This window comes from Cryobacterium sp. TMT3-29-2, from assembly GCF_004564305.1.
In the GTDB taxonomy this organism is placed as follows: Bacteria; Actinomycetota; Actinomycetes; order Actinomycetales; family Microbacteriaceae; genus Cryobacterium; species Cryobacterium sinapicolor.
The window spans coordinates 1-49,255 of sequence record NZ_SOGK01000119.1; the positions used below are offsets into that span (position 1 = coordinate 1).

Sequence of the window (49,255 nt, forward strand, 5' to 3'; positions counted from 1 at the left end):
TCATAGTCCGCACTCGAAGAGCCCAACAGGGCCACAGCCTCGGCCGCCTGCCTGAGGTCTTCCGCGAGGTTCATCATGTTCCAAGGATACCTTAATGGGCACACGTAGTTGAGAGTGGTTCACATACTTGGGCAAGTTTATTAGAAGATTTGTACGCTCATCTCGAGGGCGGCCTACCGGGCCTCGACGAGCTCGACCACCGGTGCTCGACCAGTGGGGTGGGACGCGCATTCGTCGTCTACGCTCGGGCTATGTCCAGACCGGCGCGCCCTGCTCCCCGTGACCTCGTGGAGGGGTGGCCCGACGTTTCGTCGGCGGATTCCGTTGGGGAGGTGGCCCGTCGGTTCGCGGTGAACGTGCAAACCGCTATCGGCGAGCGGAGCGTGCGCGCCGCTGCGCGCGATGCCGGGCTCGACCACACGACGTTGCTCTCGGTGCTGCATGGGCGCTCCTGGCCCGATCTCGCGACCGTGGCTCGTCTTGAGAACGGTTTGGGCATCGACCTATGGCCTGGGCGCCTCGGCCCGCAGTAAGACCGCCGATCGAGACCTGCGCCCGGTGGACTGGACCGGAGGACGTCGAAGATACGTCTATCCACAGCCTTGTGGACAACCCTGTGGACAGCAGTGCGAAAAGTGACTGTCGCCCGCATGATCACGGGGCTTCGCGGTGTGGATAACTCCGAGCGAAACCTGTGAATGATCGCCGTCTGAGCCGGGTATTTCTACCGGGAATTACAGGATGCCCGGTTCCGAATACGTCGAATACAGGTTCGGGATCCGTGCTTCTAGCGGATCTCGGTGAGGTACGTGGTGTAGCCGGCGCTGCGCATGGCGGTGAGGATCGGCTCGGTGCCGCCGGGTTCGGCGATGGCGATCATGGCGCCGCCGCCCCCGCCACCGGTCAACTTGGCTCCGAGCGCGCCGGCACGGCGGGCGATGGCCACGAGCGCCTCAATCTCCGGGCTGGACACCTGGAGCGCGTTCAGCAGCCCCTGATTGATGTTCATCAGCTCGCCAAGCTCGGCGATGTCGCCGCGGCGGAGCGCATCGACGCCGGCCAGTACCAGCCCGTCGATCTGGCTGAAGATTGCGTCGTAGCGCGCGGGGTTGCGCTGCCAGGCGCTGCGCACGAGGCCCACGGTCTGCTTCGTCAGCGACTCCACCCCGGACAGCCCGATCACGATCGGGATCGGATGTGGAGTGAAGACGTCGCGGATGGTGTGGCCGCCCGGGGCATCCGTTTTCTGGAACAGGACCGACCGGCCGAAGGTGGCCACGGTGTTGTCGATGCCCGACGGGGTGCCGTGCACGATCTGTTCGCACTCGAAGGCGAGGCTCGACACCTCGGCGTCGCTGATCGTGAGCCGGAAGCTGTCGGCGACGGCGCGGATCACCGCAACCGCGAACGCGGCGGAGGCACCCAGGCCGCTGGCGCGTGGCAGGTGCGAGAAGACGTCGACGCGGAGGCCCACGGCGGAAACGCCGAGCCGGGACGCGATCAGCGCCGCCACCCGGTGTGAGAGGTCCGCGCGGATCGGTTCGCGCACCGAGCCGTCGACGTCCCAGTCCGCGATGACCGGTTCGAGGAGTGACTCCTGGCGGGTGACCTGCGCGCGCACGGACAGCCCGATCGGGGCGGCGATCGCGTGGTAGCCGTAGACGACGGAATGTTCGCCCATCAGGATGATCTTGCCGAAGCCGAGGCGGGCATCCGGGCCGGGGGCGCTGGGGGTCGTGGCTGCAGGGGGCGTGGCAGTGCTGGGCGTGCGGATGACCGCGGGCCGGGGCGTGAGCCCAGGAGCGGGAGAGGTGACGGATGCCGCGGCGCCGGACCCGGCATCCGTGACGGCCGGATCGATGGTCCGGTCGCCGTCGCTGGCCGCGTCGAGGGCCTGCATGATCTCGCGCGCCTTCCACACCTTGATCTCGCCGTCGGCGATCAGCTTCTCGACGACCTCCTCGAACCGGGCTGCGCCGGCGCCGGCGGCGGCCGCCACGGCCCGCGCGTGCAGGCGCATGTGGCCATGCTGAATGCCGTTGGTCGACAGGGCCTTGAGCGCGGCCAGGTTCTGGGCCAACCCGACGGCGGCCATCACCTCGGCCAGCTCGGGCGCCGAAGACACCCCGAGGATCGTGTGCGCGAGCCGAACGGCCGGGTTCGACTCGACCTGCCCGCCGACCGTGCCGACCTTCAGCGGGAGGGTCAGCTCGCCGACGAGGTCGCCGGCGTCGTTCACGTTCCAGGAGGTGAGCGGGCCGTAACCGTCGCCGCGCCCGGCGTAGGCGTGTGCGGCCGCCTCGATCGCCCGCCAGTCGTTGCCGGTGGCGAGGGCGACGGCGTCGATGCCGTTCATGATTCCCTTGTTGTGCGTGGTGGCCCGGTAGGGGTCCATCGCCGCGAATTCGTTGGCGAGCACGATGCCGTCGCGCACCCGAACGCCTGGGAAGTCGGCGGTCTCGAGCAGCGCGTGCGGGATCACGGCGCGGGCGCGCACCAGGGCCCGGTCGGTGAGGTTGGACAGGATACGCAGGAATACCCGGCCGCCACTGATCTCCTCGACCAGCGGGGCCAGCCGCTCGCACATCGAATTGACGAGATTGGCGCCCATCGCGTCGCGGGTGTCGACCAGCAGGTGCACGACGAGCAGCTCGCCGTTCTGCACCGTGCCACCGCGCAGGAAGACCTCGACGCCGCGGGCGCCGCCGCCGCGCGCCACCATATTCGGATGCCCGCTGTTGGCCAGAGCGACGAGCTCGTCGCCGCGCGCGAGCAGGTCGGCCCGGGCGCGCTCGGGGTCGATCAGGTCGAGAACCTGGATCTGGCCGATCAGCAGCGGCTCGTCGGCGACGCTCGTGAACCCGCCGGCCTGGCGCACCAGCAGGGCCGTGGAACTGACCGCGGCGACAATGGACGGCTCTTCGACCACCATCGGCACCAGATAGTCCCGGCCGTTGATCTGGAAGTTCAGGCCGAGTCCCATCGGCATCGAGAAGACGCCGATCACGTTCTCGATCAACCGGTCGGCGGCGGCCACGTCGAGGGCGGATGTTCCGTCTGCGAGGTGAGCGGCGGCATCGGTCGTCAGAACGCCGCGTTGCTGGAGGAGCGCGATGCGCTCACGGACCGACAACTGGTAGAAGCGGGGGATGCGGGACCGGCTCATGACGCGGTACCTCCCTGTAGGCCGGCGGCGAAGAGGCCGAGCGGGACGATGGCGGCCCCGGCCCGGGCAAGTGCCCCGGCCAGTCGCTCGGTGGGTTCTCCAGCGTAGCTAAAGGCCAGACCGACGTCTCCGCCGCCGGCCCCGCTGGTCTTGAAGACGCCGCCCTCGCGCTCCGCGAGGGCATGCAGCTCGCGGTGCCGCAGGCTCACGATGCCGGCCCGGGCATGGTTGTCGAGCGCGGACAGGGCGTCGAAGTAGTCGGACGCCAGGCGCAGGAAGTCGGCCGGGTCGGCCAGCGCGGCCTCGGCGGCCTCGGCGAGGCGCGTCAGCCGGTCGAGGTCGGCCCGGTGCTGGGCGGGGTTCACGGCGGCGTAGTCGGCCACGCGGCCCACCAGGCGGGTGGTCAGCGCGCCCTCGCCGGTGACGACGGCGGAGATGCGGAGCTCCTCCGGCCAGCGAAGCGGCACCGCTGCGGTACCCGGGGCATAGCGGATCAGCCCGCCGTGCACGCTCGCGGCCACATCTCCGCCACTTCCGGCACCGTTCTGCGCGCTCCGGTGGGCGGCGTGGGCCAGGTGGAACAGGTCGTTCCGGTCGAGGGTCAGACCCAGCGCTTGGGCCAGGGCGTCGGTCAGTGCGGCGGCAGCGGCGGCGCTGGAGCCGAGGCCCAGCTTGTGGCCGCCCCGGGACAGTGCGCTGCTGTCGATGGTGATCGCGAGCGGGGGAGTCGAGGTCTCCGGCCGGACGCGCGGGTCGGTCTGCTGCAGCTCGCGCGCCTGCCGCGCCGCGGTCTGCACGGCGACGCGCACCTCGTCGAAGACGCGGAGGTGGGCCTGCTGCCGGTCGCTGAGTCCGGCCGGGAGGGCGCCATCCGTGCCCAGCCCCAGAGCACGGATGCCCAGATTGGGCGCGCTGACCTGCCAGGACCCGGTGGGGGACGGGTCGATCGTCACCTCCACCCGCCGGTCGACGGCGGTCAGCAGGGCCGGTGCGCCCTCGAGCACGGCGTATTCGCCCAGTAGGAAGAGCTTGCCGGGCGCGGACGTCCGAATCGTCGGCATCGGTGCCGTCGGCAGGGGCGTCGGCTGGGTCGTCGCCATGATCATTCCAGCCGGAAGGCGGCCGGGCCGAGCGCGCTGATCCGCGCCTCGTGCACGCCCGGCACGAGCGCCATCGCGTGCTGCACCGCGGCGGCGTCGCCCGGCCGGCAGAGCACCTTGACCTGCGGGCCGGCGTCGATGGTGAAGTAGGCCGACACACCGGCGGCGCGCAGGCCCTGCACGGCATGCATCGCGGCGACGGTCGCGGCATTCCAGTAGATCAGCGCGGGACGCGTCGTGAGCATCAGGGCGTGCAGCTTCAGGCAGTTGTATTCGGAGAGCTCCCCGAGCCGGGTGAAATCACGGTCATGGATGGCGCCCCGCATCTCCGCGAGGTCGCCGTCGGCCGAGTCGAGCCAGGCCTGGTAGAACGGCGAGGACGCCTTGCTCTCGTTCATGCCGATTGTGGAATTTATCGATTTCTCGCTGTGCTCGGTGATCGCCACGACCACGGCCAACGGCCAGTCCGCCCGGTCCAGCAGCTCCTCCGCATAGGCGTCGGAGCCGTCCGCGGCGGTGCCGGCGTGCATCTCGGCAAAGCCGCCGAAGATCGAGCGGGCGGCCGAACCGGAGCCGTGCCGGGCCAGGATCGACAGCTCCCGGGCGGGCAGGGCGAGGCCGGCGGCGCCGGACGCGGCCAGCGCCAGGGCGGCGAAACCGGAGGCCGACGAGGCGAGGCCGGCCCCGGTCGGGAAGTTGTTCGTCGACGACACGACGGCGTTCAGCCCGGCGGTGGGGAGACCCATGCTGGCGGCATACCCACGTACCAGGTCGAGAACGTGGGTGATGCGCGTTGCGTCGCTGCGGCATCCGGCCAGCCAGAATTCGTCGACTGCCAGGTCGGGCGCGAACGTGACGCGGGTGTCGGTGTAGAGCGCGTCGAGCGTGACCGAGATGGAGCCGACCGCGGGCGTGTTCAGGGTGGCATCGCGCTTGCCCCAGTATTTGACGAGGGCGATGTTGCTGTGCGCGCGGGCCACGGCGGTGGCGCCACCATCGATGGGTTGGTCCACAGTGGTGCTCCGATCGGGTTCCCTCGATTTTAGTCGCTTCCCGGGGTGCCGCGCCGCCCGGCTCGGGTTGGTGGCGCCTGACGATCTGCTCCTGGTCACCACTTTCACCTACCGATCCGTGAATAATGGGATGGTGCGTTTGAGACCCGGTGTGGGTGAACAACCACGCCAAACCTGAAGAGGGAACCGTTGACACCTGGAATTAGTGGATTCTCCCTGTTCGTGCCTCCCTACCGGGTGCAGCTGGAAGCCTGGTGCGACTGGAACGACCAGCCGTGGGGGAAGGTCAAGAATGTCGTCGGGCGGAGCTTCCGCATGCGCGGCCCCGGCCAGAGCGTCTACACGCTCGCGGCGAACGCGGTGTGGCGTTTGATCCGCGACTACGACATCGATCCTGGCCAGGTCGGCCTCCTGGCGCTCGGCACCGAGTCCAGCAGCGACAACTCGGCCGGCGCGGTCATCGTCAAGGGCATGGTCAACGACGCACTCTCCGCCCACGGCATGCCGCTGCTCGCGCGAGACTGCGAGGTGCCCGAGTTCAAGCAGGCCTGCCTCGCCGGCGTCTACGGCATCAAGGCCGCCCTGCGCTATCTGGCGACGGATGGCGTGGGCCGCCAGGCCATCGTCGTCTCCGCCGACATCGCCGAGTACGCCCGCGGCGGCAGCGGTGAGCCCACCCAGGGTGCCGGTGCCGTCGCCGTGCTGCTGGAGAGCGAGGCCCGACTGCTGGAAGTGAACCTGGCCGGGTCCGGCAGCGACTCCGACTACCGGGTGGCGGACTTCCGCAAGCCGTTCGCGCGCTTCCGCGGCCAGCCGCCCCGCGACGACGGGCAGATGCAGGACCTGCCCGTATTCAACGGCCGGTATTCGACCAGCTGCTACATCGACGCCACCCATCACGCGATGACGGCCATGCTGGGCAAGCGCCCCGGCAATTCCCTGGACTACTTCAACGAGGTCGACCGGGTGTTCATGCACCGCCCGTACCACCAGATGCCGGCGACCGGTTGGGTGATGGCCTATCTGTTCACCCTCGCGGCCGACGAGGAATCGGGCCGGGACCAGCTGCGCGCGCACTGCGCGGATGCCGGGATCGACCCCGACCTCCTGCTCGCCGAACTGTGCGCACCGTCGCCGTTCCACGGCAACGGAGCCGACATCGGCGAGATCACCGGTGACGTCTTCCCGCTGTCCCGCCGCCTGCGCCAGCACCTGCGCAGCACCGGGCTCTGGACCACCCTGGTCAGCGAGAAGCTCGGCCTCGGCTCGGACGCCATGCGCGACCTGGGCAACCTCTACACGGCGGCCCTGCCGGCCTGGCTCGCATCCGGTCTCAACCACGCCCGGGCGGAGGGCCTCGAACTCGCCGGCCAGGAGTGGCTCGCGCTCGGCTACGGCAGTGGCGACGCCGCCGAGGCCCTCCCCATGCGGGTGGTCGCCGGCTGGCAGGCCGCCGCCGCGCTGATCAATTTCGAGGCCGCGCTACAGGACCCGGTCGACCTGACCGAGGCGCAGTACATCGCGCTGCACGAGGGACGCCCGGGCGACCTGGAGCCGGCCCCGGCCGAAGATCAGTTCATCGTCGACCACCTCGGCACCGCGAACGGCCCCGACTTCTACGACCAGGGCATCGAGTACTACCGTTACGTGCCTCGCCTCGTCTGAGCGTCGTCGTCTCCTGGTGCGCTCACCGCCTGGCGCTCGATCTGGTCGAGAAACTGACCGCCTGGCTGCTCCGAAGCGGCCTGGTGCCCCGAAAAAGGCGGGAATGCCTCCTCAACGGCATCGGCGGTGCCATCGACCGAGCCAGATGGGAACTCAACCGTCGTCAGGGCGCCAGGCAGCGGATGCACCGGGCGGCTGAGCACACCAAGATGGCCGAGCGCAGGGCCGCATTCATGGAGCCGCTGGGGCCGAGCCGAAAATAGTCCTGTGCCCGCCGCGCGGTTGCGAGTACAGTCAGGCCATGAAAACCCGAACCCGTGTCCTGTCCAGCGTCATCGCCGCCGTTCTCTCCGCCTCGGGCGTGCTCGCTGCCGGTGCCCTCCCGGCATCCGCCGCGCCCACGGCCCCCGTCAACAAATACGTCGCCCTGGGCGACTCCTATGCAGCCGGACAGGGTGGCCTTGGCTACGTGGACAGCTGCCTGCAGAGCCCGAACGGCTACCCGGCTCTCCTGGACGCGGTGAAGGGCACCAACCTCCTACGGAACGTCAGCTGCAGCCTGGCCACAACCGGGGATGTCACCACCATGCAGCTGTCGTCCCTGAACCGGGGGACCACCCTGGTGACGCTGACGGTGGGCGGCAACGACCTGAATGTGGCCGGCGTGGCCGCGGCGTGCGCCTCCGCGGATCCGGTTGCGTGCGGGAACGCCATCTCCACCGCCGGGGCCCTGCTCTACTCCGGTGAGCTGGCAGCCCGCCTGGCCGACACATACGCGCAGGTCGCTGTGGCCGCCCCGAAGGCCCACGTGGTCGTCACCGGCTACCCGCTGCTCTTCGCCCCCTCGGCCGACCCGCTGATCGCCCAACTCAATGGCGCCACGATCGCGCTGAACCAGACCATCCAGGGTGTCGTCGCCCAGGCCCAGGCAACCCGACCGAACTCCAGCATCGAATACGTCGATGTGTCCGCGGCCTTCGAGGGCCACGCCATCGGCGACATCGACTCGTGGGTCATTTTCGCCGGCCCGGATGCCTTCCACCCGACCCCCGTCGGCTACCAGGCCTATGCGGAGGCCATCCAGGCGGCTCTGTAGAGCGGCATCGCACCCGGTACCCGGAATCTGGCTTCCGGTACCCGGTACCCGCGCTCTAGTCTCACGCCCAGGACCCTAGATGCCGGGGCGCACCGGACCTCCGGCAGGCCCGAGCCCCCAGCGAATTCGACGGAGATTTTGGGGAGAACCGGCCATACTCACGTGAAATGCGGTCGTTTGGGCAAAATCTCCGTCGAATTTGTTAGAGCCGGAGCCGGAGCTAGTCGTTCGCCTCCATGAACTCGAAGGTGTGCGCGATCGTCGGGATCGACGACGTGATGACGGTGCCGTCGGCCCGTCGCCCGCCCTCGACCAGCGCCCGCGAGGGTGCTCCGGAGTCCCGCGGACCCTGGTGGGTCAGCGGGACCGTGACGGGCAGGCCCATCCGCACGATGACGGAGACGCCGCGCACGGCCAGCATGACGTCGACGCCCTCCTCGATCGTGAGGTTGACCTCGGTCTGCCGCACGTCCACGCGCAGCCGGGTGCCCCGGAGCGTGATGCGGAAGGTCAGCGCCTCCCAGGTCTCGGGCAGACGCGGGTCGAGGGTGATCTTGCCGCCGTGGTCGCGCATGCCGCCGAAGCCGTAGATGAGCGCGCTCCACACGCCGCCGGCGGATGCCACGTGCACGCCGTCCGCCGCGTTGTGGTGCAGATCGGCGAGGTCGACGAACAGCCCTGAGGTAAAATACCGCAGCGCGAGCTCGTGATAGCCGACCTCGGCCGCGATGATCGACTGCACGACGTCGGACAGCGTCGAGTCACCCGTGGTGATCGGGTCGTAGTAGTCGAAGTCGGCGCGTTTCTGCTCCGGCGTGAACTGGTCGCCCTGCAGCAGGAGGGCGAGCACGACATCCGCCTGCTTGAGCACCTGGAAGCGGTAGATCACGAGGGGATGGTAGTGCAGCAGCAGCGGGCGGTTGGCCACCGGGGTCTGCGAGAGGTCCCAGCGTTCTTTCTCCAGGAACTGCGCATCCTGCGGGTGGATGCCCAGGGTCTTGTCGAAGGGGATGTGCATCGCTTCCGCGGCGAACGACCACTCGATGATCTCGGCCTCGTCGAGTCCGAGGCGGGCGACCATGAAGTCGTAGGAGGCGATGTCGACCTCGCGCAGCCGCCGCACGCTCGTGACCGCGGCCCGCAGGTTCGAGCGCGCCATGATGTTCGTGTAGAGGTTGTCGTTGACGACCGTCGTGTACTCGTCGGGTCCGGTGACGCCGTGGATGTGGAAGACGTCGTTGCCGTTGCCGCGCCAGAAGCCGAGGTCGGCCCACATGCGCGCCGTTTCCACCAGGATGTCGATGGCCTCGCGGGAGAGGAAGTCCTCGTCGCCGGTGGCCGACACATACTGGCTGAGCGCATAGGAGATGTCGGCGTCGATGTGGTACTGCGCGGTGCCGGCGGCGTAGTACGCCGACGACTCCAGACCGTTGATCGTGCGCCACGGGAACAGTGCGCCCAGCTGGTTCAGCTCGGTGGCGCGGGCCCTGGCATGCTCGAGCATCGCGTGCCGGAACCGCAGCGCGTTGCGCGCGGCGTTCGGCGACGTGTAGGTCAGGAACGGGAGGACGTACACTTCCGTGTCCCAGAAGTAGTGGCCGCCGTAGCCGGAGCCGGACACGCCCTTTGCGGACACGCCCTGGCCGTCGGCACGCATCGACGCCTGCGCGAGCTGGAAGAAGTTCCAGCGGGTGGCCTGCTGGAGGGCAGGCTGGCCGGCGAGTTCGACATCCGTGCGCGCCCAGAAAGCGTTGAGCCAGTCGCGCTGCTCGGCGACGTAGTGCTCGGTTCCGGCCGCCACGGCGCGGTCGAGGGTGCGGTCGCAACGGTCGGCGAGCTCGTGCGTGGGCACGCCGGTGGAGGTGTGGTAACTGAGGATCTTGGTCAGCCGGATGGATTGGCCCTGCTTGGCCTTGATGCGGTAGACGTGCTTGGCGAGGTCGTCGCCGATGTGCGAGGCCTCGTCGTACTCGTTGAGCGTCTCCATCTGGTGGTCGGCGGCGCAGGCGATGGTCATGCCCGAGTTGGTGCAGCGGAAGCCGAGGATGTAACGGCCGTCGGATGCCCGCTTGAAGCGGGGGCGTAGCACCCGGTCGGTGAACGACTCGGCCTTGCGCGGGTCGAAGTCCTTGCCGTTGGTGGGCTTGGGGGCGTCGTACTCGCCGATGCCGTCCTGGCGGTTGAGGATCTGGCTGGAGATGACGACCGACGCGTCGGCGTCGAGCATCGTGACCTCGTACTCGAGGATCGCGAGGTGGCGTTCGGTGAACGACACCAGCCGGCGCGACTGGATCAGCACGCGCTTGCCCGAGGGTGTGCGCCATTCGAGGGACCGGGAGAGGATGCCGCCGGCGAAGTCCAGGCGGCGCTCGTAGCTGAGCAGGTCAGCGAGGGTCAGGACGAGCGGCTCGTCGTCGACGTAGATGCGGATGATCTTGGCGTCCGGCGCGTTGACGATCGTCTGCCCGACGCGCGCGAAGCCGAAGGCCTCCTCCGCGTGCCGGATCGGCCAGGTCTCGTGGAAACCGTTGATGAAGGTGCCGTGGGCGTGGCCGTCCCGGCCCTCGTCCACATTGCCGCGCAGGCCGAGGTAGCCGTTGCCGACGGCGAATAGCGTCTCGGTGCGACCCATGTCGTCGCCGGAGAAGTCCTTCTCGACCAGGGCCCATTCGTCGATCGGGAACCGGTTGCGGTCGAGGGGGTCGGTGTCGATCCGGTTCATTCGGCGGGCTCCGTTTCGGCGTGGGGGAGCAGGTCGTGGAGGTCCGGGACGACGACGTCGGCGCCGGCGTCCAGCAGGGTCTGCGTTCCGACGCCGCGGTCCACTCCGAGCACCAGGCCGAAGTTGCCGGCGCGGCCAGCCTGGATGCCCGAGTGAGCGTCTTCGACGACGACGCACTGGGCGGCATCGAGTCCGAGGAGCGCGGCGCCGAGCTCGTAGGTGTCGGGGGCCGGCTTGCCGGCCAGTCCGCGCTCGGCGGAGAGCAGGCCGTCGACGACGATTTCGAAGCGGCCACGGATTCCGGCCGCCGCGAGGGTCTTCTCCCCGTTGCGCGAGCTCGTGACGACGGCCACGGAGAGGCCGGCGGACACGACGTAGTCGAGGAACGCGATCGATCCCGGGTAGGGCGTGACGCCGCTCTCGGCGAGGGTCTCGTTGAAGGCCTCATTCTTGCGGTTCCCGAGGCCGCAGACCGTGTTGAGCTCCGGGGCATCCGTCGGGTCGCCATCGGGCAACAGGATGCCGCGGGAGGCGAGCAGCGACCGCACGCCGTCATAGCGGGGCTTGCCGTCGATGTACTGGAAGTAGTCGGCGTCACTGTAGGCGGGGCTCACGCCCTGTTCCTCGAGGAACGGGGTGAACAGCCGCGACCAGGCGGCCATGTGAACGTCGGCGGTGGGTGTGAGCACCCCGTCGAGGTCGAAGAGAACGCCGTGCAGGGACAGGAGCCGGTCGCGCGTTTCCGCGCGCGACAGGGGGAATCGCGTAGAAGTCATAACTGGTGCCTTGCTCGGTAGGTCCTCAGAGAGGGGGGCTCTGATCGAATCGGTCATAGGGTCACGATCTCGATCAGGGTGGATCGACGTGATGTGCGCCAACGCGGCGAGAACGCGAATGACGACGATGCGGACCAGGTCTAGGGCTGCATGCGCCTGAATACACCCACGATCCTATGCCCCCGAGGCCGCTGCGCCGATTTCTCCGGTAGGGGCTCCCTGCCATCCCGCGTGTCCGCGGGCCCCCGGTTACCGGCCGTTCACCGCCCCGTCACCTCCCGGAGCCGGCCGGAGCCGCCCGGTACGATTGGTCGGATGAACCGTGAACCGAGCGCGAACCCGGCCGCCCTCGCGCCGACGGCTGACGCGCGCGCCGTTCGAACGGCGCAGCGCCGATTCCGGCGGCTGTTCTCGGCCACGATCGCGGTGCTCGTTCTGCTCGTGGCGGGCCTCGCGGCGGCGAACTTCAACCAGGGTCCCCGGCTCGCGTCTGCCGAAATCAACCTCGACGCCTCCGTCATGCGTGGCAACCCCCGTTTGCTGCTCACCGCGAACCAGCCGCTCGCCGAGATCACGGCCGGTCAGGTGACGGTGTCCCCGGCGACGGAGGTCTCGGCGAGTGTCGCCGACCGCAACCTCACCGTGCAGTTCGCGGGCATCCTGCGCTACAACACCGTGTATACGGTGACGGTGACGGATGTCGCCGCCACCACCCAGGACGCCACCTCCACCCTGGAATACGAGTTCACGACCCCGGACATCGACATCTACGCACTGCAGCGCGACAGCCGGGCGGGCGACGCCGGGGCGAAGCGGCCCGACACCGTGCGCCGCACGACCCTGCAGGGCCGGGGCGACGGCGAGATCGTGTTCAGCGCCCCGCGCATCCAGCAGTATGTCGCCCTGGAGGACCACCTCGCCGCCGTCACGCTCGCCGAGGACGACACGGCCGCCATCGAGGTGGTCTCGTTCGCGGGCGGGGACAACGTGCAGGTGCCAGTGCCGGGCGCAGGCGTAATTGAGAACCTGGCGGCCTCCCCGTCGAAATACCTGATCGCTTACACCTTCACCAGCGCCCCGGAGACGGCGGGGCGACGCTACGACCGCACCCCGTTCGTCTACGACCTGACGGAGTACTCGGGCCTCCCGGTCGAGGTCACCGGGGTGGACGGCCTGCCGATGACGGTGATGGACCTGGGGTTCGTGCCGGACAGCACCTCCCTCGTCGTGCAGAACACCGGGCAGACCATGTTTCTGATCGACATGCTGGGCGACGCCGTGCTGACCCCGCTGGGCGAGCATGACGAGATGCGCGGGTTCGTACCCGGCACCCGCGCGCTCGTCGTCGCCGACCCCGACCAGGGCTCCACGATCGACCTCGCCGACGGGGCCGTGACCACCCTCGACCTCCCGCCGAGCCTGCTCGATGAGAACGCCTACCCCGGCAAGCTCGTTCTGCTCAGCGAACAGGGGCGCTACGCCCGTCTGTTCCTGCAGGAGACCGGCGACATCAACCAGCTCGCCTCCCTGATCGCCGTCACCGACGCCGGTAAGTCGAGTGTCGCCTTCACGCCCGCATCCGACTCGTCGCGGGTGCGGGACTTCTGCGTGTCGCCGAACGGCCAGTACCTCGCGGTGGAGACGATCCCGGCGGCCGGCCTCGGCGACGACTACCCGACTCTGCCCGCGTTTACGGGCATGACCACCACCCTGGTCGACCTCGACCGGGGCACCAGCAGCCGCAGCGTGTCCGGTTTCCTCCCTGACTGGTGCGGTTGACGACGGATGTGCGCACCTACCTCCCCCCGATATCCTCCCGCCCTTAGCGCGTCGGAGCCGAAACACCACTGGATGGGCACATGAGCCGAACCACCGCTTTGCGCCCCTTCGCGGCGAGAAAGAGGCCCGGCCGGGGCCTGATCGTCGGCCTGGTCATCATCGGCCTGGTCATCCTGCTCCGCGCATTCGCGCCCGAGGCCCCGGCCGACACCCTGGCGGACACCGTCCGGGACTTCGTCACCCTGTCGATCAGCGTGGTGATCGAGTCGCTGCCATTCGTCTTCCTGGGGATCGTGTTGTCGATCGTGGTGCAGATCTGGCTACCGGAAGGGTTTCTGCTGCGGCGCCTGCCGAAGAACCCGGCTGCCCGGCGGGTGGTGCTCTCACTGCTCGGCATGCTGCTGCCGGTCTGCGAGTGCGGCAACGTGCCCCTCGCCCGTGGCCTGATCGCCAAGGGCCTCACGGTCGGTGAATCGATGACGTTCCTCTTCGCCGCCCCGATCCTCAACCCGGTGACCATCATCACCACCCAGCAGGCCTTCGGCTGGGACAGCGGCATCCTGGTCTGGCGCATCGCCGGCGGATTCCTGATCGCCAACCTGATCGGCTATATCTATAGCCGGCATCCGAAACCCGAATCCCTGCTCACCCCCCGGTTTCAGGATGCGTGTGCGCTCGGCGACCACCACGACGCGGCCGACGGCAAGATCAAACGCAGCGCCGGCCTGTTCACGAAGGAGACCAGCGCGATGCTGCCGGCGCTTTTCATCGGCGCCGGGCTGGCCGGGCTGATCCAGACCGCCGTCTCCCGCGAGGTGCTCGTGACGCTCGGCAGCAGCCCTGTCTGGTCCGTGCTGGCACTGATGGCCCTGGCCTTCGTCGTCTCGATCTGCTCCAACGTCGACGCCTTCTTCATCCTCTCGTTCGGTGCGACCTTCATGCCCGGCGCCATCGTGGCCTTCCTGGTCTTCGGCCCCATGATCGACATCAAGATGCTCGCCCTGCTGCGCACCACGTTCACGGCCAAGACCCTGGTGCAACTCACCCTGATTGTGGCGCTCTGTTCCGCGGCGCTCGGATTGGCGATCAACTATGCCGTTTAGACGTCTCCTGCGGCGCTGGCAGGGCGCGCTCCTCAGTATCGTGGGCATTGTGGCCACGGTCTGGCTGGGGGTCAACGGGCAGCTCGGGCTCTACATCCACCCCCGGTACTTCGTGTTCACGATGGTGATGGCCCTGATCGCCGCCGCACTCGTGGTGGCGGCGTTCGCCCTCGTGACCGCCGCCGAAGACGAGCACGAGATCCTCGACGACGGGGGACGGTGGGCCTGGCTCTGGTCGGCCGGCAGCATCCTGATCATCGTTTCGGCCACCGTGGGCCTGCTGGTGCTGCCGCCGGCGACCCTGACCACGGCCACGGTCGCCAAGCGCGACCTCAACGGCTCGACCTCGGATCTCACGCAGAGCGAGGCCGACAGCCTCGTCGGCGGCGACTACTCGACCTTCACCGTGCGGGACTGGTCCTCGTTGCTGCGCCAAGGCGCCGGCGAGGACTTCTTTGCCGACAAGACCGCGACAGTGACCGGGTTCGTCACGCCGGACACGAGTGACCCCGAGAACGTGTTCTTCGTGGCCCGATTCGTGGTTTCCTGCTGCGCGGTCGACGCGCAGCCGGTCGGCATCCCCGTGTACTACCCCGGCTGGCAGGACGAATACCCGACCGACAGCTGGGTTTCGATCGAGAGCGGTTTCGAAACCAACCCGAGCATTAGCAGCGAGGAGGCCATTGTGCTTGTCCCGAGCACGATCACGCCGACTGAGCAGCCCGCCCAGCCGTACGTCTACTGACCGTCGGCGCGGGGTCTCCACGGGCTCGACCCCCGGGGCGCGATGGCTCCGCCGCCATGCCCGTGGGTCGAAGTCGACCATCGATCAGGCGGCCGAGGCCTCCTCGGGGTCGGTGGCATCGTCATCCGTGCCGAAGTGGTTGCTGCCCGCGGTGACGCCCGCGAGGCGCAGCCAGGTGTCGACCACGGTGTCGGGGTTCAGTGACACGGAGTCGATGCCCTCGGCCACGAGCCACTCGGCGAAGTCCGGGTGGTCGCTGGGGCCCTGACCGCAGATGCCCACGTATTTGCCGCGGGCCTTGCAGGCCGCGATCGCCATGCTGAGCAGCTTCTTGACGGCCGGGTTGCGTTCGTCGAAGCTGCCGGCGACGATCGCCGAGTCGCGGTCGAGGCCGAGCGCTAGCTGCGTCATGTCGTTGGAGCCGATGGAAAAGCCGTCGAAGTAGTCCAGGAATTCGTCGGCGAGCAGTGCGTTGGCCGGCAGCTCGCACATCATGACGACTTCGAGGCCGTTCTCCCCGCGGCGCAGCCCGTTCTCGGCGAGCAGCTCGATGACTCCGGCGGCCTCGTCCAGGGTGCGCACGAAGGGGATCATCAGCTTGACGTTGGTCAGCCCCATTTCGTTGCGCACGAACGACAGGGCCTCGCATTCGAGGTCGAAGCAGTCCCGGAACGAGGGCTCGAGGTAGCGGGACGCTCCGCGGAACCCGAGCATCGGGTTCTCCTCGTGCGGCTCGTAGGCCGGTCCGCCGATGAGGTTGGCGTACTCGTTGGACTTGAAGTCGCTCATCCGCACGATCACGGTCTCAGGGGCGAACGCGGCCGCGATGGTGGACACGCCCTCGGCCAGGCGCTTGATGTAGTAGTCGCGCGGGTTGCCGTAGGCGGCGATGCGGGTGTTGATCTCGCGGGTCACGTCGTCGGGCTGGTCGGCCAGGTTGAGCAGGGCCTTGGGGTGGATGCCGATCTGCCGGTTGATGATGAATTCGAGCCGGGCGAGACCCACACCGTGGTTGGGCAGCTGGGCGAACGTGAACGCCTGCTCCGGCGTGCCGACGTTCATCATGACCTTCACCGGTGCCGGCGGCAGGGTGGTGAGCGCGGTCTCCTCGATGCCGAAGTCGAGCAGACCCTCGTAGATCAGGCCGGCCTCACCCTCGGCGCAGGAGACCGTGACCTCGAGGCCGTCGGAGAGGATGTCGGTGGCGGTCCCGGTGCCGACGACTGCGGGGATGCCGAGTTCGCGGGCGATGATCGCGGCGTGGCAGGTGCGGCCGCCGCGGTTGGTCACGATGGCACTGGCGCGCTTCATGATCGGTTCCCAGTCGGGGTCGGTCATGTCCGCGACGAGCACGTCACCGGTGGCGAAGCTCGCCATCTGGTCGATGGAGGAGAGGATGCGCACCTTGCCGGCGCCGATCCGCTGGCCGATCGCGCGCCCCTCGACCAAGACCTTGCCGGTCTCATTCATCTTGAACCGGCTCTGGGACACGGCGGTCGCCCGCGACTGCACGGTCTCCGGGCGGGCCTGCAGGATGTAGATGCCGCCGTCGACGCCGTCCTTGCCCCACTCGATGTCCATCGGGCGCCCGTAGTGCGCCTCGATCAAGAGGGCGTGGCGGGCCAGCTCCTCCACGTCCGCGTCGGTGATGCTGAACAGGTTGCGGAGTGCGACGTCCACCGGCACGAAGTCGATCGTGCGGCCGATCTCACGGTTTTGGGTGAAGGTCATCTGCAGCGCCTTCTCGCCGAGGGTGCGCTTGAGGATGGCGGGACGGCCGGCCTCGAGCGACGGCTTGTAGACGTAGAACTCGTCGGGGTTGACGGCGCCCTGCACGACGGCCTCGCCCAGCCCGTAGGACGAGGTGATGAAGACCGCGTCGCGGAAGCCGGACTCGGTGTCCATCGTGAACATGACCCCGGAGGAGCCGATGTCCGAGCGCACCATGCGCTGGATACCGGCCGACAGCGCCACCTCGGCGTGTTCGAAGTTGTGGTGCACCCGGTAGGCGATCGCCCGGTCGTTGTAGAGCGAGGCGAAGACATCCTTGATGGCCGGCAGGATGTTCTCGATCCCGCGCACATTCAGGAACGTCTCCTGCTGACCGGCGAAGGACGCATCCGGAAGGTCCTCGGCCGTGGCACTGGAGCGCACGGCCCAGGAAATGTCGTCGGAGCCGCCGTGCTTCTCGACCAGGGCGGCATAGGCGGCGCGGACCTGGGACTCGAACTCGGGCAGGAAGGGCGTGTCGCGCATCAGGCCGCGGATTTCCTTGCCGGCCGCTGCCAGCTCGGTGACGTCGTCGATGTCGAGGCCCTTCAGGCGCTCGATGATCCGCCGGTCCAAACCGGAATCGGAGAGGAAGCGGCGGTAGGAGTCTGCGGTGGTGGCGAAGCCGTCGGGCACCTTGACGCCGGCCGAGGTCAGGTTTTGCACCATTTCGCCCAGAGAGGCGTTCTTGCCGCCCACCCGCTCCAGGTCGGTGAGGCCGATCTCTGAAAACCAGAGGATGTCTGTCGTCATGTGTTCTGCTCCCTTGCAGTGTGCGACCAGAGGTGAGGCCACGAGGTGAGGAGGCTCATCTCATGGATAAGCGCCCTGGTCCCATAGTGGCAGGTCTATCCCGCCTGAGCCCGATTTGTTTACTTGATTGACATGTTCACTTGTCTGCGTTTCGAACGTGAGTCAACGTTTGAGGTTCATTTGCTGCAGAATCATGGCCGACATCTCCTCCACGGACATGCTCGCCGAGTTGAGGAACGGGATGCCGTGGGAGGCGTACAGCCGTTCCGCACTGCGCAGCTCGAATCCGCACTGGCGCAGGGAGGCGTAGGGCGAACCCTCGCGCCGTTGGGTGCGGACCTGGCTCAGGCGCAGGGGATTGGTGGTGAGCCCGAAGCACTTGTCCACGAATGGCCGCAGCGGTTTGGGGAGCCCTTCCCGCTCGAAATCCTCGTCCACAAGCGGGAAGTTCGCGGCGAAGATGCCGTGCTGCAGCGCCAGGTACATCGTTGTGGGAGTCTTGCCGCAGCGCGACGGGGCGACCAGGATCAGCTGCGCCTTCTCGAGTGCGCGCAGGCTCTGGCCGTCATCGTGCTCCATCGCGTATTCGACCGCCGTCATTCGGGACTGGTATCGGGCGGCGTTACCGAGGCCGTGCGCCCGACCCGGTTCGTTGCTGGGCTGAGTCGCCAGGGCTTCCTCGAGCTCGCCCAGGTAGGTTCCGAGCAGGTCGATCAGAGTCGCCTTGCAGGTGCCCAGGGTGTGGCGGATGTCGCTGGTCACGGCCGTGGAGAACACGATCGGTTTCTGGCCGCGCTCCACCAGAGCGTCGATCAGGTCGACCACGGCCCGGGCCTGGTCCACGTTCAGGATGAACGGGATCGTCGTGCGGTCGAACTCCAGAGTGGGAAACTGGGACAGCAGGGTGCTCCCGAGCGTTTCCGCCGTGATCCCGGTGCTATCGGAAAGAAAGAAAACCGGGCATGGATCTTCATTGGCCATGACTTATTGTGCACCTGCGGCGGTCCTCGAGCTCAATCGTGCTGACGCCTGCCATCGTCGTTCTCGCTGACGGCGTCGCCACTGTCCCGCTGGAGCCCGTGTCGCTCTGGCTGAGCACGAACGCCGCGACGCTCGTGGGGACTGTCGTGCTTGTCGGCTCCTGCTTCCCGGAACCCTCCGGGACCGAGCCGGGCGTCGCGCCTGCCCAGGCAACCCTGACCATCCCCTAACGGTCTGACGCCCTCGCTCTACCCCAGCCCCTCCCCGTTCCCACCGAAACCGCGGTCCCGGCCCCGGCCCCGTCAGGGCAGACGGTCCCCGTACTGGACGACGAGCCGGCCACGGCTGTCGTCGCACGGCCGACCCTGGCAGACACGGGCTTCGCCGCTGGGGGGACTCTTGTCCTGGGTGTTCTGCTGGCCGGCGCCGGAATCCTGCTGGTCGCGACCCGGCGCCGATCCGATGTGGGTTTGCTGTCGTCGCGTCACGCGCAGCAGACTTGAGTCCGGGTCGCGACCGATCCGTCTGCCCGGTAGCTGAAGGAATCCACCATGACTGAACCGAACGACGCACGCGTCGGCCTCTATATCGACTTCGACAACATCGTCATCTCGCGCTATCAGCAGTTGCACGGTCGCAATGCCTTCCAGCGCGACGGCATCCGTAATTTCGACCGGTCCAGCTCGGATGCCGACCCCGTCATCACGGCGAGACTGAACGCCGCGACAGTCGATTTCAACGCCATCATCGATTTTGCCGCGTCATTCGGCACACTGGTCGTGAACCGCGCGTACGCCGACTGGTCGGTGCCCGTCAATGCGAGTTACCAGCGTCAGCTCATGTCGCGGGCGGTGGACCTCACCCAGCTGTTCACCACGACCACGCGGGGCACTAAGAACGGCGCGGACATCCGTCTGGCCGTCGACGTGGTCGAAGACCTCTTCCGGTTGCCCGACCTCACCCATGTCATCATCATCGCCGGTGACTCCGACTACATCGCCCTGGCCCAGAAGTCGAAACGGCTCGGTCGCTTCGTCGTGGGCATCGGAGTCGCCGGGTCGACCAGCACCTCCCTCGCGGCCGCCTGTGACGAATTCGAGGACTACGACTCCCTCCCCGGAATTGCCAAGGTCACCCTCAGTGCTCCTGCGGCCGCGGCGACTGCGGAGAAGCCCCCATCGGGCCGGAAGGCTGCCGGGCCCGCGGTCACGGTGGCGGTTGCGCAACCCGAAACGGCCGCCATCCCGGCCCGTAATCTGACGATGGTTCCGATGTTCTCGCACACCGAGGATCTGCCCTTCGACGAGCCGGAACCGGCCGATGACATCGACCCGCAGACCATCGCGACGGAGCTCCTCGTGCGTGCCCTGCAGATCGCTCACGCCAAGGGCGACGACGACGAGTGGCTGAACACCGGATCGGTCAAGAACCAGATGCGCCGGATGGACCCCTCGTTCAACGAGAAGCCGCTCGGCTTCCGGTCCTTCACCGATTTCCTGTCGTCCCGGAGCGACGTGGCCGAGCTGCAGGAGGATGGCCCGCATCGGCTCATCCGGCTGCGTCCCGAGTCGAACGCCCGACGCTGAGCCGCGGTCAAGCGCCGAGCAGCACCAACGCGTGATAGACGACGTAGACCGGCCAGACGATCGCCTGGAGCAGCCCCAGGATGACACCCCAGAAGGAGCCGTCTGAGACGGAGACGAAGTAGATCGCGGCTCCGATATAGGCCAGCAGGAAGAAGAAACCCCACGGCCCCTCTTGAACGATCACACGTGCACGACTGTCGGTCATCCGTTCTCCGTCCCCGCAGATGCCGAATCATTCGGCGCGAGCGTAGCAGGACCGCCGGCAGGGTGACACCCGTACTTCGGTTCAGGCCAGCTGGTATCCGGCCGTGGTGACGGCGGATCCCACGGTGGCCCGGTCGAGGGCGGCGGCGCTGGTGACCCGAACGGTGGAGGCTCCGCCGCTGTTCAGGTCCACCGTGACGGCTTCCACCGAGGCGAGCTTGCCGAGCGCGGCAACGACGCTTCCGACGCAGTGCTGGCAGGTCATGCCGGTGACCTGGAACTCCTCGGTCAGGCTGGACGGGGACGGGGACGGGGTCGGGGTGGTCATCGGAATTCCTATCATTCGTTGTGCGGCGCCGTGGTGCGGTGCTGCGCTGTCTTCTGAAAGCATACCCCTGGGGGGTATACCTTAGCGGTATGGATAAGAATCACGGGGCGATGAATGCGGGCGGCCACGCGGCCATGGGCCACACCGGTCACGGCGACCACGTGGCCGGGTTCCGGCGCTTGTTCTGGGGGATGCTGGCCCTCAGTGTGCCGGTTGTCGCCTTCAGCCACATGTTTTCGATGGTTCTCGGATACTCCAGGCCCGACCTGCCCGGAATCCAGTGGATCTCGCCCGTTCTGGGCACCGTCATGTATTTTTGGGGCGGGCAGCCCTTCCTCACGGGGGCCGTCGCGGAGCTCAGTGCACGGAAGCCCGGCATGATGCTCCTGATCGGACTCGCGATCACGGTCGCGTTCGTGTCGTCGTGGGGGGCGAGCCTCGGCATCCTGGCCCCCGAACTCGACTTCTGGTGGGAGCTGGCGTTGCTGATCACGATCATGCTGCTGGGCCACTGGATCGAAATGCGCTCGCTCGCCCAGACCTCCACGGCGCTCGAATCGCTGGCGGCGTTGCTGCCGGACCAGGCGGAGCGGATCGAGGGCGGTGCGGGCGGCGGCGAGGTTCAGGTGGTGGCCCCGACCGAGCTGCGGGTGGGTGACCTCGTCATCGTTCGTCCCGGCGGCCGGGTGCCGGCCGATGGGCGAGTCACCGAGGGCACCGCCGACGTGGACGAGTCGATGATCACGGGGGAGTCCCGGTCGGTGAGCCGGGGGCCGGGTGACCCGGTTGTCGCGGGCACAGTGGCCACGGACACGGCGCTCCGGGTGCTGATCACCGCCGTGGGCGACGACACGGCCCTGGCCGGTATCCAGCGGCTTGTGGCGGAGGCGCAGTCGTCGTCGTCGCACGCGCAGCGCCTCGCCGACCGGGCGGCCGGCTGGCTGTTCTGGTTCGCGCTCGGCGCCGGCGTGGTCACCGCGTTCGTCTGGTCGGCGCTGCTCGGCATGCCGGAGATCGCGGTCGTGCGCACCATGACCGTGCTGGTGATCGCCTGCCCGCACGCGCTCGGGCTCGCGATTCCGCTGGTGGTCTCGATCGCCACAGAGCGGGCCGCGAAGGGCGGCGTACTGATCCGAAGGGCGGCGTACTGATCAAGGACCGGCTGGCCCTGGAGAGCATGCGAACGGTTGACGCGGTGCTGTTCGACAAGACCGGCACCCTGACCACGGGCGCACCCACGGTCACGCACCTCGCGGCGACGGATGCGTCGGTGGACGCGGTCGGGGATGCATCGGGGGCAGAAGGCGAGCTGCTGGCGCTGGCGGCGGCCGTGGAAGCCGACAGCGAACATCCGCTGGCCCGAGCCATCGTGGCGGCGGCTGGAGAACGCCGGGTGCGCGTGCCGCAGGCGACGGGGTTCCGGGCATCCGCGGCCGTGGGCGTCACGGGTGCGGTCGACGGGCAGCAGGTGAGCGTCGGCGGCCCCGGCCTGCTTCGGGAACACGGTGCGCGCCCGCTGCCGGTGACCGAGTCCTGGGCTGACGAGGGCGCCATCGTGCTGCACGTCCTACGCGGCGACGTGGTGATCGGCGCGATCGGCCTGGCCGACGCCGTGCGGCCGGAATCCCGGCAGGCCGTCGACGCGCTGCACGCGCTGGGCGTCCAGGTCGTGATGATCACCGGCGACGCCGAACCGGTGGCCCGGTCGGTCGCCGCAGAACTCGGCATCGACCGCGTGTTCGCCGGCGTGCGCCCCGAGAACAAGGCCGCGAAGGTGGCCGAGCTGCAGGTCGAGGGCCGAAAGGTCGCCATGGTCGGCGACGGCGTCAATGACGCGCCCGCCCTGGCGCAGGCCGACGTGGGTATCGCCATCGGAGCGGGCACGGATGTCGCGATCGCCTCCGCGGGTGTCATCCTCGCCAGCGACGACCCTCGCTCGGTGCTCTCGGTGATCGAGCTGTCCCGGGCGAGCTATCGCAAGATGACGCAGAACCTGTGGTGGGCGGGGGGTTACAACCTCCTGGCGGTGCCGCTCGCGGCGGGCGTGCTGGCACCGATCGGATTCGTGCTGCCCATGGAGGTCGGAGCGCTGCTCATGTCGGCGTCGACGGTGGTCGTGGCGCTGAACGCGCAGCTGCTGCGGCGGCTCGATCTGCGCCCGGAGAGCAGCGCTCTTCCCCTGACCGTGGCCCGGCGCTAGGCTCGCGGCATGTCGGCTGATCCGGAGGATTACCGTGCCGCGCTGGAGCGGGCGCAAACGCATGCGATGCGCTGGCTCGCCTCCGTTCCGACCCGTCCGGTAGGTCCACAGGCCGACGCCGACACCCTCGCCGCGGGCTTCGCGGCACCTCTGCCGGCTCAGCCGACGGACCCGGCGGAGGTGATCGACGAACTGGCCCGGTTGTCCGAACCTGGCCTGATGGCGATGCCCTCCGGCCGCTTCTTCGGCTGGGTGATCGGCGGCACGCTGCCGGCAGCCCTGGCCGCCGACTGGCTGGTCAGCGCATGGGACCAGAACGCCGGCATGCGCTTCGCGACCCCGGCCGCCGCGGCCGCCGAGGAGGCCGCCGGCGGCTGGATCCTCGACTTGCTGGGGCTGCCGCCCGGGGCCGACGTGGGCTTCACCACCGGGGCCACCATGGCGAACTTCGTGGGTCTGGCCGCCGGGCGCGATCACGTTCTCGGCGACGCCGGCTGGGACGTCGCCGCCTTGGGTCTGTCCGGATCCCCGCGCGTTTCCGTCTACGTGGGCGAGGAGCGCCACGCGGTGATCGACCTGGCCCTCCGCTACCTAGGACTCGGCGCCCCCATCGTCGTTGCGTCCGACTCCCAGGGGCGCATGCTCCCCACTGCCCTGGCGGCCCGACTCGACCAGGTCGCGGGCCCCGCAATCGTCTGCCTGCAGGCCGGCAACCTGCACTCCGGCGCCTTCGATCCGGTGGGCGAACTCACCACCCTGGCCCACCAACACGGCGCCTGGGTGCACGTCGACGGCGCATTCGGCCTCTGGGCCGCCGCCAGCCCGCGTTACCGCGAACGGCTGGCGGGCCTCGACACCGCCGATTCCTGGGCCACCGACGCACACAAGACCCTCCAAGTGCCCTACGACTGCGGCATGGCCATCGTGGCCCGGCCCGCCGAGGTGCGGTCCACCTTCGGCGTGCACACGAGCTATCTGTTCGCGGACGAGACCGGTCCGGGCGACCCCTACGAGAAGGTTCCCGAACTGTCGCGCCGGGCACGTGGCGTTCCGGTCTGGGCGGCACTGCGCTCCCTGGGCCGGTCGGGCACCGTGGAGCTGGTGGAACGTCTGGCCGATCGAGCCCGGGCCATCGCCGACGGGCTGGCGCGCATCCCCGGCGCCGAGGTACTGAACGACGTGGTCTTCACCCAGGTCTGCGTCAGCTTCGGCGACGACGAGCTCACCCGCCGAGTGACCGAGGCGCTGCTCGCCGACGGAACCACCTGGATGTCGGGTTCCCACTGGCAGGGCCGCGACGTGCTGCGGGTCTCGGTGAGTAACTGGTCGACGGATGCGGAGGACGTCGCCCTCTCTGTCGCGGCCGTGGAGCGCGCCGTCGCCACTGTCTCGCGCGACCGCCCGACGGAATATGCAGAGTAGAGAATATGGTCTTGATTCGGCAGGAGTGCAGCGTCGATCAGGGCCCGGTCCGAGCGGCGATTCGCCCTCTGATCGGCGGTCGTCGGTGACGGCCGACGCGGAATGGCCGGAGTCGACGGTCGTAGGATCGAAGTAACGAAATTGCCACAGGTTACCGGTTGCACCGGATTCACCGGCAACTGGAGGAATATACAGTGCTCTCTCAACCACGGGTCGTCATCGTCGGCGGCGGAATCAGCGGATTGGCGACAGCACACTATCTGCACCGCCGGCTTGGCGACGGAGTGCAACTCACCCTCGTCGAGGGAGGGGCGCGACTGGGAGGCAAGATCTCCACCGAGCAGTTCGGCGGGCAACTCGTCGACGTCGGACCGGACGCGCTGATGGTGCGGGCACCGGTGGCGGCGGCGCTCATCGAGGACCTTGGCCTCGGCGACCTCGTCGTGGCCCCCGCCGGGTCCGGCGCCCGGATCTGGTCGCGCGGGAAGCTCCGCCGCCTCCCCGCCGGAACCCTGTTCGGGATTCCCGACCGCCTGCTGCCCTTGATGAAATCCCGGCTGCTTTCCCCCCTCGGCCTGGGCCGCGCCGCCCTGGACCTGGTGAAGGCGGCTCCGGCGGCGCTGCCCGACGATCCCACGATCGCCGAACTCGTACGACCGCGAATGGGCAAGCAGGTGTTCGACCGCCTCGTCGATCCGCTGCTCGGCGGCGTGCATGCCGGCCGGGCGGACGAGCTCAGCGCCCGCAGCACTGCTCCCGACATCGAAGCGCTCGCCCGCGGCAATCGCAGCCTCTACCTCGGGCTGCGTCGTCGGCGCAGGAATGCCCCGGCCGCATCCAAGCGTGCCGGCGGGGCGGTGCTCGTCACGCTCCGTGGCGGGCTGGCCCGTTTGATCGACGCGCTGGCCGCTCGCGTCGTGGGCGACGAGGTGCGCCTCAATACGGCCGTCGACTCCGTGTCGCGCAGTATCGGCGGCTACGAGGTGACGCTGAGCGATGGCACGGTCCTCAAGGCCGATGCGGTGGTTCTCGCCACCCCCGCGTTCGCTGCGGCGGACATGGTGCGCGAGGAGGCCCCCGACCTGGCCGCCGCGCTGGCCGGCATCCCCTACGTCGACGTCGCCACGATCTGCCTGGCGTACCCGCGCTCCGCGGTCGCCCGCAACCTCACCGGCACGGGTTTCCTGGTGCCGCCGGAGGAGGGCAGGCTCATCGTCGGCTGCACCTGGTCCAGTGCCAAGTGGCCGCACCTCGCCGATGACAGCACCGTGATCATCCGTTGCATGGTCGGTCGCCGCCGCGATCAGCGCTGGCTGGACCTCGACGAGGACACCCTGGTCAGCAGGGTGCATGCGGAGCTCGTCGAGGCCATGGGTCTCACCGGGCGACCCACCGAACAGCACATCGAACGTTGGCTGCAGGCGATGCCGCAGTACATCGTCGGCCACCAGGGCCGGCTGGTCGCCGCGGAAGAAGCCCTCGGCCAACTTCCGGGGCTCTACCTGACCGGTTCCGCCTACCGCGGGGTCGGGTTAGCCAGCTGCGTGGCGGATGCCGAGCGCACGGCCGACAGCATCGTGCAGCTTCTGAGTGAGGCTCGTCCCCGGAACGAGGTGTCCGCATGAGCGGGCTCAGCATCCCCCTCGGCGAGACCGCTGTACTGCCGACCCTGCCTGCCGCCCGCCGCGGAAAGGGCCCGGACTATGCGCAGCGCCCGATGCTCGTGTTCTGGGAAACGACCCGGGCCTGCGCGCTTGCCTGCAAACACTGCCGGGCCAGCGCCACGATGCAGGCGCTGCCGGGTGAGCTCACAACGGCAGAGGGCAAGGACCTGATCGACCAGGTAGCCGGTTTCGGCCGGCCGTACCCGATTCTGGTGCTGACCGGCGGAGATTGCCTGATGCGCCCGGACCTGTTCGAACTCGTCGACTACGCCACCGGACTTGGCCTGCCGACGGCGCTGTCCCCCTCGGTGACGCCGACCCTCACACCGCAGATGATCGAACGGATCGTGGCGAGCGGGGTCAAGGCGGTGTCGATCAGCCTCGATGGCGCCGTCGCCGCAACCCATGAGGGCGTGCGCGGCATCCCGGGCCATTTCGACGACACCGTGGCGGCGATCCGAGCCCTCGCTGCAGCCGGGCTGACCGTGCAGGTCAACACGACCGTCATGCGCGCCAACGTCGAAGAACTGGCCGATGTCGCGGCCCTGATCAAGAACGCCGGAGCCGCGATCTGGGAGGTGTTCTTCCTGGTTCAGGTCGGCCGCGGGGTCTCGACCGAGGCCGTCACCCCGGCCGAGCACGAGGACATCTGCCACTTCCTCTTCGACGCCTCCCAGCACGGCTTCATCGTGCGCACGGTTGAAGCACCCTTCTTCCGGCGCGTCGTGGCCCGCCGCCGGGCCGGCGACCCTGCGCCGACGAGCGCAGGGTACACGTCCCTGTCCGCGCGGCTGGAAACCCTGATGGGGCCGCCCGCAGGCCTGCCGAGGGCGCAGACCGCGTCGACCCGCGACGGCAAGGGCATCGTCTTCGTGGCCTATGACGGCGAGGTCTACCCGGCCGGGTTCCTTCCGCTCGGGCTCGGTAATGTGTGCACGACCCCGCTGGCCGAGATCTACCGGGACAACCCGCTGCTCAAACAGATCAGGGCGACGGAGTTCACCGGTCGCTGCGGCAGCTGCGAGTACGCGGACCTGTGCGGTGGCTCCCGAGCCCGCGCGTTCGCTTCGAGCGGTGATCCGCTGGGCGAGGACCCGGCCTGCCCGTTCCAGCCTGGCGCGGCTTCGGCACTCGTTGGTGCCTGAGCCAGCGCCAGTGACTGGCTCAGGGTCTGTCACTGGCGTGGAGCCGACCGGGTACGGCGCCGTCATCCTCCTCGGGTTCGGCGGCCCCGAGGGCCAGGACGACGTAATTCCGTTCCTCCGCAACGTCACCCGTGGTCGCGGAATCCCGGAAGCCCGCCTGGAAACCGTGGCCACCCACTACCGCGCCTCCGGCGGTGTGAGCCCGGTGAATGCCCAGAACCGCGCCCTCCGCGACGCGCTCCAGGACGAACTGGCCGCTCGCGGCACGGCCGTGCCGGTGTACTGGGGAAACCGCAATTGGGCTCCGTACCTGGGGGACGCCGTGGCCGAGGCCGTCGGCGCCGGACATACCCGGCTGCTCGCGCTCACGACGAGCGCGTACAGCTCCTACTCGAGCTGCCGGCAATACCGGGAGGATCTGGCTGAGGCGCAGGGTGCCACGGGGCTCGGCGATACCGTGCGCATCGACGCGGTGCGCCCCTACTTCGACCATCCCGGCTTCATCGCGCCCTTCGTGGTGGGAGTCTGCTCTGCCCTCGCCGAATTCGCCCGGCGGGGCCTGGCCCCGTCCGACGTGCACGTGCTCTTCACGACCCACTCCATTCCGACGGCGGATGCCGTGCGCAGCGGCCCGCGCGAGCGATCCTTCGGCACCGGCGGCGCCTACGAGGCTCAACACCGAGCAGTCGCCGAGGTGGTGATGGCCGCGGTTGCCGCTGCGGCGGCCGATGGCGCCGAGGCCGGAGCCACCCCGGCGTGGTCCCTGGCCTACCAGTCACGTTCGGGCCCGCCCGGCATGCGGTGGCTCGAACCTGACGTCAACGACGCCATCACCCTGCTCGCCGCGGCCGGCACCCGTGCCGTCGTGGTCGTTCCGATCGGGTTCATCTCCGACCACATGGAGGTTACCTGGGACCTCGACACGGAGGCGGCTGCCACTGCCGCCGCGCACAACCTCGGGTTCGCCCGGGTGTCGACCCCAGGCCTCCACCCGACGTTTGTGGCTGGGCTCGTCGACCTGCTGCTCGAGCGACTGACGCCGGCCCCGGCACCGGAACGCTGCGCGCTCACCGCGCTCGGACCGTGGCCGGATGAGTGCCCGGCCGGATGTTGCGAGAAAGGGCCGGCCCGGGGCATCCCGCCGATTGGTACGCTCGGCGGTAAGGCTGACCAAGGCTAGCGAAGGACCAACCGTGACCCACCCGTATCCGTTGCATGTGGCCATCCGGGCGCAGTGCTTCTGCTGCCAGTCGCTGCAGCCGTTCACGTTCACCTCGGCGACCGACCAGGTGGTCTGCGCATCCTGCCTGCACCACCTGGGGGCGGAGAAGGCCACCCGCCGGGACGCGGAGCACATCAAGCTGTGGGTCGGCCAGTACGCCGACCAGCAGGAGAATCACCGCCTGTTCGCCGAGAAGTCGGCGGTGGTGGATGCCGAACGGCAAGCGGCGATCGACGGGCTCGCCGCGCAGGTGGCGGAGCTGCGCGGCGTCGTGGCCGGCGAGTCCGACCCCGCGAAGAGCGCCCGGGTGCGCGCACTCCTCGAGAGCGACCTGGTGCGGCGCGCGGAGCGGAAGACCGAGCTTGCGCACCGCCAGCTCGACTGGGCGATGGCCGTGCTCTGGCGGATCGGGCAGCTGCACCACGCCGTGGCGGGCAAGCCGCTGGCCTGCGTCTGCGGGCGCACCGCGGCGGCCTGCGCGGAAGGCCGGGCGATCGATCCGCAGCGACAGGCCCTGCTCGACTGGGAGCGGAAGAACCTCGTGCTGCTGCGCGCCGGCTCCCGGAACGCCCTGCCCGACGACCACCCCGAGGTGGGGGCCTCGAAGCGACAGCCCTGAGGGGTGCGGGCCGCCGCCAACCCCTCGAACGTGTCGGTTCACCCGAGGGCGCCGCCCGGGCCTACGCTGAAGAAATGGAACCACTGCTCAGCACCCTGCACATTGTCTCCGGCGTCTTCATCGTCGGGCCCATGGCCATCCTCCCCATGACTGCCATGCGCTCCATGCGCGCCGGCGAAGCGGGCCAGGTGGCCTCCTTGGCGAAGTCGACCAATATCTTCACCCTGCTGTCGGTGCTGGTCGTGTTCTTCGGCTTCGGCGCACTCGGATTCCGGGACAACGTCTCCTTCGCCTCAACCTGGGTCTGGCTCTCGATCGTGCTCTACGCCGCAGCGCTGGCGATCAGCCTGTTCCTCGTGATCCCGGCCCTGAAGTCGGCCTCGGAGCTCCTCGCCGAGCAGTCCGCCAGCGGCACCCGGGTCGCCGGCACGAAGGTCGCCGGCTACTCGCGCGTGGCCATGGGCTCGGGGATCGCCTCGCTGCTCCTGGTGGCCGTGGTCGTACTAATGGTCGTCAAGCCGGTATAGCCGGTCCCGCCGGTCCCTCCGGTTCGAACACCCGTTGGTCGGCTACTCCAGGTCGTCGACCGAGACCAGGCCGTCATGCCGGCGCCCGTCGAAGATGATCGACGGGATCTTCACGGTGTGAATGCTCTCCTCGACCAGTCGCGTGTTCGCGGCGATGATGTCGGCGACTTCGTCGGAGGCGGCGACGGATGCCACGTCGGCGACCTGTTCCGGGCTGAGGCCGAACTCGGCCGACCAGTCCTGCAGCAGCGCGGTGGCGGTCTCCGGCTCGGCGCCGTTGAGCACGCTCTGCCAGGACACGCCGTTGGCGTCGTCTTCCGTGTAGATCCGGCGGAGGATCTCCCAGTCGACCGGCGTCTCAGCGCCCTCGAGCGGGTTCAGCCGCAGCGCCTCGAGGTACTGGGTGACGAGCAGCGAGTTCTGGAACTTGTAACCGTCGGCGGAGGCGATCGGGTAGGCGATGTAGGTGAGGTTCATCCGGTCGTCGAACCCGGCCTCCTCGATGTTGTTGAACAGCTGCAGGCAGTAGGTGCAGCCGGGGTCGATCACCTCGAGCGCGGTCTCCTTCTCCTTGTCGTACACGGTGAGGTAGCTGGCGTTGGCCGGCAGGTACTCCTCGGCGTCCCAGTTCTGCATGCGGGAGGGGATCGCCGAGAAGGTCTCGCCGAGGCTGGCGAAGTCGTTGCCGAACGCGCCGATCACGTCGCCGGACAGGAGCGATTCGCCGAAGGTGGGCGTCTGGTCGGGGATCGAGCAGGCCTCGGCGCCCAGGCTGCACGATGCGGAATCCTGCTTGTTGCAGGTGCCGTAGACGTAGAGGTTCACGCCGCTCTTGACGACGACGTAGGCGCTCCAGACGGTGGTCAGTACCACGAGCAGCGCGACCACCTCGAGGGCGACGGATGCCGGGCCCACCAGCTTCGGACTTCGCACCGCCAGCGGCGCCAGCAGGTGATCCTTGATGTCCTGCTTGAAGGTGGTGTCGCAGGGGCGGAATGTGACGCGGCGGAGGGTGCAGTTCCACGCCTTGCCGAGGTAGCGGCGGTAGCGGGCCGATACGGCAGCCATGAAGACGAGAACGATGAATGCGGCAATACAGAACACTTAGGAGAGGCCTTTCATCAGGCGCGCGAGGGCCTGTGAGGCCTGATCGATGTCGGCCGTGGTTGAGTGCAGTCCGAGCGAGAAGCGCAGCAGCGGCGGCAGCCCGAGCTGGTCTTTCAGGTAGTGGTGGGCGCAGAAGTATCCGCTGCGCACCATGATCTGCGATTGGGAGAGGAACACCGCGAGCCGGTGCGAGTCCTGCTTCGGCGCGTAGACGCTGATCACGGGGCTGGCTTCGGTGTTCACGAGGGTGAGGCCGGGGATGTCGTGAAGACCCTCGAAGAGGCGCTGCGAGAGCCCCTGGAGGTGCTCCGCCGCGGGCCGTCCGCCGGGACGCACCTGGCCCAGCCACTCGATCGCGCGGCCGAGGGCGATGATCTCGCCCCAGGCCTGCAGACCGGGTTCGAGCAGGGCGCCCGGGTCGTCGGTGAGCAGGTCGTAGGAGTCTTCACGGACATTCGTCACCATGCCGCCGCCCACGAAGGTGAGCGCGAGGGATCCGAGCAGCTCCTGGGTGGCCACGACCACCCCGAGGCTGGCGCCGTACGTTTTGTGGGCGGAGAAGCACAGTGCGTCTGCCTCGGTTCTGGCCAGCAGGGTGCGTTCGTGCGCGATCGCCTGGGCGGCGTCGAGGATGACGATGCCGCCGCGGGCGTGGGTGTCGCGCACCAGGTCGGTGAGGTTGGTCAGCAGGCGGCCGTCGATGTTCGAGGCCACGTTCACGACCACGACCGCGCGTTCGAGCTGGGCCGGCTGGTAGACCAGGGCGCCGTCCGGGGCACGGTCGAGCACCAGACGGGGCACGCCCAGCCGGGTGGCCGCCGTGATGGTGGGCAGGAAGACCGAGTTGTGCTCGATGTGGCTCGTGACCACCCGGCCGAACCGGCCCTGCGGCAGCTGCTGCAGCAGCAGGTTCAGGCCGAAGGTCGTGTTGAGGGTGAAGGAGACCGCGTGGCTGCGGCCGGACAGGTCGAGCAGGTCGAGAACCGCCTTGCGGGTGTCCTGCACCTTCCGGTCGACGCGGGTGCCCCAGGCGTATTTCACGCGCCCGCCGCAGGCGTTGTACGCCGTGTAGTACTCGGTCAGGGCGTCCAGGACCGGCTGCGGCCGGAGGCTCTGACAGGCGGAGTCGAGATAGACCGCACCTGGGTCGAGGTAACCGAAATCGGCGAGGCGGCCGGTGTCGACCGTGACCGGCGGTGTGCGCCGGAACAACCCAGTGTGCTTCATGTCCTTCGATTCTTTCCGGCTCATTCTAGGCGAGCAGCCTGTCCGACCCGGGGCGGCTGGGAGCCGGCTGCGAGCGTGGTGGTCGTGGTGGGTTCGGCTGCGCCGCACGGGGCTGTGGCGTGCCTACCCGGCGCCGGGCGCGGAGCCGCCTCGGGCGTCGATCACACCCATCATGCCGAGGTCCTCGTGGTCGAGGATGTGGCAGTGGTAGACCGTGCGACCCGGGAAGTCGTCGAATGCGATGCGCACCCGGGCCGTTCCGCCGGCCGGCACGTTGACCACGTCCTGCCACTCGGCCGCCTGGACGACGCGGCCGTTCCGCTCGATGAGCTGCATCGGCCAGACGTGCAGGTGCACCGGATGATCCATCGGGCTCGAGTTCGAGAGCAGCCATTCCTCGACGCCGCCGGCCTGCACGGTGGTGTCGACCCGGTCGCCGTCGAACGGCTCGCCGTTGATGGTGAAGCTCATGCCCCCGCCGCCCATGCCGCCACCCATGCCCATGGCGAACGCCAGCTCGCGGCGGGCCGTCACGCCGGCGCCGCGCAGGTCGCGTTCCGCCGCGCGGCGGGGAACGTCGGATGCCGCGGCCACCGGTTCGCCGGAGACGGTCACCGTGGCAAGGTCGACCGTCCGGGTGGACGAGCCGCTGCCGCCGCCCATCATGCCGCCCATGCCCATGCCCGTGCTGCCGCGGTCGTAGGGCAGGGCGCGGAGTGCGGCCGGGGTGGTCGCGCCGCCTGCCGAGGTCGCCGCGGTGACGAGCAGGTCGGCCCGGTTACCGGGCGCGAGCAGCACCTCCTCCACGTCGCGGGGTGTCTCGAACCGGCCGGAGTCGAGGCCGAGCAGTTGCATCCCCAGACCGTCGAGACTCAGCCGCAGGTACCGCGAGACGCAGGCGTTGACGATGCGCCAGCGCTCGCGTTCGCCCGGGCGGATGTCGATGCGGGGCTTCAGTTGCCCGTTCACCAGCACGAGACGGCCCTCTCGGCCGCGCATCCGTTCGGCCTGGCCGGCCGAGGCAACCCCGACGGCACCGTCCGGGGTGAGGTCGGAGATCACCAGCACCCGCTCGCGGGCCACCGGCACAGGCTCGGGGTCGTCGATCAGGATGGCCCCGTACAGGCCGCCGAAGACCTGGTCGGCGACCAGTCCGTGGTGATGCGGGTGGTACCAGAACAGGCCGGGTGGGTGGTCGCCCGGCAGCCGGTAGTCGTAGTCGAACGCGGCGCCGGGCTCGATCATGACGAAGGGGTTGTCGCTGTTGCCCTCCGGGGAGACGTGCAGGCCGTGCACGTGCAGGTTGGTGAGGTCGGCGAGCCCGTTCCGCAGGCGCACCCGCAGGCGGTCGCCGGGCCGCAGGCGCAGGGTCGGGCCGGGCAGACCCTCGTTGTAGGCGAGGACCGTCACGGTGCGGCCGCCGATCTCGGCCGGCCCCTGGGCAGCCTCCAGTCGCACCTCGAGCAGCCCGTCGACGCTTCGCAACTCGGGCGGTTCGCGCAGCGGCTGGCCGTCCGCGAAGCCGGAGAGCGGCTCCGGGGCGACGCCCCGGTCGACGGACGGGTCCGTCGGGCGGCTCCAGAGCAGCCCGGCGCCGCCGACGACGGTGCCGGCCACGCCCAGGCCGCCGAGGGTGAGTGCGGCCCGGCGGCTGAGCGGTTTCACGCCGGGCCCTCGCCGAGGGCCCGGACCTGCTCGAGATACTGCTCCTGGGTCAGCTCGCCGGACGCGAAGCGCTCGTCGAGGATCTGGCGGGCCCGGCTGCGCCCGGGGGTGCCCGGGGTGCCGGTCCCACCAGGAGGTGAGCCAGGTCCGCGCCGGTCGTTGCTTCCGGCCGACAGGCGTACGGCCAGCACGACGAGCGTGGCGATGCTGATGATGATGAGCAGGCTGAAGAAAATGGTCCAGCCCGGACCTCCGTTGTAACCCCACATCATGATCGATCTCCTTCCGTGGCGGACGGGGTGCCCGTCACTGCGAGTATGTCCCCGGGGCCGGATTCGAGCATTCGTCGCACCGGTCTAAGCCTGGTCCGCGACGAGCACGGTCCAGGTGAGGCCGAAGTCGTCGCTCGCGACGACCCCGCGCTGGTCGGCGGCGAGGAGCCAGGGCGTACCGCCGCCGACGAAAGCGAGGGCCTCCGGGGTGCCCTCGGTCTGCCCTCCGCGGCTCCAGGTTCCGGCCTCCTGACGCCAGACCACGCCGTCCGGGTCGATGCCGACGACACCGCCGCCGGCCGCGGCATCCTGAACGTCGATCAGGTAGAGCATCGGCGCGCCGGAGACCGGCCCGAATGTGCGCCCGGCGTCGTCGCTCACGGCCAGGCCGTCCTCGGTGGTCGCGAAGACCCGGTCGGGGTTCGCCGGGTCGGCCGCGAGGTCGCGCAGCGCCACCGAGGCCCCGGTCGACCAGGTGGCGCCGTCGTCGTCGCTGATGCTGACCGTGCCGGCGGCGGAGTCGTAGCCGAAGACGCGCAGGGCCTCCTGTGGCAGGGGCACCGCGTCGAGGTCGTGGAAGTCGGTCTCGCCGGCGAGCGAGACGTTCGTCCAGCTGGCCGCGGCATCCGTGCTGCTGATCAGTCCCACATTCGGGCCCGTCAACGTGGACTGGTCGGAGCCCGGATGCCCGGACGCCAGCAGCAGGCCCGGCCCGGCCACCGTGAAGCCCATGGCGTCGAAGGCCGGGCCGTCGCTCAGGGTGGGCCGGGTGAGCCCGGCATCCGGCGCTCCGGCGAGGTAGCTGTCGGGGAGCAGGCCGGTCGGAATCTGCCACACGCCCTGGTGCGTGCCGGCGTAGGTCGCTCCCGTGGAGAGGTCGGCGCCAAGGCCGTGGATGTGTTCGAAGGCCGCCGTGGTGGTGGCGGGCGCGCCGGCCGACGGAGCAGCCGGAGTGGGTGCGCAGCCGGCCAGAGCGGCCGCGAGGCCGACGGTGACCACGGCGGCGCCGCCGAGGCGGAGGGTTCTCCGGGGAGTCGTCAGCATCAGAACTCGGTGAGGAGGTCGGTCATGACGGCGATCTCGGCGGACTGCGACGCGATGATGGCGGCCGAGAGCTCCTGGGCGTCGGCGTTGCTGCCCTCGTCCTGGTGCGTCTGCGCCATCGCGATCGCGCCCTTGTGGTGCACGATCATCAGCTCAAGGAACACCTGGTCGCCGTCGGCGCCCGAGGCTTCGTCCAGCGTCATCATGTCGGCCTCGCTCATCATGCCGTCGGTGCCGTGGTCCATGTCGGACATGCCTCCCGTGTCGGCGCCCCACTCGCCCAGCCAGTCGGTCAGCTGGGTGATCTCGGGCTCCTGCGCAGCCTTGATCTCGGTCGCCAAGGCGACGACGCGCGGGTCGGTCCCCGGCTTGGCGAGGAGGTTGTCGCTCATCTCGACGGCCTGCTCGTGGTGCGGGATCATCATCTGGGCGAAGTCGACGTCCGCGGCGTTGGCGGAGGCGGACTCGGTGGTGCTGGAGCCGCCGGTACTGCCACCGGCCGCCGGGGCATCGGCAGCCGGGGTGCCGCCGCAGGCGCTGAGGGTGAGCGCCGTGGTGAGCACCGCGGCGGTGATCATTGAGGTGCGAAGGGTGCGGGTGGTGCGGATGGTGCTGAGCATTGTTGTTCCATTCGTCGACAAAAAGGGTTGGAAACCGGGGGCCGGGGTGCGGCCGGGCCGCGCAGCCCGGTGGGGTGCGCTGGCGACGGGTTCGGCCTAAATGCGGCTGATGGAGAGCAGGGTGAGGCTGGGCCGGTGCAGGTGCAGCGGAATCTCCCGGAAGGAGCCGACGACGAAACCGGCGGCCTCGAGCAGGCGCCGACAGAACGACGGGTGCCGGGACAGCAGGACCAGGCCGCCGAGGACCAGCAGCAGGGAACAGGTCGTCGCGAGGGCGGCCATGCCCGACATCGCATTCGTGTCGGCGCTGCTGACGGCGCCGGCGGATGCTGCGGTGTGCTCAGCCCCGGAATGCGGGCCGGCCGTCATCGCGGTCATGGTCACTGCCGCGGTCAGAGCTCCTGCGGCGGTCGCGGTCGTAGCCGTTGTAATGGTCGTGGTCGTGGTCGTGGTCGTGGCTGTGGTCGTGGCTGTGGCTGCGGCTGCGGCGGCGGAGAGGCTGTGACCCGGGGCATGGCCCAGGCCGTGCCCCGGGCCGGCCGAATGCACGGCAAGCAGGCAGAGCAGCATCGCGGCCAGCGTGAGCGCCGCCAGGACGGCGGAGTGAACGACCCGGCGGCCACCACGGAACGAGATCGCGTCGCGCGTGTGCAGCATGCCGCCTCCGTCCGGATTGTGGTCTGGGCATCCGTCTGGCCGATCGTTGAACCTTGGATACCCCCTCAGGCTATACCCGGGCGGATCGACGCCGGCTGGGAGCGGGCTCACCCCCAGTCGAGGGCGAGCACCCAGGACCCGTCGATGTCGCGCCGCAGGTCGTAGCGGTGCTGTTCCTCGTCGCCACGCGAGGCGTCGAGGCGCCAGAGTTCGGTGTCGATGCGGGACGGAACGCCGCCGGCGTTCTCCCACCAGCGGGTGCGGGTGAAGATCGCCTGCGGCTGGCCGATGACGGTGTGCTCGAACCGGTTCCAGATGAATGCGCGCGGGTCGCCGTCGACGGACAGCTCCACGTTGACGACCGCGTCGATGATCTGAGGCATGCGTGGCTCCCTTGATTTCATCGAACATTTATTCGATTCTGCGAGTGTAGTTCATGCCACCGACACTCGCCAGACCCGCTCAAGAATTCGTTCGCGCTCCACTCCGATCGTGGCCGGGCGGCAAAGAAAGTGCACAAATCACCCAACATGACCAAACCTCACTAGTGTTCGTTACGAACTATCCACGACCAGCGAGACCGTCTCGTTGGCGGCTAACCAAGGAGACAATCGTGAAACGACATTCCATAGGAATTCTGGGGGCTTCCGCCGTTGCGTTGCTCGCGGCGGCCACACTCGGGTCCAGCGCAGCTCAAGCGCACAGTCCTGGGCACTCCGGCGACCAAAAAACGGTTTCACTGTCCGCCGATCTCACGGAGCTCAACGGCTCCGGGGCATCCGGAACGGCTGCGGCAACAGTTCGCAACCAGAGGATCACGCACATTGAAGTGCATGCTTCTGGGCTGTCGCCGAACGCTCCGCATGCGCAACACATCCACTACGGCGAGCAAGCGTTGAACGAGTGCCCCACACTGGCACTGGACAGCAACGGTGATGGCCGCTTGAACACCGTTGAGGGGATTCCCGCGTACGGTCCTGTCGTTGTGTCGCTGAACACAACAGGTGACACGACTCCCGCGAGCTTTCTCGATGTGACTCGTTTCCCGGTGTCTGAGAGCGGCAGCTACCACTACAGCCGGGATAACATCCGCATCACCAAGGTGGCGGGAACGGGCTACCCCGGACCCGACGGCACAGGGTCGGCGAAAGAGATCGCTGATTCCATCCGCGAGGGCGAAGGCGTCGTCGTGATCCATGGCGTCGACTACAACGGTAACGGCGAGTACGACTTCAGCCGAGGTGCAAGCGAACTCGACCCGACCCTGCCTGCAGAAGCGACGGACCCGGCCGCCTGCGGCATCCTCGAATAGGCACACGCCCACAACCCCCTTTGGGTAACGACCGCCGGTGGCTCGTCATCAATGACGGGCCACCGCGGTCCGGCGGAGGAACGGGGAAATTGGTCGGCCTACGTCCTCGGCCGGGGGACGGGGCGCGGCACCGATGACTTGCCCGGTTCCGGCGCGCCCAGGCTCGACGACCCGGGACGGGGCGTGAGCCCCAGTCGCCGCACGATTTCGGCGGCCTCCTCCGCCGGCGCGCGGCCGGCGTCGATGGAGATCGCACGCTCGTCGGCGTCCGGCACCTCGAGCGTGGCCACCTGCGAATCGAGCAGGGAGGTCGGCATGTAGTGGTCGTGCCGCGCGGCTAGGCGGCGACCGATCAGGTCCGTCGATCCGGTCAGGTGCACGAAGATCACGTTGTGCTCGCGCAGCACGTCGCGGTAGCGGCGTTTGAGCGCCGAGCAGGTGATGATGCCCGGCACCCCGGCCATGGTGTGCTCGATGATCCACGACGAGACCGTGTCGAGCCAGGGCGCGCGGTCCTCGTCGTTCAGGGGCCGGCCGGCCGACATCTTGTCGATGTTCTCTTGAGGATGCAGGTCGTCGCCCTCCTCGAGGTCCCAGCCGAGCTGGCCGGCGAGAAGCCCTGCCACGGTGGACTTGCCGGATCCGGAGATGCCCATGATCACGAGCACGGGTTGCTGGGTGTCGAACATGCTAGATCACGATATTCAGGAGGAGGACGCCCGCAAGCCCGACCACGGAGATGAGGCATTCCATCACGGTCCAGGTCTTCAGGTTCTGCCCGACGGTCGTGCCGAGGTACTCCTTGACCAGCCAGAATCCGGCGTCGTTGACGTGGGAGAGGAACAGGGATCCGGCGCCGATGGCGAGAACCATCAGCGAGACATCCGTGCCGCCCAGGCTGGCGGCGACGGGGGCGAGGATGCCCGCGGCCGTCACGGTGGCGACTGTGGCGGAGCCGGTGGCGACCCGGATCAGGGCCGCGACGAACCAGGCGAGCAAGAGCACCGAGATGCTGCTGCCGGCCACGGCGTCGGCGATGACGGTGCCGATGCCGGTGTCGATCAATACCTGCTTGAATCCGCCGCCCGCGCCCACAATGAGCAGGATGCCCGCGATCGGCGGCAAGGAGTCGGAGAGCGACTTTGCGACGGCGGAGCGGTCCATGCCGCCACCGCGACCGAAGACGATCATGGCGTAGATCACGGCGATGCCGAGGGCGATCATCGGGGTGCCGAGGAAGTCGAGCGTGGCGTTGAGCGGCGAGGTGGAGCCCGGGTTGGTCGCATCGGCGATCGACCGGGCGAGCATCAGCACGACGGGGAGCAGGATGCCCGAGATGGTGATCAGGAAGCTCGGTCGGCGAGCGTTCTCGCCCAAACCCTGTTCCTCGTTGGTGAGGAACAGGGCCGGCACGGGCACGGAGACCCAGCGGCTCGCGTACTTGCTGAAGATCGGGCCGGCAATGATGACGGTCGGGATGGCGATCAGCACGCCGATCGCGAGGGTGAGCCCGAGGTTCGCATCGAGCGTGGTCACGGCCACCAGCGGGCCGGGGTGCGGCGGCACCAAGCCGTGCATGACGGACAGGCCGGCGAGGGCCGGGATGGCGATGCGGATGAGTGAGAGCCCGCTGCGGCGGGCCACCAGGATGATCACCGGGATGAGCAGCACGAGGCCGACCTCGAAGAACATCGGCAGGCCGATCAGCCCGCCGATCAGGGCCATCGTCCAGGGCAGGGTGCGGGCGCTCGAGCGGGTGACCAGCGAGTCGACGATGCGGTCGGCTCCGCCGGAGTCGGCGAGCAGCTTGCCGAACATGGCGCCGAAGCCGACCAGGATGCCGACGCCGGCCATGGTGGAGCCGAAGCCGGTACTGAAACTCGTGACGGCGGCGGCCGGAGCCAAACCGGCCCCGACGCCGACGCCCACGGCCCCGATCGAGAGGGCGAGGAAGGGATGCACCTTGAGCCAGGTGATGAGCAGGATGATCACCGCGACGCCGACGAGGGCGGCGATGATGAGCTGGAGGTCGCTGCCGGCCGGTTCGATCGGAACCACCGGGACCGCACAGGGAAGAATCATCTGAATTTCCATTCCGAGGCTGCTTCACTGCGACCTCATTGTCCAATAATCTGATTAATCAGATATTTGAGTGTGACACACGAATCGCGACTCCGGGACCAACGCCGGTACGATCACGATGGGGGACGCCGCGATGACGCGGCGACGCGCGCGGCCAGGCCGCAGGGAGAAGCAGAGATGAACCGTGGGGCGGGCGCCGGAGTGTGGCGTGAACGAGGACTTCACGCGCGGGTATTGAACTCGCTGGGCCAACAGATCGTCGACGGCGGATTCCCGCCCGGCGACATCCTGGACCTTGACCTGATCAGTACGGAATTCGCGGTATCCCGCTCGGTGCTGCGCGAGGCGCTGCGGGTGCTGCAGTCGCTGGGCATGGTCGAGCCGCGGCAGCGGGTGGGCACCCAGGTGCTGCCCCGCGAGTCCTGGGACCTGATGCACCCGCAGATCATCTACTGGCGCGGCCGCGGCACCGACTATCTCACCCAGATGCGCGAGATGCTCGAATTGCGTCTCGGCATCGAACCCGTGGCCGCCCGGCTGAGCGCGCGCCTGATGACGGCGGAGCAGTTGGACGCCGTGCGGGCGGCAGCCGAGGCCATGGTCGCGGCCGACCTCGCCGGCGACGGCCGTCGGTTCCTCGAGGCCGACATCGACTTCCACTCCCTGATCCTGAGCGGCTCCGGCAACAGCGTGATGGGGCACTTCGCCGGCACGGTCGCCGCGCTCCTGCGCACGCGCGAAGAGGAGAAGCGCTTCACCATCACCGAGTACACACCACCCTCGGCCCACCGGCACAACCAGCTGGCCGAGGCCCTGCACGAGCGTGACGAGGATGCCGCGTACCGCTGGTCCTATGCCACGATCGAGGCCACCCTGACCGAGTTCATCCAGGAATCGGGCCGCGCCGAACTGGGGCTCGAGGCCTGAGGATCGTCGCCCGGGCTTAGAGCCGGGCGAGCAGCTCGATGTCCTCCAGGAATTCGCTGGCGACCTGGGCGGACACGGTGGTGCGGGTCGACCGGATCGCGGCCAGATAGTCCTCGGTGCTCGGGCCGCCGGGCGTCGACTCGTCCGCCCCCTCGAACAGTGCGCGTTCCAGAGCCTGCTGGGAGGCACGCCGGGCGGCGTATTCGATGTCGGCCGGGGAGAACCCGTCGCTCGCGGCGACAAGCGCATCGAGGTCGACCGTGCCTTTCCTGCCTTCGGGGATATAGCGCTCCCAGATGGCCTGGCGAGCGGCGACATCCGGAAGCCCGATCGGTATGACGTAGTCGAAGCGCCCGTGCCGGAGGAAGGCGGAATCGAGGGCGCGGATGAAGTTCGTGGCGCAGACCAGGAGTCGGCCGGGCTGCTCGCGGAAGGCCGGGATGATCTTGAGCAGCTCATTGGTGACGCCCTGCAGGGCCGAGGGCGGCTCACCGCCGCGCTGCGCCGCGATCTCCTCGACCTCGTCGATGAAGACGACCGCATGCTCCAGTTCGGAGATCTTCAGGAAGGTCTCCCGGAGCGCCCCGGCGAGGCCCTTGGGGTCGGCCGCGAGCCGCGACGGGAAGACCTCGACGAAGGGCCACTCCAGGCGCGACGCGATGGCCTTGGCGAAGGTGGTCTTGCCGGTTCCGGGAGGACCGAAGAGCACGACCGCCTTCGGCGGCACGACGCCGTACTGCTCGGCCATGTCCGGTTTGGCCAGCGGCATGACGAGCCGGCGCTCGAGTAGCTCCTTCTCGGTGCGCATGCCGCCGACGCCCTCCCAGAGGTCGCGGGGCAGGATGCGCCCACCCAGTTCGCTGAGCGAGCGCAGCTCCTCACGCTGCACCGGGATGTGGCGCTCGAAGTAGCGCAGGTGCTGCTTGACCTCGAAGCCGCGCTTCACGAAGGCGTCGACGCGGGTGGCCGATTCGGGCATCAGCGCGGACAGCTTGGTCAACGCGTGCCGGGACATCTTCTTCTCGAGGGCAGCCAGCAGCGCCGTGCCGATGCCGCGCCCCTGGTAGCGCTGCGCGGTGGCCAGGAAGACCACCCAGCCCTGGGCGTGTGCGGCGCGGCCCACGGCGGCCCCGACGACCTCGTCGCCGTGAAGGGCGATCACGGCGTCGTCCTTCTGGCAGGAGGCCAGCACCTCGGACAGCCCGTAGACGGGCTCCGTCTTGGCGGCCGTGATCTCCTCCCAGAGGCGGAGGATGCCGTCCAGGTCATCAGAGTGAAAGTCGCGGATCCGCCAACCAGTCATGAGAGCTCCTTTGCGCCGGCACGTACGCCTCCCAATCTATGGCACGCGCCCGTCTGGACTAGCCGCCCGCGAGGCGGCGGGCGAGATAGGGAGCGGTGCGGCTGCGCGGATGCCGCGCGACGGCATCCGGGGTTCCGGTCGCCACGATCTCGCCGCCCGCATCGCCGCCGGCCGGACCCAGGTCGATCACCCAGTCGGCGGCGGCCACCACGTCGAGGTTGTGCTCGACCACGATCACCGTGTTGCCGGCGTCGACCAGGCGTCCCAGCTGGGCCAGGAGGAGGCGGACATCCGCGGGGTGCAGGCCGGTGGTCGGCTCGTCGAGCAGGTACATCGTGTGGCCGCGGCGGGCACGCTGCAGCTCGGTGGCGAGCTTGATGCGCTGCGCCTCGCCACCGGAGAGCTCGGTGGCCGGCTGGCCGAGCCGGAGGTAGCCGAGCCCGACCTCACGCAGGGTGGCGAGGCTGCGGGCGGCAGCCGGTACGTCGGCCAGGAAGCCGGCGGCCTCCTCGACGCTCAGGCCGAGCACCTCCGCGATCGACTTGCCCTGGTAGGTCACCTCGAGGGTCTCCGGGTTATAGCGCGAGCCCTGGCAGGCCGGGCAGGGCGTGTAACTGCCGGGCAGGAAGAGCAGACCGACGCTCACCGAGCCCTCGCCGAGACAGGTCTCGCAACGGCCACCGGCCACGTTGAAGGAGAACCGCCCGGCGCCGTAGCCGCGGCTGCGCGCCCCCTCGGTGGCTGCGAAGGTCGCGCGCACCGCGTCGAACAGTCCCGTGTAGGTCGCCAGGTTGGAGCGCGGGGTGCGGCCGATGGGTTTCTGGTCCACGCGCACCAGCCGGCCCACGGCCTCCAGCCCGCTGATCCGGTCGACCCGCGCGCGCGGCTCGGCGACGCCGGATTTCTCGTCTGCGGCGTCGGCGTCTTCGTCTGGCTCCGAGGCAACGGATGCGTCGGCGTCCGGATGCAGGGCGAGCCGCACCGCATCCGCCAGTACCTGACTGACCAGGGTGGACTTGCCCGAACCGGACACCCCGGTCACCGCCGTCAGTACGCCGAGGGGGAAGGTCGCGTCGACGCCGCGGAGATTGTGCCGGGTGACGCCGTGCAGCCCCAGCCAGCGATCGGGCGTGCGCAGGGCGTCGGGCCGGGGCGCCTCCGGCGCGGTCGGCACCGGCTCCGCTTCCGGCTCGGTCGGGACCGGTTCCGCTTCCGGTTCCGCTTCCGGCGCGGTCGGGACCGGTTCCGCTTCCGGTTCCCCTTCCGGCGCGGACGGGAACAGGAACTGCCGGGTGACCGACTCCGGCACGTCGGCCAGACCGGCGATCGGACCGCTGTAGAGCACGGCGCCGCCGCCGGCCCCGGCCAGCGGCCCAACGTCGACGACCCAGTCGGCCCGTCGCACGATGTCCATATTGTGTTCGACGACGAACACCGAATTGCCGGATGCCTTCAGCTGCTCCAGCACCAGCAGCAGCGGTTCGGCGTCGGCCGGGTGCAGCCCGGCCGAGGGTTCGTCGAGCACGTAGATCACGCCGAACAGTCCCGAACGCAGCTGGGTGGCGATGCGGAGGCGCTGCATCTCGCCGGGGGAGAGGGTGGGCGTCGCGCGCCCGAGGCTCAGGTAGCCCAGGCCGAGCTCGAGCAGCACCTCGATGCGGGCGAGCAGGTCCCGGGTGAGGGTGATCGCGGCCTCCGTGGGCTCGGCGGCGTGCGGGTCTCCGGCACCAGGGGCAGCACCGGGCTCCGCGGGGCCATCGCCGGCACCCGGCAGAAGCGTCGGCCGTAGCAGTTCGGCGAGCCCGGTCAAGGGCAGCAGGTTGAGCTCGGCGATCGACCGGCCGGCCACGGTGACCGCCAGGGCCGCGGGAGTGAGGCCGCTGCCGTCGCACAGCGGGCACGGGCCGGATTCAACGAAACGCAACGCGCGTTCCCGCTGGCTCTGGCTCTTCGAGTCGGCCAGGGTGTGCAGCACGTAGCTCTTGGCGCTCCAGAATCGGCCCTGGTACGGCTTGGCGATCCGGTCGCGCTGCGGGGTGACCTCCACCACGGGCTGCTCCTCCGTGAAGAGGATCCAGTCCCGCGCCTCACGCGGCAGGTCCCGCCAGGCGGTGTCCACGTCGTAACCGAGGGTGATCAGGATGTCCCGAAGGTTCTTGCCCTGCCAAGCGCCCGGCCAGGCCGCGATGGCGCCGTCACGGATGCTCAGGGTCGGGTCCGGCACGAGGGTTGCCTCGGTCACGGTGTGCGCCGTGCCGAGGCCGTGGCACCGCGGGCAGGCGCCGGCCACGGTGTTGGGGGAGAAGGAGTCCGACTCGAGGCGCGGGGCATCCGTCGGGTAAATGCCGGCTCGGGAGTACAGCATCCGCAGCGAGTTGGACAGGGTGGTCAGGGTGCCGACGCTCGACCGGGAGCTGGGGGCGCCCCGGCGCTGCTGCAGGGCGACGGCCGGCGGCAGCCCGGCGATCTCGTCGACCTGAGGGGTGTGGCCCTGCTGGATCAGGCGGCGGGCGTAGGGCGCAACGGACTCCAGGAAGCGGCGCTGGGCTTCCGCGAAGATGGTGCCGAATGCGAGTGACGACTTTCCGGATCCGGAGACCCCGGTGAAGGCGACGATGGCGTCCCGGGGAACATCGACATCCACATTGCGGAGGTTGTTCTCCCGCGCCCCGCGAACCTGCACGAAGCCCGTGAACGGCGTTGGCTCCACGATGTTCCCCGGCGCAGCTTGGGTCGAGGCGGTGGTTCCGACGGAAGGGAGAGGCGGTTGCATCCGGTCGACTCTAGTCCGAGCGTCTGGGCGGATGCCGGGCTGCGGCTGGTGGGGCTCACGGGCGACGCGGTACACTGGTCCAACTGCGATCCCGTCCACTGATGGTGGTGGGTCGGTACTCATCTCGATGCCCAACCGTGACAGATCCCGATGTTCAACCGTGTCAATCTCGATCGCTCCTTCATTGAACCAGGCTCAGCGGCGTGCCGTTCAGACCACGTTTGAGACTGAGAGACCTATGGCCGATACAACCGGATCTACCGTTACCCACTACGTTTCCCAGCTTCGCTGGGCGGCCCTGAAGCGCGAATTCCTGTCGCGCCAGTCCGGGCAGACCACCGCGTCAGACAACGGGCGAGGCTGAGCATCATGGCCGACCGCGCCGACTCCGCCGAGCAGGCCGAGCAGGCACCTGCCAACCAGGTGTCGATGCCCCGCTGGGCCGAACTCAAGCGTGCCTACGTCGCGCGGCTGCCCAAGAGCGACCGCGCCGCTCTGGAAGCCGCTGCCGAGCGCGCGCACAACACCCAGGGCTGACCCGCCGGAGTCATCCGTGGGCCCGCCGCATCCCCGCACGTGTCCCACCTCATCCGCCGCCGAACCAATTCGACGGAGATTTTCGCATGAGAGCGCTCTTTCGCTCCAAAACACACTGTCTAGAGCAAAATCTCCGTCGAATTCGTTCGGGTAGCGAGGGCTCGTTCGGGTAGCGAGGGCTCGATCGGCTAGGGCGGGCGCAGCTTCGCGAGGGCAGGCGCAGCTTCGCGACGGCAGGCGCAGCTTCGCGACGGCAGGCGCGGGTCGGCTAGGGCAGGTGCAGGTGGTCGACGGGCATCATGACCAGCGGCGCGCGGAGTTCCATCAAGTCACGGGCGTGTTGGTCGAGCCGCTTGTCCTCCGCGGTGATCAGCGTCAGCGGTGCCACCGGCTCGGCGTGCCCGTCGGCCCCGATCGCTACGAAAATGCTCATGCACTGCGTCGTGAGCTGCAGATCGTGCGGCGTGCGCGGGCTGCCGGAGCGCACCCGGATGCTGATGTGCATGCTGCGCTTGCCGGTGTGGATGAGCCGAGCATCCACCTCGACTATGTGACCGATCTGGATCGGCCGGTAGAAGTGGATGCCACCCGAGTAGACGGCCACGGCCGACTCGGAGCTCCAGGCCGCAGCTGTGGCGAACGCGGCCTCATCGATCCATCGCATCACGGTGCCACCGTGGGCGTTGCCGCCCCAGTTCGCGTCGGCGGGAGCCGCCAGGAAACGGAACACCGTGCGCGGCGTCGTGCCGTCATCGGTATATTCCTGTGAACGCATAACCGTTTGGATGCGCTTGCGTGGCTCGAGCCGAGCCGTCGCGTTCTGCTGCAATTCCCGATCGACGTCGGAGTGGGGTGCCCACGTCGGCACCTCGTGCGGCTTGCCGGCGTCATCGACGGCGACGAAGACGAGGATGCAATGGGTGGCCGGACTGTATTCCCGGGCCCGGACATCCGTGGTCTCGACCGTGACGAGCACATGCATGCTTGTGCGCCCGGTGTGGATGATGCGGGCGTGCACCTCGACCAGGTTGCCGGAGCGGATCGGCCGGGTGAAATGCACGTTACCGACGTACGCGGTGACCGTGTCGGAGGCGCTCCAGCCCACCGCGCAAGCATAGGCCGCCTTGTCGATCCACTCGAGCACGCTGCCGGCGGCGACGGTTGAACCCGAGGCTGCGACGTCGGCGGGAACGGCCATGAACCGCAGGGTGATGCGGTCGTCGGGCATTCCTGCGTCGGACGGCGGGATCGAACGGGTGGGTGCGGCGGTCACGGATACTCCAGCGGAAGCAGGTCGGAGGCTTCGGTCCAGACTTTCACATCCGGGCCCGGGGCGCTGCAGGTCAGCCGGGCGTCGGTCGGGGTGCGGGCAGGCCGAGTGCCGGTCAGCCGTGGGTGCTGCGGTGTTCCTCGAGAACCTCGACGACGAGGTCGTGGTCCTCGCGCTGGGCCAGCCCGGAGACGCCGACGACGCCGATGAGCGAGCCTCGCACGCGCAGCGGGAAGGCTCCGCCGTGCGCGGCGTGCGTGTTCGGGTCGAGGTTCGACTCGGTGCGGAAGTCGCGGGAGTTCGCCCGGAAGCGCGTGCCCACGGCGAAGGAGGAGCTGGCGAAGCGCCGCACCACCCGGAACTTGTTCTCGAGCCAGGCGTCGTTGTCGGCGCAGGCGCCCGGTAGCGCGGCATGGAAGACGCGCTGGTCGCCGAACGTGATCGACACGGCGATCGGATGCTTGCGGTCGTTGCCGAGTTCGACCAGCCGCGACCCGACGGCCCAGGCGTCGTCCACGTCGAAGGAGTCGAACTGAAGGATGCGTTCCTGCTCGAGGAGCAGCGGGAGGAGCTCTGCGGCGTCGTGCGCGTCGGTCATCGCAGGCCTTTCGGGTTGAGTCAGTCGGCTGAACTGAAGGTGAGCGTCTCGATCCATGTCGGAACGCCCAAGGGCCAGTCTTCCACTCATGCAACTGGGTATCCTAGTTTTCAGTTCTGGGCTACGGGGCTGGTGGTGCGTGCTCCGATGGAGCCAGGGCGGGTGAGCGCCGCGGTCACGCTATCTTTTTGCATCCTGCGCTACTTTGAATGACGTTCGGGCTAGGCGCTCTGCCTGAGCGTAATACTCGGCGTGGCGCTCCGCTGTCCCAATGATGATCGACCAAGGCGAGCCTTCAAGCCCCGACAACAGGGCCGCATGTTGCCAAACGTACAGCCACAGGCCACACATGGCCTCGTCGACCGCGGCCGAGGACTTCAGATAGTGATTGCAGATCGCAAACGTCGGAACACACAACTGATCGTAGATCAGGCCGAACGCAGCTTGACTGCCCGAAGCCATGCTCTGCATCAGCTTCCGCTGATCGGTTGCCTCGAACAATGGCGTCACCACACTATTCCGCTTCGAAAGCCAGCATCAGATTCCACTACGCCACACAGGAGGCCTCCGCAGCTGGAATGCCCGGGCTCACGGAAGGAGAGGGGCAAAAGCTTGTCACCGGTCGATCTGGACCCGATGCCGGTAGAAGTGACATGCCCACAGCACTCGCCGCTGACCCAATCCGGCGCCACTCTTGCCGTAGAAAACACACCCTGTAGAGGGGCGTGACCAAGACACATCCGAACGGTCTTCAAAATCATCTAAACCTGCCTCGACTATCCACAATTTTCCTGGCGATTTCGCTCAGCCGCCTATCCGTCTTCCGCGCATGAGCGCGCAAGAGTGAGAACGCGACGCCCATTGGCACGCCATACTGCTGAGCGAGGACCCCTTTGGCGAGCTCTATCGTCACCCGAGCGTCGAGTGCTTGCTGCAATTCCTCGTCGAGGTTGGCCGTCGCGACACGGACCAAGGCTTCGATCGACGCAGCATCTTTGTCATTCATTGGGCCAAACTCCTCCAAAAAGAGACACAACACTCCGAGGATGTGTCCCCGGAGACGTAAGGGGACCAGGTGCGCCGCCTGGAACCCGCGGGCTTCGGCGATGGCAGCGAACGTAGGCCAAGCGCGCCAAGATGCAGCGATGTGGGGCACATCCAAAGTTTCACCGGTTCGAAACGCCACCAGGCACGGCCCCTGTTCAAAGCCCAACTGCGCTTCCTCGACGTCACCGCTTCTCTCCTTCGAAGAGGCGACAACGTGAAGGTGTTGATTGCTATCAGCTAACAAAATTCCGGCTTCGACAACACGCGTGAGCGAGGATGCGCCATGCATCAAAAGGTCGAGGGTATCGCTGGCTTCGTGACCCGATATAGAAGTATCCGCGAGTGCCCTCCTGACCCCGACTACAACCTTTCCGTCGTTGGGCAGACTCATTGGCGAACGCGACGCCTGACACTGACGCTCCACAATTTTTTCATCGCGACCTCAGACCAATTACGCCCGCCCCGCGCTGAGGGCATCGTGCCCGCCTGAGCGGGCCCAGCTGCAGCCCGCCAGGCAAACTTTAGAAATCCGGACATATCCACTTCCTGCGGGTTGAGGCGGGCGGTGATCAGAATCTGATCGGTGGTACCGCTGAAGGCACGACCATCTTCAGCTGTCGACACAGGGTGCACCGTGTCGGCCGGCACCATAAGGCCGTCTGATGCACCGGGATTGCCCAGTGGTCGTCGTTGCTTTCGTGACCGCGCGTTCCTGACTTCGCCAGACCCAGCTGATGAAGTAGCCGACGTTGACGAATGCGACCCACTACGAGGCGTGCTCTGCACCAAAACCCTAACTATCGACGCCCATGTCGACGACCGCGACCGCGATCAAGACTTCCGCGAAAAATAATGACCCATACGCAAAATTCGCCGGGGCTGAACAAGGTCTACGAGGATCGTTTCGAATCGTGCACGGCGATCTCCGCGACCCAAATGGCGATGACTTCAGTTAGGTCGGCTGAGAACTGCAGTTCACTGCCGCGCGCGGCAGACTTTGGCAACGCCGGCCGGTTATCGAGACCATTCATCGGATCAAGCACAGGAGTGAGCACGGTCATGCGTTCACCGGCCGTGGAGATCCGGACTCTGCCCTTGATGCCAAGTGCGTGACCACCTCGCGAAGTGCTGTGAAGGTGGTCCAGCGAAAACCGCCGCCGATTTCCATCACTTCGAAACTCTCGTTTCGTTGCTCTACGCAGCCGAGGAGTCCATCAAATTTGCCGAC

Annotated in this window: 43 protein-coding genes and 1 pseudogene; 18 read left to right on the top strand and 26 right to left on the bottom strand. The window is 68.6% G+C overall.

Annotation, left to right across the window (positions count from 1 at the left end):
- Nucleotides 1-251: 251 nt before the first annotated feature.
- Nucleotides 252-533: a helix-turn-helix transcriptional regulator gene (locus tag E3O67_RS13750; RefSeq protein ID WP_135102954.1), complete on the top strand. Its 282-nt coding sequence runs from the start codon at nt 252-254 to the stop codon at nt 531-533.
- Nucleotides 534-787: 254 nt separating this feature from the next.
- On the opposite strand, the gene E3O67_RS13755 is transcribed toward E3O67_RS13750, so the two are convergent.
- The 3 genes from E3O67_RS13755 to mvaD are packed head-to-tail and all read right to left on the bottom strand — an operon-like array spanning nt 788 to nt 5,279.
- On the bottom strand, nt 788-3,166 hold the full coding sequence (locus E3O67_RS13755) for a hydroxymethylglutaryl-CoA reductase, degradative (protein ID WP_135102955.1): 2,379 nt from the start codon (nt 3,164-3,166) through the stop codon (nt 788-790).
- Nucleotides 3,163-4,266 (bottom strand): mevalonate kinase, encoded by a 1,104-nt coding sequence (locus tag E3O67_RS13760; protein ID WP_198418986.1) that lies wholly within the window; start codon nt 4,264-4,266, stop codon nt 3,163-3,165. Before E3O67_RS13760 ends, E3O67_RS13755 begins: the two co-directional genes overlap by 4 nt.
- A gap of 2 nt (nt 4,267-4,268) precedes the next feature.
- Nucleotides 4,269-5,279, bottom strand: coding sequence for a diphosphomevalonate decarboxylase (gene mvaD / locus E3O67_RS13765; RefSeq protein WP_198418987.1), 1,011 nt, complete (start codon nt 5,277-5,279; stop codon nt 4,269-4,271).
- Nucleotides 5,280-5,468: 189 nt separating this feature from the next.
- Between mvaD and E3O67_RS13770 the strand changes: the two genes are divergently transcribed.
- Nucleotides 5,469-6,944, top strand: a complete 1,476-nt coding sequence (locus E3O67_RS13770; protein WP_135102957.1) for a hydroxymethylglutaryl-CoA synthase — start codon at nt 5,469-5,471, stop codon at nt 6,942-6,944.
- A gap of 301 nt (nt 6,945-7,245) precedes the next feature.
- Nucleotides 7,246-8,040, top strand: coding sequence for an SGNH/GDSL hydrolase family protein (locus tag E3O67_RS13775; protein WP_135102958.1), 795 nt, complete (start codon nt 7,246-7,248; stop codon nt 8,038-8,040).
- A gap of 220 nt (nt 8,041-8,260) precedes the next feature.
- Here the strand turns inward: E3O67_RS13775 and E3O67_RS13780 are convergent, their stop codons facing one another.
- Both E3O67_RS13780 and E3O67_RS13785 read right to left on the bottom strand, forming a co-directional pair.
- Nucleotides 8,261-10,762, bottom strand: coding sequence for a glycoside hydrolase family 65 protein (locus E3O67_RS13780; RefSeq protein WP_134428650.1), 2,502 nt, complete (start codon nt 10,760-10,762; stop codon nt 8,261-8,263).
- Nucleotides 10,759-11,538 (bottom strand): HAD family phosphatase, encoded by a 780-nt coding sequence (locus tag E3O67_RS13785; RefSeq protein WP_134428652.1) that lies wholly within the window; start codon nt 11,536-11,538, stop codon nt 10,759-10,761. The genes E3O67_RS13780 and E3O67_RS13785 overlap by 4 nt, the downstream gene beginning before the upstream one ends.
- Nucleotides 11,539-11,853: 315 nt before the next feature.
- Here E3O67_RS13785 and E3O67_RS13790 point away from each other — a divergent pair, with 315 nt between their 5' ends.
- The 3 genes from E3O67_RS13790 to E3O67_RS13800 all read left to right on the top strand — a co-directional run bounded on the left by E3O67_RS13790 (nt 11,854) and on the right by E3O67_RS13800 (nt 15,165).
- Nucleotides 11,854-13,317, top strand: coding sequence for an Ig-like domain-containing protein (locus E3O67_RS13790; protein WP_134428654.1), 1,464 nt, complete (start codon nt 11,854-11,856; stop codon nt 13,315-13,317).
- An 80-nt stretch (nt 13,318-13,397) separates the two neighbouring features.
- On the top strand, nt 13,398-14,420 hold the full coding sequence (locus E3O67_RS13795) for a permease (RefSeq protein ID WP_134428656.1): 1,023 nt from the start codon (nt 13,398-13,400) through the stop codon (nt 14,418-14,420).
- Complete coding sequence (locus tag E3O67_RS13800; RefSeq protein WP_134428658.1) at nt 14,410-15,165, top strand: TIGR03943 family protein; 756 nt, start codon at nt 14,410-14,412, stop codon at nt 15,163-15,165. Before E3O67_RS13795 ends, E3O67_RS13800 begins: the two co-directional genes overlap by 11 nt.
- A gap of 84 nt (nt 15,166-15,249) precedes the next feature.
- Here E3O67_RS13800 and ppsA read toward each other — a convergent pair whose 3' ends face one another.
- Together ppsA and E3O67_RS13810 are read right to left on the bottom strand one after the other, a co-directional pair.
- Nucleotides 15,250-17,688 (bottom strand): phosphoenolpyruvate synthase, encoded by a 2,439-nt coding sequence (gene ppsA / locus E3O67_RS13805; protein ID WP_134428660.1) that lies wholly within the window; start codon nt 17,686-17,688, stop codon nt 15,250-15,252.
- A 162-nt stretch (nt 17,689-17,850) separates the two neighbouring features.
- Nucleotides 17,851-18,669, bottom strand: coding sequence for a pyruvate, water dikinase regulatory protein (locus E3O67_RS13810; protein WP_134428662.1), 819 nt, complete (start codon nt 18,667-18,669; stop codon nt 17,851-17,853).
- Nucleotides 18,670-18,707: 38 nt separating this feature from the next.
- Between E3O67_RS13810 and E3O67_RS13815 the strand changes: the two genes are divergently transcribed.
- Complete coding sequence (locus E3O67_RS13815) at nt 18,708-18,899, top strand: hypothetical protein (protein WP_135102959.1); 192 nt, start codon at nt 18,708-18,710, stop codon at nt 18,897-18,899.
- A 321-nt stretch (nt 18,900-19,220) separates the two neighbouring features.
- Nucleotides 19,221-20,255: an NYN domain-containing protein gene (locus E3O67_RS13825; RefSeq protein ID WP_135102960.1), complete on the top strand. Its 1,035-nt coding sequence runs from the start codon at nt 19,221-19,223 to the stop codon at nt 20,253-20,255.
- 7 nt (nt 20,256-20,262) lie between these two features.
- On the opposite strand, the gene E3O67_RS13830 is transcribed toward E3O67_RS13825, so the two are convergent.
- On the bottom strand, nt 20,263-20,460 hold the full coding sequence (locus E3O67_RS13830; RefSeq protein ID WP_134428668.1) for a hypothetical protein: 198 nt from the start codon (nt 20,458-20,460) through the stop codon (nt 20,263-20,265).
- 81 nt (nt 20,461-20,541) lie between these two features.
- On the bottom strand, nt 20,542-20,787 hold the full coding sequence (locus tag E3O67_RS13835; protein ID WP_135102961.1) for a heavy-metal-associated domain-containing protein: 246 nt from the start codon (nt 20,785-20,787) through the stop codon (nt 20,542-20,544).
- An 89-nt stretch (nt 20,788-20,876) separates the two neighbouring features.
- Between E3O67_RS13835 and E3O67_RS13840 the strand changes: the two are divergent.
- From E3O67_RS13840 to E3O67_RS13870, 7 genes and pseudogenes are all read left to right on the top strand, one after another.
- Nucleotides 20,877-22,987 (top strand): annotated as a pseudogene (locus tag E3O67_RS13840) (heavy metal translocating P-type ATPase).
- A 9-nt stretch (nt 22,988-22,996) separates the two neighbouring features.
- On the top strand, nt 22,997-24,409 hold the full coding sequence (locus E3O67_RS13845; RefSeq protein WP_134428674.1) for an aminotransferase class V-fold PLP-dependent enzyme: 1,413 nt from the start codon (nt 22,997-22,999) through the stop codon (nt 24,407-24,409).
- A gap of 194 nt (nt 24,410-24,603) precedes the next feature.
- A complete protein-coding gene (hemG, locus tag E3O67_RS13850) occupies nt 24,604-26,034 on the top strand; it encodes a protoporphyrinogen oxidase (RefSeq protein WP_167726651.1) in 1,431 nt (476 codons plus the stop codon).
- A complete protein-coding gene (locus tag E3O67_RS13855; protein WP_134428678.1) occupies nt 26,031-27,218 on the top strand; it encodes a TIGR04053 family radical SAM/SPASM domain-containing protein in 1,188 nt (395 codons plus the stop codon). Before hemG ends, E3O67_RS13855 begins: the two co-directional genes overlap by 4 nt.
- The gene (locus tag E3O67_RS13860; protein WP_135102973.1) at nt 27,187-28,398 is read left to right on the top strand and encodes a ferrochelatase; all 1,212 of its coding nucleotides are present in this window, start codon (nt 27,187-27,189) and stop codon (nt 28,396-28,398) included. The genes E3O67_RS13855 and E3O67_RS13860 overlap by 32 nt, the downstream gene beginning before the upstream one ends.
- 13 nt (nt 28,399-28,411) lie before the next feature.
- Entirely contained in the window at nt 28,412-29,059 is a 648-nt protein-coding gene (locus tag E3O67_RS13865) for a hypothetical protein (protein ID WP_134428680.1), read from the top strand.
- 74 nt (nt 29,060-29,133) lie between these two features.
- Nucleotides 29,134-29,586 (top strand): DUF2269 family protein, encoded by a 453-nt coding sequence (locus tag E3O67_RS13870; RefSeq protein ID WP_135102963.1) that lies wholly within the window; start codon nt 29,134-29,136, stop codon nt 29,584-29,586.
- Nucleotides 29,587-29,628: 42 nt separating this feature from the next.
- Here the strand turns inward: E3O67_RS13870 and E3O67_RS13875 are convergent, their stop codons facing one another.
- From E3O67_RS13875 to E3O67_RS13910, 8 genes are all read right to left on the bottom strand, one after another.
- Entirely contained in the window at nt 29,629-30,690 is a 1,062-nt protein-coding gene (locus tag E3O67_RS13875; protein WP_134428684.1) for a hypothetical protein, read from the bottom strand.
- Nucleotides 30,691-31,920, bottom strand: coding sequence for an aminotransferase class V-fold PLP-dependent enzyme (locus E3O67_RS13880; RefSeq protein ID WP_166786930.1), 1,230 nt, complete (start codon nt 31,918-31,920; stop codon nt 30,691-30,693). It abuts the gene before it with no gap.
- Nucleotides 31,921-32,043: 123 nt separating this feature from the next.
- On the bottom strand, nt 32,044-33,585 hold the full coding sequence (locus tag E3O67_RS13885; protein WP_134428688.1) for a multicopper oxidase family protein: 1,542 nt from the start codon (nt 33,583-33,585) through the stop codon (nt 32,044-32,046).
- Nucleotides 33,582-33,857, bottom strand: coding sequence for an SHOCT domain-containing protein (locus E3O67_RS13890; RefSeq protein WP_134428690.1), 276 nt, complete (start codon nt 33,855-33,857; stop codon nt 33,582-33,584). The genes E3O67_RS13885 and E3O67_RS13890 overlap by 4 nt, the downstream gene beginning before the upstream one ends.
- Nucleotides 33,858-33,941: 84 nt before the next feature.
- Nucleotides 33,942-34,901, bottom strand: a complete 960-nt coding sequence (locus E3O67_RS13895; protein ID WP_135102964.1) for a F510_1955 family glycosylhydrolase — start codon at nt 34,899-34,901, stop codon at nt 33,942-33,944.
- A complete protein-coding gene (locus tag E3O67_RS13900; protein WP_241982195.1) occupies nt 34,901-35,521 on the bottom strand; it encodes a DUF305 domain-containing protein in 621 nt (206 codons plus the stop codon). The genes E3O67_RS13895 and E3O67_RS13900 overlap by 1 nt, the downstream gene beginning before the upstream one ends.
- A gap of 96 nt (nt 35,522-35,617) precedes the next feature.
- Entirely contained in the window at nt 35,618-36,178 is a 561-nt protein-coding gene (locus E3O67_RS17040) for a hypothetical protein (protein WP_167726654.1), read from the bottom strand.
- Nucleotides 36,179-36,285: 107 nt separating this feature from the next.
- The gene (locus E3O67_RS13910; RefSeq protein ID WP_134428696.1) at nt 36,286-36,561 is read right to left on the bottom strand and encodes a hypothetical protein; all 276 of its coding nucleotides are present in this window, start codon (nt 36,559-36,561) and stop codon (nt 36,286-36,288) included.
- A gap of 230 nt (nt 36,562-36,791) precedes the next feature.
- Between E3O67_RS13910 and E3O67_RS13915 the strand changes: the two genes are divergently transcribed.
- Nucleotides 36,792-37,490 (top strand): hypothetical protein, encoded by a 699-nt coding sequence (locus E3O67_RS13915; protein WP_135102966.1) that lies wholly within the window; start codon nt 36,792-36,794, stop codon nt 37,488-37,490.
- Nucleotides 37,491-37,588: 98 nt separating this feature from the next.
- Here E3O67_RS13915 and E3O67_RS13920 read toward each other — a convergent pair whose 3' ends face one another.
- Both E3O67_RS13920 and E3O67_RS13925 read right to left on the bottom strand, forming a co-directional pair.
- A complete protein-coding gene (locus E3O67_RS13920) occupies nt 37,589-38,179 on the bottom strand; it encodes a gluconokinase (RefSeq protein ID WP_134428700.1) in 591 nt (196 codons plus the stop codon).
- 1 nt (nt 38,180) lies between these two features.
- Complete coding sequence (locus E3O67_RS13925; RefSeq protein WP_135102967.1) at nt 38,181-39,572, bottom strand: GntP family permease; 1,392 nt, start codon at nt 39,570-39,572, stop codon at nt 38,181-38,183.
- Between the two features lie 177 nt (nt 39,573-39,749).
- Here E3O67_RS13925 and E3O67_RS13930 point away from each other — a divergent pair, with 177 nt between their 5' ends.
- Nucleotides 39,750-40,499 carry a FadR/GntR family transcriptional regulator gene (locus tag E3O67_RS13930; protein WP_134428704.1) on the top strand — a complete coding sequence of 250 codons (750 nt, stop codon included), beginning with the start codon at nt 39,750-39,752 and terminating at the stop codon, nt 40,497-40,499.
- A 16-nt stretch (nt 40,500-40,515) separates the two neighbouring features.
- On the opposite strand, the gene E3O67_RS13935 is transcribed toward E3O67_RS13930, so the two are convergent.
- Both E3O67_RS13935 and E3O67_RS13940 read right to left on the bottom strand, forming a co-directional pair.
- Nucleotides 40,516-41,802: an ATP-binding protein gene (locus E3O67_RS13935; RefSeq protein ID WP_134428706.1), complete on the bottom strand. Its 1,287-nt coding sequence runs from the start codon at nt 41,800-41,802 to the stop codon at nt 40,516-40,518.
- 58 nt (nt 41,803-41,860) lie between these two features.
- The gene (locus E3O67_RS13940) at nt 41,861-44,575 is read right to left on the bottom strand and encodes an excinuclease ABC subunit UvrA (RefSeq protein ID WP_167726656.1); all 2,715 of its coding nucleotides are present in this window, start codon (nt 44,573-44,575) and stop codon (nt 41,861-41,863) included.
- 369 nt (nt 44,576-44,944) lie between these two features.
- Between E3O67_RS13940 and E3O67_RS17045 the strand changes: the two genes are divergently transcribed.
- Entirely contained in the window at nt 44,945-45,112 is a 168-nt protein-coding gene (locus E3O67_RS17045) for a hypothetical protein (protein WP_167726658.1), read from the top strand.
- Between the two features lie 268 nt (nt 45,113-45,380).
- On the opposite strand, the gene E3O67_RS13945 is transcribed toward E3O67_RS17045, so the two are convergent.
- The 5 genes from E3O67_RS13945 to E3O67_RS17050 all read right to left on the bottom strand — a co-directional run bounded on the left by E3O67_RS13945 (nt 45,381) and on the right by E3O67_RS17050 (nt 49,088).
- Nucleotides 45,381-46,385: a hotdog domain-containing protein gene (locus tag E3O67_RS13945; RefSeq protein WP_338145386.1), complete on the bottom strand. Its 1,005-nt coding sequence runs from the start codon at nt 46,383-46,385 to the stop codon at nt 45,381-45,383.
- Between the two features lie 112 nt (nt 46,386-46,497).
- Nucleotides 46,498-46,980 carry a heme-degrading domain-containing protein gene (locus E3O67_RS13950; protein WP_134428708.1) on the bottom strand — a complete coding sequence of 161 codons (483 nt, stop codon included), beginning with the start codon at nt 46,978-46,980 and terminating at the stop codon, nt 46,498-46,500.
- A gap of 180 nt (nt 46,981-47,160) precedes the next feature.
- Complete coding sequence (locus tag E3O67_RS13955; protein ID WP_167726660.1) at nt 47,161-47,493, bottom strand: hypothetical protein; 333 nt, start codon at nt 47,491-47,493, stop codon at nt 47,161-47,163.
- 244 nt (nt 47,494-47,737) lie between these two features.
- Entirely contained in the window at nt 47,738-48,418 is a 681-nt protein-coding gene (locus E3O67_RS13960; protein WP_135102970.1) for a GAF and ANTAR domain-containing protein, read from the bottom strand.
- A 499-nt stretch (nt 48,419-48,917) separates the two neighbouring features.
- Entirely contained in the window at nt 48,918-49,088 is a 171-nt protein-coding gene (locus E3O67_RS17050; protein ID WP_166786933.1) for a hypothetical protein, read from the bottom strand.
- Nucleotides 49,089-49,255 lie beyond the last annotated feature (167 nt).

What these genes read in the sequence shown, in the direction of transcription:
- E3O67_RS13930 (WP_134428704.1), top strand. Translation starts at nt 39,750, where the DNA reads ATGAACCGTGGGGCGGGCGCCGGAGTGTGGCGTGAACGAGGACTTCAC.
- E3O67_RS13830 (WP_134428668.1), bottom strand. Translation starts at nt 20,460, where the DNA reads ATGACCGACAGTCGTGCACGTGTGATCGTTCAAGAGGGGCCGTGGGGT.
- E3O67_RS13895 (WP_135102964.1), bottom strand. Translation starts at nt 34,901, where the DNA reads ATGCTGACGACTCCCCGGAGAACCCTCCGCCTCGGCGGCGCCGCCGTG.
- E3O67_RS13920 (WP_134428700.1), bottom strand. Translation starts at nt 38,179, where the DNA reads ATGTTCGACACCCAGCAACCCGTGCTCGTGATCATGGGCATCTCCGGA.
- E3O67_RS13890 (WP_134428690.1), bottom strand. Translation starts at nt 33,857, where the DNA reads ATGATGTGGGGTTACAACGGAGGTCCGGGCTGGACCATTTTCTTCAGC.
- ppsA (WP_134428660.1), bottom strand. Translation starts at nt 17,688, where the DNA reads ATGACGACAGACATCCTCTGGTTTTCAGAGATCGGCCTCACCGACCTG.
- E3O67_RS13935 (WP_134428706.1), bottom strand. Translation starts at nt 41,802, where the DNA reads ATGACTGGTTGGCGGATCCGCGACTTTCACTCTGATGACCTGGACGGC.
- E3O67_RS13790 (WP_134428654.1), top strand. Translation starts at nt 11,854, where the DNA reads ATGAACCGTGAACCGAGCGCGAACCCGGCCGCCCTCGCGCCGACGGCT.
- E3O67_RS13780 (WP_134428650.1), bottom strand. Translation starts at nt 10,762, where the DNA reads ATGAACCGGATCGACACCGACCCCCTCGACCGCAACCGGTTCCCGATC.
- E3O67_RS13750 (WP_135102954.1), top strand. Translation starts at nt 252, where the DNA reads ATGTCCAGACCGGCGCGCCCTGCTCCCCGTGACCTCGTGGAGGGGTGG.
- E3O67_RS13825 (WP_135102960.1), top strand. Translation starts at nt 19,221, where the DNA reads ATGACTGAACCGAACGACGCACGCGTCGGCCTCTATATCGACTTCGAC.
- E3O67_RS13940 (WP_167726656.1), bottom strand. Translation starts at nt 44,575, where the DNA reads ATGCAACCGCCTCTCCCTTCCGTCGGAACCACCGCCTCGACCCAAGCT.
- E3O67_RS13785 (WP_134428652.1), bottom strand. Translation starts at nt 11,538, where the DNA reads ATGACTTCTACGCGATTCCCCCTGTCGCGCGCGGAAACGCGCGACCGG.
- E3O67_RS13880 (WP_166786930.1), bottom strand. Translation starts at nt 31,920, where the DNA reads ATGAAGCACACTGGGTTGTTCCGGCGCACACCGCCGGTCACGGTCGAC.
- E3O67_RS13910 (WP_134428696.1), bottom strand. Translation starts at nt 36,561, where the DNA reads ATGCCTCAGATCATCGACGCGGTCGTCAACGTGGAGCTGTCCGTCGAC.
- E3O67_RS13810 (WP_134428662.1), bottom strand. Translation starts at nt 18,669, where the DNA reads ATGGCCAATGAAGATCCATGCCCGGTTTTCTTTCTTTCCGATAGCACC.
- E3O67_RS13925 (WP_135102967.1), bottom strand. Translation starts at nt 39,572, where the DNA reads ATGATTCTTCCCTGTGCGGTCCCGGTGGTTCCGATCGAACCGGCCGGC.
- E3O67_RS13900 (WP_241982195.1), bottom strand. Translation starts at nt 35,521, where the DNA reads ATGCTCAGCACCATCCGCACCACCCGCACCCTTCGCACCTCAATGATC.
- E3O67_RS13870 (WP_135102963.1), top strand. Translation starts at nt 29,134, where the DNA reads ATGGAACCACTGCTCAGCACCCTGCACATTGTCTCCGGCGTCTTCATC.
- E3O67_RS13950 (WP_134428708.1), bottom strand. Translation starts at nt 46,980, where the DNA reads ATGACCGACGCGCACGACGCCGCAGAGCTCCTCCCGCTGCTCCTCGAG.
- E3O67_RS13845 (WP_134428674.1), top strand. Translation starts at nt 22,997, where the DNA reads ATGTCGGCTGATCCGGAGGATTACCGTGCCGCGCTGGAGCGGGCGCAA.
- E3O67_RS13775 (WP_135102958.1), top strand. Translation starts at nt 7,246, where the DNA reads ATGAAAACCCGAACCCGTGTCCTGTCCAGCGTCATCGCCGCCGTTCTC.
- E3O67_RS13960 (WP_135102970.1), bottom strand. Translation starts at nt 48,418, where the DNA reads ATGAGTCTGCCCAACGACGGAAAGGTTGTAGTCGGGGTCAGGAGGGCA.
- E3O67_RS17040 (WP_167726654.1), bottom strand. Translation starts at nt 36,178, where the DNA reads ATGCTGCACACGCGCGACGCGATCTCGTTCCGTGGTGGCCGCCGGGTC.
- E3O67_RS13835 (WP_135102961.1), bottom strand. Translation starts at nt 20,787, where the DNA reads ATGACCACCCCGACCCCGTCCCCGTCCCCGTCCAGCCTGACCGAGGAG.
- E3O67_RS17045 (WP_167726658.1), top strand. Translation starts at nt 44,945, where the DNA reads ATGGCCGACCGCGCCGACTCCGCCGAGCAGGCCGAGCAGGCACCTGCC.
- E3O67_RS13800 (WP_134428658.1), top strand. Translation starts at nt 14,410, where the DNA reads ATGCCGTTTAGACGTCTCCTGCGGCGCTGGCAGGGCGCGCTCCTCAGT.
- E3O67_RS17050 (WP_166786933.1), bottom strand. Translation starts at nt 49,088, where the DNA reads ATGACCGTGCTCACTCCTGTGCTTGATCCGATGAATGGTCTCGATAAC.
- E3O67_RS13760 (WP_198418986.1), bottom strand. Translation starts at nt 4,266, where the DNA reads ATGGCGACGACCCAGCCGACGCCCCTGCCGACGGCACCGATGCCGACG.
- E3O67_RS13855 (WP_134428678.1), top strand. Translation starts at nt 26,031, where the DNA reads ATGAGCGGGCTCAGCATCCCCCTCGGCGAGACCGCTGTACTGCCGACC.
- E3O67_RS13755 (WP_135102955.1), bottom strand. Translation starts at nt 3,166, where the DNA reads ATGAGCCGGTCCCGCATCCCCCGCTTCTACCAGTTGTCGGTCCGTGAG.
- E3O67_RS13795 (WP_134428656.1), top strand. Translation starts at nt 13,398, where the DNA reads ATGAGCCGAACCACCGCTTTGCGCCCCTTCGCGGCGAGAAAGAGGCCC.